Raw genomic sequence first — 51,907 nt, forward strand, 5'->3', positions numbered from 1 at the left:
GCGTATTGCGTGCGATGTCGCGGGTCATACAGGACCTCAGGCGCAGTTGGAAATCCGCACTATCGGCCAGGTGTATAAAGGCCGCAGCTGGGTCAATGCCCAGCTCAAGCAGAAGGTGGCAGATGACCTCTTCAGTGCATTTGAAGAACAGTTGGCCAGCACACAGGCGCATGCGCAAAAACCGGCACCAGCTCAGGCAACCCCTGCCACTACAGCAACGCCTGCTGATGAGTCTGTCGCCACTCCCCAAAGTCTGGATAATCAATAATCCATTACCACAGAGAGTTTCGCGGAGTAAATCTTATTAGTCGGGTTGCCCTGTTTGTGATTTAATTGGCCAGTTTGAGCACCGCAGATAAATAATAGCGGCATTTTCCGAATTGCTTTAACTCTGTCTAATGTTGCCTGTGCAGCGGTGAATCTTTTTCGACTTACGACTGGACGGCGATCAGCTCGGCCAGAGCCGCGCCCGGCTCGGGTTGGCGCATCAGCGATTCTCCGATCAGGAAGCCATAGACACCGGCTGCGTTCATGGCTGCAATATCATTACGGGTGAAGATGCCGGACTCAGTGATCACCGTCCGCTGATCACCCATCAAGCCAAGCAGCTCCAGCGTCGTATCAAGTGTGGTATCAAAGGTATGCAGGTTGCGGTTGTTGATACCCATCAGTTCGGTGTCCAGTTTCATTGCCCGTTCGAGCTCTGCAGCATTGTGAACCTCCGGCAATACCGATAGTCCGAGATCCCGGGCGCAGGCGGTTAGCTCCAGTGCGAGCGTGTCATCCACCATAGCCAGTATCACCAGAATGGCATCGGCCCCCATCGCCTTGGCTTCGATGATCTGATAAGGATCGAGCATGAAATCCTTGCGCAGAATCGGCAACGAGACCGCTTTTCTTATATCACGGACATAACTGTCGGCACCCTGAAAATAGTTCACATCGGTGAGTACGGAGAGGCAGCTGGCACCGCCGCTTGCGTAGGATCGGGCGATAGCAACCGGATCAAAATCAGGCCGGATAACGCCTTTTGACGGGCTGGCCTTCTTCACTTCGGCAATTACGGCATTCTGCTTGTTATTTATCCGGCTGCTCAGCGCACCGGCAAAGTCGAGAGGAGTGCAGGCGGCAGCCAATGCCAGCAATTCGGATTCCGGGTGCTGCTGCTTACAAGTTGTTACCCAGCCGCGTTTATATTCGGCGATTTCATTCAGAATTGAGCTCATGTCGCTTGGGTATCCTTTAGGGTTCAGGGTTTTGCCTGTTGAGTGAAGGCGATCAGTTCGTCCAGCTTTTGCCGGACTCTGCCTGAATCGATAGCCCGGGCAGCCATGACAAGTCCATCTGCGATGCCGTCCACGCGGCCGGCAACCCACAGGGCGGCCGCGGCATTGAGCAATACGATATCGCGCCCTGCTCCGGTCTGGCCTGCGAAGATATGCTGCAGGATGGCGGCATTGGTGGCTGCATCATCGCCGGCCAGTGCAGAAGGTGCGGCGTAGGGCATGCCGAAGGCGGAGGGGTCGATTTCAAAGCGGATCGGTGGTTGGTCGGCCTGAACCAGTATGGCATCGGTGATATCGGTGGTGGTAATCTCATCGAGCCCGTCACGCCCGTGCACAACGAGGGCCCGCCTGATGCCGAGTTGCTGCAATGCTCCTGCAACCAGCTCCAGCTTATCTTTGGAGAACACACCCAGCACCTGATATTCAGCGCCGGCGGGATTGGTCAACGGACCGAGCAGGTTGAAAATCGTACGTACGCCGAGCTCACGTCGCACTGGCCCGGCAAAATGCATGGCCGGATGCAGCTTTTGGGCAAACAGAAAGCCGATGCCAACCGCATCAATGCTGTCGGAGACCTGAATCGGGCTCAAATCCAGGTTGACGCCAAGCGCTTCCAGCACGTCAGCCGACCCGGACTTCGACGTCATGGCGCGGTTGCCATGCTTGGCCACGGGTACACCGCAGGCAGCAACAACCAGGGACGTAGCCGTTGAGATGTTGAACAGCTTGGCGCCACCTTTGCCGCCGGTTCCGCCAGTTCCACAGGTGTCGATCAATCCTTTCGCGTTGGGCGATATGCGGGTTGAGGCTGCGCGCATGGCTTTGGCCGCGCCGGCAATAATATCGGCCGATTCTCCGCGTATGGAGAGGCCAAGCAGGATGGCGCCAATCTGTCCGGGTGTTGCATAGCCGCCCATGATTTCGCCGAACACCTGTTCAGTTAGTTCGCCGCTAAGAACCTCACCAGACTGCAGCAGGCGAATGGCTTGCTGCGTGGCAAGGGGGGCTGCTGAAGTCATACGCTTGTCTCCAGAAAATTCTTCAGCATCTGATGCCCGTGTTCGGTCAGGATGGATTCCGGATGGAATTGCAGACCGAAGGTGGGGTGCTCGCGATGGCGCAGGCCCATCAATTCACCTTCCGGCGTCCATGCGGTTTTGACCAGACAATCGGGCAGCGGTTCCGGTACAATCAGTGAATGGTAGCGCGTGGCTGTGAACGGAGAGGGGAGTCCGGCAAAGATAGCAGCACCATCATGCTCAATCGGGCTGGTTTTTCCGTGCATCAGGCGCGGCGCGCGAATGACCTGGCCTCCGAATACGGCGGAGATTGACTGATGGCCGAGGCATACGCCGAGAATCGGTATTTCGCCGGAAAAGCGGCGGATCAGATCCATTGAGATACCCGCCTCGTATGGTGTGCGGGGGCCGGGTGAAACCAGAATATGGTCAGGCTGCATGGCGGCAATTTCGTCCAGCGTGATTTTATCGTTTCGATGCACCAGAGGCGTCTCGCCCAGTTCACCCAGATACTGAACCAGATTAAAGGTGAACGAATCGTAGTTGTCGATGACCAGAATCATGTTACACCTTCTTCCCTTTCGGTTGCGCTTCCGCCAGTGCCACGGCGCGGAACATGGCCGTTGCCTTGTTGACGCATTCGGTATGCTCACGCTCTGGCACCGAATCGGCAACGATGCCGGCCCCGGCCTGGATATGTACTTCATTGCCGTGAATGACGGCCGTGCGAATGGCGATCGCTGTGTCCATGCGCTCGCCGCCAAAACCGATATAGCCGACGGTGCCCGCATAGGGGCCTCGTGCAACAGGCTCCAGCTCATGGATGATTTCCATCGCCCGCACCTTGGGGGCGCCGGATACGGTGCCGGCCGGGAATGTAGCAGCCAGCAGGTCGAGTGAGTCGACATCATCGCGCAGGGTGCCTTCAACCTGGGAGACAATATGCATGACGTGCGAATAGCGCTCGATCACCATCGATGATGTAAGCTCCACCGTGCCGTATTGGCAAACACGCCCCAGATCGTTGCGACCGAGATCCACCAGCATGACATGCTCGGCGAGTTCCTTGGCATCGGCCAGCAGTTCGGTCTCCAGGGCCTTGTCTTCTATTGCAGTTTTACCGCGCGGGCGGGTGCCGGCAATAGGGCGAACGACCGCCTTGTCCATATCGCGACGCACCAGAATTTCCGGCGATGAACCGACCAGTATCGTGTCGCCGATATGCAGGTAGAACAGGTAAGGTGACGGATTGATATGACGTACGGCACGATAGATATCAAATGGCATGCAGTTTAACGGACGTGAAAAGCGCTGGCTCAAGACCACCTGAAAAATGTCGCCGGCCAGAATGTATTCCCGTGCCTTGCTTACCGCAGCCTCGAAATCGGCCTGTGATGTTTGTGCCCGTGGTGCGGCAACACCTGATGTGTCGGCATCGAGCCTCAGTACCTGAGCCACTTCGCCTTCATTAAGGCTGGCTTCCATGCGGTTGAGTGCTACTTCCGCAGCTTCCGTCTGGTCGGCAGGCAGGCGTACGCAGCAGGTCAGTGTGCCGCGCAGGTTATCGAATACCATAAAGCGGTCGACCAGCAGGCAGGCCGATTCAGGTGCCCCAACCGGATCGGGCAGGTCAGCCGGAATATCTTCAAAATGCGAGACCAGTTGATAGCCGAAATAACCGACGGCGCCGCCGGCAAAGGGCAGGTCATGCTCGGCCAGAAAGGGCTCTTCCAGCACATGCTCCCGCAACCAGGCGAGAATATCTCCCTCATAGATCTCTTCATGTCCGTCGCGGTAGTGCAGTCGCGTCTGTGTTCCATCCGCGGTCGCCCGACAGGCAGGGTTCATGCCGAGAATGCTATAACGGCCCCACTGCTCGCCCCCCTCGGCTGACTCGAACAGAAAACAGTCACCGCGCTCAACCATGCGGGAAAACAGACCCGGTGGCGTCAGACAGTCGGCAGAGAGGGTGCGGCGGAACAGATGCATGGGAGGGTTCATGTTGACAAGCCTGAGTGGCCGCGCTTAAATGCGCGTCCTTCGGGGCCATAGCTCAGCTGGGAGAGCGCTTGCATGGCATGCAAGAGGTCGGCGGTTCGATCCCGCCTGGCTCCACCAAATAGAGAACCGGGCGCATTGCGTCCGGTTTTTTTATGCCCTGATGTGAGTGAAATACGCATGCAGCGAAGGTTATCTATTCTGCCTGTTGCGTGCTATCCCTAATTCTCTGCGTTACAGTGGCATGAAGTGATCGGGAGGCATGAATGTCCATCGAGAAGATGACTGAACTGCTGAACAAGCAGAAGCTGGTTGAAGCGGTGAGCCTTGGGCAGGAGTCGCCTCGCCATGAGCTTATCGAAACAGTTGTGCACCGCCAGCATAAGGCGGAACTGCAGCATTTCATTGCTTCTCTGCCAACAGGGGAGATCAGCAGCATACTGGAAACACTCAGACTGGATGATGCCCGCCTGCTCTGGGAGCAGATTCCGCAGGAGAGGGAAAATGATATCCTGTGGGAGTTGGTTGATGAACGCAGGCAGGAGCTTGTCGGGGATCGTGAGCCGAGTTTTACAGAGAGCCAGCTTAATGCCTTTGAGCTTGTGGATGGCAAACTGCGGCAGATTGCCATCACCGGACGCGGTGATCTGGAGAGTGTCAGGCCTGTTTGGGTTGATTTGCTTAATGTTACGAAGGCAGAGCGCCAGTATGTCGGCCAGCATTTCGGCCTCTTGCTTCCCGATCCCGGCGACACCATTGATCTTGAAGTCAGCTCCCGCTTTCATATTGAAGAGAACGGTGCAATCCACTTTCATTCGAATTTCCTGCTGGATCGGGACGATGACGCACGCAGCATCCCTGTGGCCTTTATTCTCTACGAAGGTATTTTGTTTTCCATGCATAATGCGGAATTACCCGCTTTTCGCCTGCAACGCCGTCGAGCCAGACTGCAGCCAGGCTCGGTCTCGGACTGTCATGATCTGTTGCTGGATTTGTATAGTGCTGACATAGAGTACTCAGCGGATGCGCTGGAAGATATGTATGATACCTTGCGTATGGTTGGCAATCAGGTGTTAAGCGAAACGATGAGCGATGCGGAGGCGGCAGCTATTCTGGCGGATATTGCTGAAGAAGAGGATATGAACGGCCGCATTCGTAGTAACATCCTGGATACCCAGAGAGCTCTGTCATTTCTGTTGCGCTGCAAGATTCTGATGCCCCATCAGCAGGATGATGCAAGACAGACATTGCAGGATATCGAGTCACTGAACAGCCATACCTCATTCCTGTTTGGTAAAATAAATTTTTTGATGGATGCCACCATTGGTTTCATCAATATCAACCAGAACAAACGGGTCTCGCAGCTGACTATTTTTGGTGTGGTTTTCATGCCTATTAACATTCTCGCCGGTATGGGCGGGATGTCCGAGTTTTCGATGATGACAAAGGGGATACCATGGCCGATCGCATATGCGTCATTTGCTGTCGGGGTCGGCCTGCTCGGCTGGTTCACCTATGTCTTGCTCAGGCACATGGAAAACAAGCGACTCAGGCAACGGGGCAAGGTGTTCTAGATGTGGCGATCTGAAATGGCTGTCGCTGATTCCGGACAAAAGACGCTATGCTATCGGATACCGCGATGACGGATATGCTGATCAAACTGGTGGCGGCATGGATGCTGCTGGCCGGCGTGGCATTGTGGGCCAGGCGTGAGCAGCTGGGGCTCTCGCAGCGGATGCTGGTGGCTTCGGCACGCGGTCTGGTGCAGTTGCTGGCGCTGGCATTCGTGCTGCACTGGATTTTTGATATTCGCTCACATATTGCACAGGCTGCCTTGATTGCCGTATTTTGTATGCTGGCGGCTCATAACAGCGCCAGCCATTATGATGGCAAGGTATCCACATGGGTGGCTGCTGCGACAGGTCTGATCTGCGGTTGCCTGCTAACGTTGCCCTGGTTGGCATGGGCTGGCGCCATTGGTGATGATACCCGAACGCTGGTGCCGCTGGGCAGCATGATTGCCGCCAATGGCATGAACGCCGTATCGATCATGTTTGAACGGATGAAGTCGGGCAGCGTGGTGGGCGAAGGCATGAAAACGGCGATGATTCCGACGATTGATACCCTGCGTGTGGTGGGACTGGTGCATATGCCGGGTATTTTTGTCGGTATGGTGTTGGCCGGCGCTGCCGCGCTGGATGCAGCGGCGGCGCAGCTGGTGGTGCTCTACATGATTATTGCCTCCAGCTTCACATCCTGTCTGGTCAGCGTTTTGATGATGAATCATGTGCAGAAGCGTGGAGGAGCAGGTGCCGGATCTCCCGATGTGTGACAGCTCTTTTCATTTCACCCTTCAATCTTATCCATTTTCTTGAACTGACACCCCTTTCCTGCGACGCTTGCATGATGTATCGGGAGAAGGGATTTTTGTTTGATGGAGTCGCCAGACGATGCGCTTGAAGCGCATTGAGCTGGCCGGCTTCAAATCTTTTGTCGACCCCACCCGTATTGAACTGGGTGAGGGTATCACCGCCATCGTTGGGCCCAATGGTTGCGGCAAGTCGAATATCATTGATGCCCTGCGCTGGGTACTGGGCGAGCATTCAGCCCGCCACCTGCGCGGCGGGGTGATGGATGACCTGATCTTTCAGGGTTCCGACACGCGGCCCCCGGTCTCGGTGTGTGATGTTGAACTGACTTTTTCCGTGGAGCATGGCCAGCTTGCGCCCCCCTATCATGAACTGGAGGAGATCTCCGTGCGCAGGCGACTGATGCGGGAGGGCGGTTCCGATGCGTTTATTAATGGCAAGATGGTGCGACTGAAAGATATTATCGATCTGTTTCTCGATACGGGTATCTCCACCCGCGCCTATGCCATTGTCGAACAGGGCTCGATAGCGCGTATGGTAACAGCCAGGCCGGAAGAGCGACGGATGATTTTCGAGGAAGCGGCCGGGGTGATGAAGTATCGCTCTCGTCGTCGTGAAGCCGAACGACGTATGAAAGATACCCGTCAGAACCTTGATCGTGTACTCGATCTGCTGGAAGAGGTGCGTACGCAGTGCCGGAGTTTGAAGCAGCAGGCTTCGCGTGCGGAGCGGTTCCGTAGTTTGCAGCAAGACTTCAGCAGGCTGGAGTCGTTGGGCCTGGCTTTGCGTTTCGGGGCACTGCAGAAGCAGTGTGCCGAAGTCGAACAACAGCTTCAGCTTGCACAACGCGATCAGGCGGAAACTGCCGGTAAACTGGCCACATGTGAGCATGCCAGTAACGAAGCCAGAGCGCAGATGCAGCGCTGTGAGGAGCAGGCGCAGGCTCAACAGGACCAGCTGCGTGTGGCGGAGCAGCAACGGGCCGCTTTGCAGCAACAGGCGGAGCGCATGGCCGGGGAGCGCAGGTTGCTTGGCGAGCGCCAGCATACTCTGGAGGCCCGTATTGAAGAGGGCGCTGCACATATCCAGCGGGTTGCAGGCGAGGTGGATCATGCGCAGGCGGCGATTGATGCGCAGGATGACAGTGTGTTGCAGGCCCAGCGTGCCCGTGCTGCAGATGCTGTGGAGCAGGCTTTGCAGCATTATCGTCAGCAGGGGCTGGAGCGAGACCGGCTGCTGGCAGAGTATGAACGACTCAAACGTGACCGGGAGCAGGCTGAGTCTCTGCGCCAACAGGCGGGCGAGGCTGCGCTGCGTCTGTCAGAACGGCATACTCAGCTCAATGGTCAGCTCGAGCAGATGCAGGAGCAGCGCATAGCGGTGCTGGATCAGCTCGGTGAGTACAGGCAGCTGTTGGATCAGGCCCTGCAGGCTCAGGCAGAGAAAGATCAGGTGCTGGAGGTGGCGGCAGAGGAGCTGGAACGCGGTCGTGGTGCGCGTGACGAAGCAGCGCAGGCGTTATCCGGGGCGGAGGCCACGCTACGTGAGCATGCGGGGCTGGTTCAGGAGTTGACAGCGCGCACCCGCAATCAGGATGTGGATGAATCTCTGCGTGAAGCATTGAAGGTAGAGGGCGCAGTGTGGATGGATGAGGCACTGCATGTGCCGGAAGGGCTGGAAGAGGCTGTTGCGGCAGCCTTGCGCGGTCGTTCGGCAGACGCACTGATGCCGTCGGATGGAGGTGGGAGGGAATGGTCCTCTCTGATTGCGCGGGTTTCGACAGCACCTGTCGCGATGTTTGTTGCCGGCGCTAACGCCTCAGGTCATTCGGCCTCAAAGCCTGCAGGTAGCCGTTCTCTGGCGGAAGCCATCGGCTTGGGCAAAGGTGATCCGATGCGTGTTGTGTTTGCACCGGTTTTTCTGGTCGAACGGATCGAAGATGCCATCGGCCATGACGTGGCATGTGTCAGCCTCGATGGCTGGCGTTATGAGCCGCAGGGCTGGTTTGTACCGCCGGTCGGTAATCGTCTGGCACGGCGCATGGCCGTGAAGCGACAACTAAAGGAGCAGCAGCTGGTACTGGCTACCGCAGAGGCGACATTGTCCGGGGTGCGCGCTGACTTTGAACAGGTACAGGCGCAACTGGAGCAACGGCAGCATCAGTGGCAGCAAGCCCATCTGGACAAGACGGCTGCGGATAGTGCTGTGCAGGCAGCAGAATCGGCTATTGCACGACTGCAGGCAGAGTCGACAGGTGTGGATGAGCGGTTGCAGCGACTGACTGCCGACTTAGACGATGTCGCGGCTCAGCAACGCCACTGGCAGCAACAGCTGGATGAGGTGAATGATATCGATCAGGAGAGGTTGGTTGACGCCGAAGCGGCACTGGATGGCAGCTCTGCAGGGATGCATGCGGCCGAGCATGCGCTGAACCGGGTGCGCTCAGAGCTGGCGGAGGCCGAGCAATCGCTGGCCCTGTTTGTGCAGGCCAGAGATAACCTTCAGCATCAGTACCAGCGCTTGCAGAGTGAAAGAGAGCGGTTGATCGAGCAGCGGGAGACAGACCGGGAGCGTCTGGCTCAAGTGGCTTTGGAGCTGATGCAGGCCAATAAACACTCCGATCTGGATGCGCAAATGCTGGCGGCATCGGCGGCAGTCGAGCAGGCGCATGTGGCGATGAATCAGCTTCGACAGCAGGGACATGTACAGCAGCAGGTTGCTCATGAAGCCGAGCGTGCCGAGCGGCAGGCCAGAGATAGCCTGCAGCAGATGGCGATGAACTGCCAGCGAATTGAACTGGCGCTGGATCAGGATATGAGGCGGCTGCAGGAGTTGGAAACAGAAGTGCAACAACGCTGTCGACAGTCCGCTGCTTCCCTGCTGGCCGCAACCGACATGGCTGATGCCGATGTCGATGAGGTGATGGCACGCAGTCGCGACCTGAGTGAACAACTGAGTCGATTCGGGCCGGTCAACCTGCTGGCCATCAAGGAATTTGAGCAGGCGAACGAGCGAGAGCGTTTTCTGGCCGGGCAAGCTGGCGACCTGGAAGCAAGCCTGACGACATTGAACGATACCATTGTGCGTATTGATCGCACCACGCGCCAGCGTTTTCGGGAGGTGTTTGAGCAGACCAATGCTATTTTCAAGCAAACCTTTCCACAGTTATTTGGCGGTGGCCGGGCTGAGTTGCGACTGGATTCCGACGATATTCTGACGGCAGGCGTGGAGGTGATCGCTCAGCCGCCTGGAAAATGCTTGCAGGATATAGGCCTGCTTTCCGGTGGGGAGAAGGCACTGACGGCCGTGGCGCTGGTGTTTGCCATCTTCCGTATCAAGCCTGCACCGTTCTGCGTGCTGGATGAGGTGGATGCGCCACTGGATGATGCCAATGTCGGCCGGTTTGGCGATATGGTGCGCGAACTGGCGGATCGGGTGCAGTTTATGGCGATTTCTCACAATAAAATAACCATGCAGAAAGCCGACCGTCTGGTTGGTGTCTCCATGCCGGAGCCCGGCGTGTCGCGGATAGTCGCGGTAGAGATTGAAGGCGAAACCTGAGGCGCGGGTCGTGAGTCTCGGCAAGAGTCAGTGTGCTCGGCTTACCTTTACTTTTCCCCCATTTTTGGCACCAATCCTGCTGTAGCAGCGTTCTGCAGGAGGCAAGATGAGTGAAGTTCGGCAAGGCGGCAGCACAGGCGAAGAGATAGAGGGATTAGATCAGCAACCTGGTGGTACTTTTGCCGGTATACTGATCAATGACGGCGTGCTTACTGCCGGACAGGTGAAGAAATCTGTCCGTGTTCAGGAAAAGCTGGGCGCAAGCAAGTTGTTGTCCACCATATTTGTTGAACTGGGCATGCTGACCGAGGATGAGCATCGTCGGCTGGTGTGCAAACATGGTCGCAGTTTTCGTTTGGGTGAACTGTTTTGCGAGCTTGGTTATATCACGCTGGCACAGCTGTTGCAGGCAGAATTGGTACTGAAACAATCGCCTGGCAAGCGCATAGGGGCTATTTTCCGTGAGCTGGGCATGATTGATGATCGTCAGCTGGCTCAGGCACTGTCGGAACAGTTGAGGATACCGCTGATCCATATCGACCTGGATACAGCGGATCATGATTTGATGCGTCAATTTCCAGTTAAATTTATGCGTATGCATCTGGCTGTGCCCTATGAGGCCAGTGCCACCAGAGTTTCAATCGCTACAGCCAATCCGTTGGACAACCCGGCTATCGAGGAGGTGGAGCGGCGCCTGCGCAAGAAGGCGGTGGTTGTTATTGCGGCGGAAAGCGCATTGTTGTCGATGCTGGGCAAACTTGAAATGGCTGGCGGCAAAGGGAGCGAGCAGCACGACCAGGTGGCCGAGGTCGTGGACAGTATTTTGCTGGCGGCGATTCGTCAGCACGCAAGCGATATTCACATTGAACCGATGGAGAGTCATACGCGCATCCGCCTGCGTCTGGATGGAGTGCTGATCCACAAAATGGATCTGCCGTCTGAGCTGGCACAGCGGGTAATTGCCCGCCTTAAGGTGTTGGCAAGTATGGATATCTCCGATAGCAGGCGGCATCAGGATGGCCGTTTCAGTCGCGATGTGGGACATATTAATGCGGATTATCGCGTCTCCACCTATGTGACCATCTATGGTGAAAATATGGTAATGCGTGTGCTCCGCAGTACTGGCGGACTGAAGAATATCGAACAGATCAGTATGAGTCGCGGCCTGCTGGATCGGTTCAAGCACGAGGCGCTGGATGTGCCGACGGGGGTGAGAGGCTGTAAATTGAACTGTGTAAATGCTTTACTCAGCAAGAACTGAGGAAGGAGCATTTATGAAGAAGAATGAGAAACGAAACGAGCTTGAAGCGATTGCCCGTGAGCTGGCGAAGCACGTCAAGACCGAAGAAGATTTGTCTAATCTGAGCCGAGACCTGGTGAAGATGACAGTTGAGGCGGCGCTTGGTGGAGAAATGGAAGCACATCTGGGCTATGCCCCGAGCGAGCGCAGCGATTCATCTAACAGCCGCAATGGTTATTCAACCAAGCGCCTGATTGGTGGGCACGGTGAAGTCGAGATTGAGGTCCCCCGGGATCGTCATTCGAGCTTTGAGCCTCGTATTGTGGAGAAGGGCCAGAGTCGTCTGACGCAATTTGATGATCAGATTCTGGCCTTATATGCCAAGGGCATGAGTACACGGGACATTGTGGCCGCATTTAAGGAGATGTACGGCGCCGATGTTTCTGCCGGATTGATTTCCAAGGTAACCGAATCTGTACTGGAACGGGTTGTTGAGTGGCAGAACCGTCCACTGGATACTCTGTATCCGATTCTGTATCTGGACTGCATCGTGGTGAAGATTCGCCAGGATAAGCGGGTTCTGAACAAGGCCATCTATATTGCCTTGGGCATCAATCTTGAGGGCGAGAAGGAAGTTCTCGGTCTTTGGCTGTCCGAGAACGAGGGTGCGAAGTTCTGGCTTTCAGTGCTGACGGAGCTGAAGAACCGGGGTATGCAAGATGCCTTTATCGCCTGTGTGGACGGCCTGACGGGCTTTCCGGACGCCATCAACGCGGTGTTCCCGCAAACGAAGGTGCAGCTATGCATCGTGCACATGGTGCGCAACGCCTTGCGCTTTGTTGCCTGGAAGGATCGCAAGCACGTGGCTACGGATTTGCGTAGGATTTACCAGTCGGTCACTGTGGAAGAAGCTGAACGGGAGTTGGATATCTTTGCTGAGAAATGGGATGGAAAATATCCGTCCATCAGCATCATGTGGCGCAGGCATTGGCCAAATCTGATCACGATTTTTGAATATCCTGATGAGATCCGCAAGGTCATTTACACGACCAATGCGATCGAATCGCTCAACAGCGTGATTCGCAAGGCCATCAAGAATCGCAAGGTATTCCCAAACGATCAGGCGGCCATGAAGGTCGTCTGGCTGGCCATCGAGGCTGCGGCCAAAAAATGGACCATGCCCATTCGCGACTGGAAAGCCGCACTGAACCGCTTTATGATCGAGTTTCCGGATCGAATGCCGGAGAGAATCTGAGATGGCTATTTACACAGATAGATTTACAGGCTCGGGGGTGATTCTGATTACCGGCCCGACCGGGTCAGGCAAAACGACGACCCTGTATGCCGCCATTGATTATCTCAATCGCCCGACCACCAAAATCATTACCGTTGAGGATCCGGTCGAATATGTTGTGCCTGGTATTATCCAGTGCTCGGTTGATGAAACGGCCGGTCGCTCATTCGATGACTCATTGCGGGCAGTGGTGCGGCAGGATCCGGATGTTATTGTCATGGGCGAGGTGCGGGACAGGAAATCCGCACAGGTGGCGGTGCAGGCAGCCCTGACCGGGCACAAGGTGCTGACAACATTTCATACAGAAGATTCGATCGGTGGCTTGTTGCGCCTGATCGATATGGGCATTGAAACATTTCTGATCTCCTCGACTGTGGTCAGTATTCTGGCCCAGCGTCTGATTCGCACCATTTGCCCGGACTGCCGGCAGGCTTATATGCCGAATAAACGTATAGCCAACATGATCGGCATTGATGATGCCACGCTCAGGTCACACACCTTCTATCGCGGCACAGGTTGCGGTACCTGTTATGGCACCGGTTATCATGGTCGCACGGCGTTGCATGAGCTGCTGGTGCTCAATGAGGATGTACGCGAGGCGATACTGGAGCGGCGCTCCTCGCAGGATGTGCGCAAGATCAGTTGCGAGAGCACGCAGCTGTTGTCACTGATGGAGGATGGTTTGTACAAGGTATTGCTGGGTTTTACCACGGCTGAGGAGGTGTATCGCATTGTACCGCGTGCGATCGCGCATCGCAGTGTGGCAGAAATTTATGAATTGATGGGGCATGAAAAATGAGTGTGGATGCATTTAAACTGGCGCAGGAGATTCGCCGCCGATTCGAGGAAGGGGATGCCCGCCTGCCCGTATTGCCTGAGGCTGTCATCAAGGTTCGGGCGATGGTGAATGACAAGGACAAGGGCGCGGCCGATATTGCCAAGGTTATTGCTACGGATTCGACATTTTCGACAACGGTGCTGCGCATTGCCAACAGTGCCCGCTTCAAAACGGCAGGTGTTGAGATTCGCAACCTGTCGATGGCTATCCAGCGCCTGGGAGGACGCCGTACATTGCAGCTTATGACGGCTATCTCCTCACAGATTCATCTGGCCGTGAAGGATCCGGATCTGCAGGCGCTGTTGCGCGAAAGTACGCAGCACTCGCTGCTGGTAGCAGCCGCTGCCCAGCATCTGGCATGCCTGGTCGGCAGTGTTGATCCGGAAGAGGCATTTATGGGCGGCATGCTGTTTGATGTCGGTGTGGCCGCGATTATCTGTGCGGTGCCGGAAGAAATGGCCGCCTGTGATGACCAGCAGCGGCATGAGCTGCTGCGTCAGTTACACCGTGAGATGGGCGGGCGCTTGCTGACCTATTGGGAGATGCCGGATGCCTTTATCGCTTTGGCATCCCATCATGGCGTTGAGGCGGATGACCGGCCACGTGAAAATCTGATCGATGTGATTGATGTCGTGCAATTTCTGCTGGCGGGGACAGGCCATACACCTCCCTTTGACGTCATGCCGGAGGGGATTGATGTGTTGCACTACCCGCCTATGAAACGACTAGGTCTGAATGAAACGCATCTGGCAGCCGTCGAAGTGGAGCTGGAGGACGGTTTCGAAGAACTGGCAGGTATTTTCAGTTAGTCGTCGATTGGCTCTCGACCGGTGCGCTGATCGTCCAGATATGAAAGCCGGAGACGGAGCCTGAGTTCAGCTGGTGCCGGGCACGCTGCTCTTTGCTGATTTTGCGATCCGAATGAAAATAGACTTTGCCATCAAGCCCCATAGAGGGGGCGCCGTCGCGAGCGCTATCACTGGTCAGTTGGGTGAGATTGCGACCGTTGGTTCCAATGCGCCAGATATCCCACTGTCCGCCATCGGCATGACGCAGGTCAGGTTTGCTGCGATTGGATGTGAACAGCAGCCACTGTCCGTCACGGCTCCATGCCGGTTGAACATCCTCGCTTCTGCTGTCGGTGAGCTGAATCAGCTCAGAACCATCCGGATGCATGCGGAACAGATGCATGCTGCGTCCTGTCGCCATGGAAAACGCGATCCACTTCCCATCCGGTGACAGGGCAGGATTGACGCCTGCAGAGAGTACTTTCTCGCTGCCATCGCTGTTAAAGCGGACGATTTCTGTCTGGAAACCCGGGAAGCTCCAGTTGTTGAAGCTCTCTTTTGTGCCGGCTTTAGAGATTCGGTGATCATTATTATTGCTGCGCCTGGCGGACTTGAGTCGAACGGCGATGATGGATTGATCCGGCAGTAATAAGGGTTGCGTGATCATGCCGCGCAACGACTGAATGCGGCGTTGCATAGCCTCACCGTCTGATATTTTTTCCCACAGCCCCAGCCCACCGGCCCGCTCCGACAAATAATAGACATGGCCATCATCCAGCCACCCTGCGGAGTCCAGGGCCCTGTCATCATCGCTAACCGGGTTGGCCGGGTCGCCATTTTCACTATAGCGGCGGGAAATCCACGCCTGTTTCCCTTTGCTGCTCAGGGTCATCAGAAAGCGGCCGTTTGGCGAAAGGCGGGGATACATTTCAGTTTGACGTGGCTCCAGTGTCAGCAGCTGCGCTGAATCTGCAGGCTGGGTCTGTTGCTGTGCCTGCGACGGTCGGTGTTCGTTCAGCCAGTCGAGAAGGGAGTTGGCGGCAGCCGGCTGGGATGCAGCGCTAATGCAAAGGATCAGGCCGATGATTCTTTTCATATTGCTCTCCTGTCAATGTATCAGTATGCCGGGGGGGGGGGGCGGATGCACAAGTGGTGCGCAATATAACGATGGCGATGTCGCATACTTGTGATCTGCATCACAGATAAACTGATGTTCATCAATGCTTCAGGTTGAGTTAAAGCGGGTTTGCCGGGGAGGTGTTGTCCCCGTTATTGTATTACGCCTCTGCTTCGAGCAGCTCTTTGAGGTTGTTGAAATCCATCTCCAGTTCGCGCTTGGCGATATGCGCGACAACCGGGGTGGCTACTTTGAAAAAACGACCGACATCAACACTGAGTGTGCGCTTGACCAGTGTGCCGGCCTGTGTCGCTTCAAACGACATGGTGGCAGCCATCGGGAACGGCCCGGTGGTGGATTTCGCTGCCCACTGGCTGCCATCGGGATTGCGTGCGGTGACCACCCAATCCTGTTCGATCACGCGGCCGAGGAACTTTTCCTTGATATGGTAGATTGTGCCCACACAAGGCGAACCGTCGGTCTTTTTCTCGGATTCGAGTATCGATGATTGCCACATAGGGTCATTGATATTGTCGTCGACATAGGCGATGACCTCGGCAATCGGACGATTGATTTCAATGCTTACTTCCAGCTTGCTTAAAGGCATAACCCCTCCGTATCCCTCTGGTTGATGAAGGGGCTCATATTACACCGGGATTATGGCCGGTGCCAGAGTCATCAGAAGTCGCGCAGCAGTTCGGTGATGCCGGTTTTTGAACGGGTTTTTTCATCCACCTGCTTGACAATGACTGCGCAGTAGAGATTCGGCCCGCCGGATTTACCCGGCATGGAGCCGGAGACCACGACAGAGTAAGGTGGCACCTCACCATACATCACTGCGCCGGTTTCGCGGTCGATAATGCGGGTGGACTTTCCGATATAGACGCCCATGGATATGACTGAACCTTCACGGACAATGACACCCTCGACAATTTCCGAGCGCGCACCGATAAAGCAGTTGTCCTCAATGATGGTAGGAGTGGCCTGCAGCGGCTCGAGCACGCCGCCGATACCGACACCGCCGGAGAGATGCACGTTTTTGCCAATCTGGGCGCAGGAACCGACGGTTGACCAGGTATCCACCATGGTGCCCTCATCAACATAGGCACCGATATTGACGTAGGAGGGCATCAGCACGACCTTGGGGGCGATGAAGGCACCTTTGCGGACGGTGGCAGGAGGCACGACACGCATGCCACCCTTGCGGAACATGTCCTCGCCCCAGTTGGCGAACTTCTGCGGCACCTTATCGAAGTAATTGGTGTCGCCACCGCTGATCACCTGATTATCATGCAGCTTGAAATAGAGTAGTACTGCTTTCTTCAGCCACTCCTGAGTCACCCATTTACCATCAGCATCCTTTTCAGCAACGCGTACGCCGCCGTCATCCAGTAGCTGGATGGCGTGCTCGATGGCCTCTCTGATCTCGGCGCTCACCGTGCTGGATGTCCATGACTCGCGTGTATTCCAGGCCTGCTCAATGGTATCCTGTAAATGGTTCATGCTAGCTCCTTTCGCCGAGGTTGCGGTCATCTGCCGCTGCTCTCAGCTGCTCTCCTGATGGCAATCGCATGTGAGCGACTACGTCCTGTATATGCCAATGCTGCATAATGCGCATGGCCTTGCAAGCACCCTGCCCGCTCTGGTTACAGAATGATTTCCTGTGGTCGTTCATGGCTGAGAAACTCCAGATTGGACATGGTCAGTCCGTAAGCGCCGGCCAGACCGAAGACGGCAATATCTCCGACATCAACGGCATTCATCAAGACATTGTTGGCCAGTTTATCCGCGCCGGTACACAAGGGCCCGCCGAAATAGACGGCCTCATCACGGACCTGCTCCTGAGCCGGAAACAGCTTCTCCCTGTGCATAGGTATGATCGCCATCGGATGGTTGATGGCGAGCGCTGCCGGCCGGCGAAAATGGTTGATGCCGCCGGCACAGATGACCTGCTTTTTACCCCGGCTGTCCTTGATATCCAGCACCTCTGTACAGAACCAGCCGGAATCGGCTGCCAGATAGCGGCCCAGCTCCAGAAAAAAGGTGCGTTCGCCAAAGCCATACTGCTCAATTAGCGCTGCCAGGCCGTCGGCATAGGCCTGCGGGTCGAAATCGTGTCCCTCTTCCAGGTAGTCCACGCCAAAACCGCCACCGAAGTCGATCGTGTCGCAGCATGTGCCGGGATGGTTTGCTTCGATATTCCGGGCCATGCCGAATACCAGTTCGCAGTTTTTCAACAGATCACCGACATTGAGCACGCCTGAGGCGGCATAGACATGCAGGCCGCGGAATCTCAGGTGATCCAGTGCCAGAATCTGCGGCAGGAAATCGGCGAGTTTCTCTTCGTCGATGCCGAATTTTTTCGAACCGCCCGAGAAGGTGGTTTGTGCTTCGTGGATATCAAAGTCTGCATTGATACGCAGCAGAATATCCTGGTTCTTGCCCAGTTCGGTGCAGATGGCCTGCAGCCGGTGTGCTTCAGTCAGGGATTCGATATGGATGGTGCGAATGCCATGTGCTACGCCCCAGCGTAACTCTTCAGATGATTTGCCAGGGCCGGTGTAGATCAGCTGACCGGCGGGAAACCCTGCCGTGACGGCCTTTTCAGCCTCACCGAGACTGGCGATTTCAATGCCTTTGGCGCCGGCTTCGCGCGCGGCCTGCAGGAAGGCAGGATGCGGATTGGCTTTCATGGCGTAAAACACCTCAACGCCGGCTGGCATGATCTGATTCAGGTGAGCGATTTTTTCGCGCATGGGTGTCGTGTCATAGACGTAGCAGTTCAGGGTTGTGTCTGCTGTCGCCATTTGGCGCAATCGTTGTTCGAGGTGGGATGGGATTTTCATGATAGTCCGCTCATTGCCTTGAGGCGCCTGCCCAACTCTGCGGCCTTGTCCGGTCCGTCAACCAGAGCAATGCGCACGTAACCGGCGCCGGGATTATGGTCTGTGGCATCATCGGCAGCCAGATAGGAGCCGGGCAACAGGGTGATTGCCTGCTGTTCGTAGGCGGCAACGGCAAATGCTTCATCGTTTGCTACAGGTAGCCATATGAAAAATGAGCCGAAAGGCGGTTCACCTCGTCCGAAGGCTGCGAAAAATGCCTTCAGGCTCTGGCGATAGAGCATCAGGTGCTGCTCGACATGTGACTCATCCGACCATGCTGCAGCCGCTACATGCTGTAGCGGCAACGGTGTGGCAGGTCCCGTATAGCTGCGCAGTTTGGCAAAACGGGCGATCAGTGAGTCATCGCCGGCAATCAGTCCTGAGCGCAGGCCCGGTAGCGCCGAGCGCTTGGAGAGGGAGTTCATGACCAGGCAGCGCGCATAATCCGTCCGCCCCAGCGATTCGGCTACCTGCAGCAGGCCGACCGGCGCCTGTTGCCAATAGATTTCCGAATAACACTCATCCGATACAATATGAAAGTCGTGACGGTCGGCCAGTTCGATCAGACGGGTAAAATAGGCATGGTCTGCAATCCATCCTGTTGGATTGGATGGAGAACAAACATATACAATAGCAGTATCGGCCCATACTTCGGCAGGGACTGCATCAAGATCCGGCTCAAAAGCGTTGGCCGATGTGCATGGCATAAAGAAGGGCTTGGCACCGGCTGTAATCGCAGCTCCCAGATAGATCTGGTACATCGGGTTGGGCATCAATGCGTATGGCTTTTTCGACGCTTCCGGATTGATCAGGGCATGGGCAATGGCAAACAACGCCTCACGCGTGCCATTGGCGCTGAGCACCTGCGTGGCAGGGTCAATACGGGCCAGGCCATAACGGCGCATTAGCCATGCGGCAATGGCCTCACGTAAGGCATCGTTGCCGGTGGTGGCTGGGTAGCGGGAGAAGCCGTCAAGGTGGGCGGCCAGCGTACCTGCGACGAAGTCGGGCAGCGGCAGCCGAGGCTCCCCCGCACCCGCATCAATATGGGGAAGTTCAGGGTTGGGGTGACGACCTGCCAGCAGTGTTTTCAGGCGCGCAAACGGGTAGGCCCCCAGTTGCTCCAGTCGCACCTGGCGTGATTGATCTGTATGACTCATGGTAACCTCAGCGGGAGAGATCCACGCCCTTGGCATGAATGGCGCGGCTCCACGGTCCCAGATTCCCGTCGATATCATAGGCGCGGATACGGAAGAGATATTCAACCGTGTCGTTTTTCAGTTTGATCAGTCTCTTGGACGGCTCGCCGACCTGCACCGGCATGGGAGGGCGGTCGTAAAAACGGCGCCAGAAGCCGGGGCACTGGCAGTAGGGATCGACTTCGGTACGGTCGACCTGAAAGCCGACGCCCCGTGGGTTGCCGGTCAGTACAAATGTCAGCTCCAGCACATTGCCGACGACCCGATCTTGCAGGTTGTTGAGTTGCGGCTTGTTGTCGCCGGCGCTTGCGATTTGCGGTGCTTCCTTGCGGCCGCAGCCGGAGAGGGCAAGCAGGCCGATGAGCAGGGCTGCACTGTAGATGCGCCATTTATGCATGATTATTCTCCAGGGCCGTTTTCCAAAGTGCTACCTGAGCCATCACCTGATCGGGGGCGGTGCCGCCGATATGATTGCGGGCGGCTACACAGGCTTCCACCGATAGCGCACCGACCATCTCGGCGGTCAGGCGTGGATCAATCTGCTGGCAGGCCGCGGCATCCATCTGATGTAACTCAATGTCGGCCTTGATACAGTAGCCGACCGATTTTCCGACAATCTCATGGGCATCTCGGAACGGTACACCTGCCCGCACCAGCGCGTCAGCCAGATCGGTGGCGGTGGCAAAGCCGGAGGATGCAGCTTGATGCAGTGCTTCCACGTTGACGCGCATACCCGGCAGCATATCACCGAATACGCGCAGGCTGCCCTGTAGGTTGTCAAAGGCATCGAAGATGGCTGTCTTGTCTTCCTGCATGTCCTTGTTGTAGGCCAGCGGTAACCCTTTGACGGTGATCAGCATGGCCACCAGGCCGCCGATAATGCGACCGGCTTTGCCGCGAACAAGCTCAGGCATGTCCGGATTTTTTTTCTGCGGCATGATCGATGAGCCGGTGCAGAAGGCATCTGGCAGATCAATAAAATGGAACTGGGCGCTCATCCAGAGGATCAGCTCTTCGGCCAGACGCGACAGATGTACGGCGCAGACCGAAGCGGCGGCGAGCAATTCGATAATAAAATCACGGTCGGATACCCCGTCCAGTGAGTTGCGCGTGGGCGCATCGAAGCCGAGCTCGGCGGCGGTCATGTTGCGGTCAATGGCGAAGGTGGTGCCGGCCAGTGCTGCGGAGCCGAGCGGGCACTGGTTCATGCGTTTGCGTGCATCAAGAAAACGTCCGGCATCGCGTTCGAACATCTCCACATAGGCCAGCAGGTGGTGACCGAGCGTAACCGGTTGAGCTGTCTGCAGATGGGTAAAGCCGGGCATGATGGTCGCTGCATGTTCTTCAGCCAGTGTGACCAGTACGCCCTGTAATTTGCGGATATATGCGATCATCGTATCTGTACGTGTGCGCAGGTAGAGACGCGTGTCGGTGGCGACCTGATCATTGCGTGAACGGGCGGTATGCAGGCGTTTGCCGGCATCACCAATGATTGCCGTCAGGCGCGATTCGATATTCATGTGTACGTCTTCCAGCGCAATGGTGAATTCGAGGTCGCCGCGCTCAATCTCTGCCGAGACCTGATCGAGTCCGCGCAGAATGGCGTCGAGATCCTCGCTACTGAGGATGCCCTGCTGGCAGAGCATGCGTGCATGCGCCCGCGAGCCGGCAATATCTTCGCCGTACATACGCGCATCCACATCAATTGAGGCGTTGAATGCTTCTACGAATTCATTGGTGGGGGACTCGAACCGACCGCCCCAGGGTTTTTCAGACATGGCTTCTACCTGTATTCATGATGCGGCAACACTATCGCCGGAACGGGTATACGGAAACAGTGGACAGCGATGATGTCAGTAATGTGGCGGCGGCACCTCTTCATCCGGCCGTGCCAGTCCCGACGATCCCTGTTGCTTCAGGTGCTGACGCAGTTGGCGAACGGCCTCTTCCAGACGATCAATCTGCCGTTGCTGGCGAGTGACCACCTCGTTCAGCTCGCCGATAGTATGCTCCTGATAGGAGAGTCGTGTTTCCAGTTCAATGATGCGATTTTCCATCGGCGCCATGCTATATCGACCGGCCTGTGAATGCATGTAGCAGGCACTCCCATCATGGTTGCGTACCCTGATGGTTTCCATATGAGCCGTGATGCGGCAGTCTGGCAACAGCTTATTTTTGCCGGCAGGAGGTACAGGTGATGGAATCGATACAGCAGTCACTGTCAGCATGGATGACCCGGCTTGGTCATCCGGAGTTCTGGTGGCAGGTGGGTATTCTTGCCCTCGCCGTGGCTGTGGCGATGATGTTGCGTTCGATAATGCTGCGGCCATCTCATGCACAGCAAGAGGGGACAAGTTTCAGCCGCCTGCGCAAAATGTCGCGCAAGAGCCTGGATCGTATCCAGTTTCCGCTATCGATGCTGCTGATCACACTGATTGGTGAGTCGATACTGCAGCAGTTCGGCATGGCCGTGCCGCTGCTCGCAATCGCCACGCCGTTGCTGCTATCGCTGGCCGGCATCCGTATTGCCGTTTATATGCTGCGCAAGGGCTTTGCGCCGAGCCCGCTGATCAAGGCATGGGAGAATCTGATTGCTACGGCGGCATGGTCACTGGTTGCGCTGCATCTGCTCGGTTGGTTGCCGACCGTGCTGGCAGGGCTCGATGCGGTTGCTTTTAATCCGGGCGGCACGCATGTGTCGTTGTTGCTGGTGCTCAAGCTGATGCTGACCATTGCCGGTTGCTGGCTGCTGGCGCTCTGGCTGGCCAATGTCATTGAGCAGAGCCTCAATCGTTCGGAACACTTCAGCAGCAGTGCCCGTGTTGCACTGGCAAAATTCAGCCGCTTCTTCCTGATTACCATTGCGATTCTGATCGCAATGGATGCTGTCGGCATTGATCTGACTGCGCTGGCAGTGTTCGGCGGTGCGGTCGGTGTCGGTATCGGTTTCGGCCTGCAACGGATCACCAGTAACTTCATCAGCGGTTTCATCCTGCTGCTTGATCGCTCGATCAAGCCGGGTGATGTGATTACCGTGCGCGACAAGTTTGGCTGGGTGCAGGAGCTGCATGCCCGCTATATCGTTGTGCGCGATCGTGACGGCGTGGAGACGCTGATTCCGAATGAGAATCTGGTAACCTCTGAAGTAATCAACTGGAGTTACAGTGATCCGAACCTGCGAATGAAGATACGCGTTCAGATCAGTTATGATGATGATCCGGAGCAGGCCATGCAGCTGATGCTCGACTGCGCCCGGGCTTCACCGCGCGTGCTGACGGAGCCTGAGCCGCTGTGTCGACTGATCGATTTCGGCGATAACGGCATAGTGCTGGAGTTGCGCGTCTGGATTGCCGACCCGCAGAACGGGCTTGGCGGCCCGCGCTCCGACGTAAATCTCGCCATCTGGCGCGCCTTCAAGCAGGCGGGTATTACGATTCCCTATCCGCAGCGCGATATTCATCTCAAAAACGGCGGCAGGGCATCGATTGCCGAGGCGGGCGACTAACCCATCCACTGCAACGATGGCTGCTCAATCGCCGTGAGCTGCTCCGTCAGTGATTGCAGCTGTTCCTGCCAGTAGTGGTGGGTGTTGAACCACGGAAAAGCAGCCTTGAAGGCCGGGTCATCCCAGCGGCGGGCGAGCCATGCGGCATGGTGCATGATGCGCAGGGCTCTCAGCGGTTCGATCAGGGCCAGCTCGCTTCGGTCAAAGTCGTAAAACTGCGTATAGGCTGTGAGCAGCGTGTCGAGTACGGAAGCCTGCTGCGCCCTGTCGCCAGAAAGGAACATCCACAGATCCTGCACGGCCGGCCCCATACGCGCATCATCGAAATCGACAATAAACGGGCTCTGCTCATGCCAGAGAATGTTGCCCGGATGACCGTCGCCGTGCAGGCGGATTTTGTGCGGTGATACCTCGGCGAATATCTCTTCGATGCCGTCGAGCAGCTCTTCAGCGACGTTATTGTAAGATGATTCCAGCTCGGCCGGAATAAAGCCGTTATTGAACAGGTAGGCGCATGCGTCATCGCCGAAGGTGTGGACGTTTAGCTCTGGCCGATGGATGAAGTCATGTGCCGCGCCGAGTGCGTGAATGCGTGCGATATAGCGGCCCAGCTGTTGCAGTTGCTGGCGGTTTTCCAGATCCGGTGCGCGACCGGGGCGGCAGGGGTAGAGAGCAAGGCGGAATGCACCGGCGTGGTACAGGGTGGCGCCATCAATCACCATGGGTGCGATGACCGGGATATCCATGTCAGCCAGCTCCAGCGTGAAATCATGCTCTTCAATAATGGCGGCATCGCTCCAGCGGTTGGGCCGGTAAAACTTGGCGACGACAGAGGGCGCATCCTCCAGCCCGATCTGGTAAACGCGGTTTTCATATGAATTGAGCGCCAGTTGAAAGCCATTGCACAGCAAGCCGGTGCTTTCAATGGCCTGGATGACCTGTTCCGGTCCGAGTGCGAAAAATGAATCTGTACCGTTATCCATAACAGCGATGCTAACATGTTGCAGCCAGTCGTCGCGGTTTGATGGATTGTGGCGCGGCTCACAGATGCAGTGGCTCACAACGGTCATGATTACACCATGAAGATGACACGATATCTCCCCACAATTATTTCACTGGCAGCAGCGCTGCTGCTTTCGGCGTGCTCCGGCAGTCTGTTCGTAAGCGAAGAGCTGACCCCGGCCAAACCGGTACATACTGCACCGCTCAATGGTGTCGAGGCCAAAAAAGCTGCCTTCTTTGCCAGCCTGAAGCCGATTGTGGTACAGGAAAATCTACGAATTGCCGCATTACGGAAGGAGCTGTTTACTTTGCGCCAGGTGGTTCATCCCGATGCCCGTCAGTTAAAGCGGATCAGGCAGGTTGCCATGCAGTATAAGGTGAATCCAACCTCTCACCCGGATGGCGCATTCTGGGAAACGCTGCTGAGCAGGGTAGATGAGGTGCCGCTGGAGATGGCGCTGGTGCAGGCCGCCAACGAGTCGGCCTGGGGGCAGTCCCGCTTTGCCCGTGAAGGCAATAATTACTATGGTCAGTGGTGCTACCAGAAGGGGTGCGGGCTGGTGCCGAATCAGCGAGCGGAGGGAGCCAGCCACGAAGTGCGTCGTTTTGCCAGTATGGAGGCATCGGTGCGTGCCTATATGCAGAATATCAATACTACGGCGGCCTATGCCGAATTTCGCAGTATCCGCCACAGTCTGCGCGTGCAGAGTCGTCCGCTGGATGCCGAATCACTGGCCTACGGCCTGCGTGCCTACTCCGAGCGAGGCATGAGCTACGTTCATACGATTCAGTCCATGATCCGCAGCAACCGGGAGCTGATCGCCAATAGCTGAGGAGAGCTTGCCATGTGCGGATGCGACCGACCGTCGCTATGCATTTTGGCAGCACCCGGTCTGTTGTGCGGGCAGTTTTGTCACACAGCGCGTTTTCTGATTCAATGCGGCGCATGTTAAGCGAGCCCTTAATCCCGAATGAGCAAACTTGCGCCACCTCTGTTCTGATGTTGTTACATTCATAATGAGTCGTTTTATGATTCTCAAGAATCAAAAAATACATGCTATTGAATCATCTGTTGATGATGTAAACGCCTCGATTGGTCGGGATTTTCGGGTGAAGAAACAGGACAGTTATGAGGTTCAGGACCTTAAGTCGGGTGAGAAGGTTTGTGTTGAAGCGCTGTTAAAGCGATTAAGAGTGGATGCGACTCCTGTCAAAGAGGTAAAGATATCACCTCAAAAACAGCGGAAGCCGATCGCTCGCTCAACCAGGCCTATTGCCCGCACGCCTATTACCCGTTCAACCAAGCCGATCGCACGGCAGCCTGCAAGTTTCCCGTCCAATAAGTCCGGCAGCGTCCAATCCTGGCGTGCGTCCGGCAAGAAGCCAAAGCCCGGTCGCAACGATATTATCGATGATCAATACTCTGCCTGGTTAGGCGGGCAGCCGTGCATTATTACCGGCATGGTTGCGGATCGGGGTGTCGGACCGGATTCGATCCACTGCCACCACATCAGGGGCAGGTCCAGAGGGCGGCGCAATGACTATGCACAGGTTCCGTTGATCGGTCACATGCACACATGGTCAAATCACAGTTATCATGTGCTGGGGAAGAGTAGTTTCCTGGAGCGATGGAAGGATTGTATTCCTGACGGTGTGGACGATATTGTTGTATACTTTGAGGCTCGCGCGAAGGCATTCAAGGCGCAATATGATGCAGAAATGAAAGGGCTTATTTCCTGATTCTCAGCTTTCGATCCGATTAGTCTGATTGATTAAGCGCAGCGTTCCAGAATAGTGAAAGTGTAGGGGTGGGCATTTCGTTCATCCGCCGGGTGCGATTCGGAGGAAACGGTGTGCCAGGCGCTACGGTCGAATGCGGGGAACCATGCATCACCCTCGAATTCGGCATCGATTTCGGTGATATAGAGACGATCGGCATGCGGTAGCAGCAGGGCATAAATTTCAGCACCGCCCATGACCATAATTTCTGAGGCATCCGCCACGGCAGCGACGGCGCTATCCAGATTGTCGACAACGGTGCACCCGTCGATGTGCAAATCCTGTTGCCGGCTGAGGATCAGGTTGGTGCGACCCGGGAGCGGGCGGCCAATGGAGTCGTGGGTTTTGCGGCCCATCAGAATCGGTTTGCCCATCGTGTTTTTTCTGAACCAGGCCATATCGGCCGGCAACTGCCAGGGTAGTGCGTTGTTGCAACCGATCAGTCGGTTGTGATCCATCGCCCAGATCAGCGAAACAAGAGGGTGTTTGTCCATCGCGACAGCCTGCGCATATGGAGGATGGTGGCAAGTCCCTGCGCAGCTCCGGCTTGAGACCGGCCGGCTATCGGGTCATTATCGGGGCATGAAAATCACCACATGGAACGTCAATTCGCTGAATGTGCGCCTGCCGCATGTGCTTGCCTACCTGCGCGATGAGCAGCCGGATGTGCTGGCGCTGCAGGAGACCAAGACGCCGGATGCCGGTTTCCCTGTCGCAGAGCTTGAGGCTGCGGGTTATAAGGTCATCTTTTCCGGTCAGAAAACCTATAACGGTGTTGCCATGCTTGCCCGCTCCTCCATGCAGCAGGTGGTGAATGATCTGCCCGGACTGGATGATCCGCAGCGCCGGCTGTTGGCAGCAACCATTGATGGCATGCGCGTCGTCAATGTCTATATCCCCAACGGGCAGGAGATAGGCTCGGATAAATATGCCTACAAAATGCGCTGGCTGCAGGCACTTTGCGATTTTCTGCAGGAGGAGCTTAAGCAGCATGACAGACTGGTGCTGCTCGGTGATTTTAATATTGCCCCTGCCGATATCGATGTGCATGACCCAACCCGGTGGCAGGGGAAAATCCTGTGCTCAGAACCGGAACGCGAGTTTTTTTCAACGTTGTTGCAACTGGGGTTGATTGATGGCGTGCGCAGTCTGCATCCGGAGAAAGAGATGTTCAGCTGGTGGGATTACCGCATGAGCGCTTATCGCCGCGGTTGGGGGGTGCGTATTGACCATCTGCTGGTTACCCATGCCCTGGCGCTGAGCGCGGCCGGGGTGGCCGTGAAATACCGGGAGTTGGATCGCCCGAGTGATCATGCGCCGGTCTGGATTGAGTTTGAATGAGCAGCGCCCCGTTTTTCGGGCAATATTGTTAAGTTAGTATGGCTTTACCTGTCTCTCCTGTGCAACTAGTCTCGGCATTTCACCTTTTTATAGGCAGGTAAACTAATGCTGCAGCGTTTGTTTGGAATATTCTCACGCGATATCTCTATCGATCTTGGCACAGCCAATACGCTTATTTATGTGCGTGGCCAGGGCATTGTGCTCAATGAACCGTCCGTGGTGGCGGTACATGTCGGCGGAGGCAGGCAACATCGGCGTGTGCTGGCAGTCGGCGCGGATGCCAAGCGTATGCTGGGACGCACGCCGGACTCCATTCAGGCGATTCGTCCGCTCAAGGACGGCGTAATTGCCGACTTTGTCGTGACCGAAGAGATGCTCAAACAATTTATCCGCAAGGTGCACGAGCGCAGCTGGGGTATTCATCCGCGTATTGTGATCTGTGTACCATATGGCTCCACACCGGTAGAACGCCGCGCCATCCGCGAGTCGGCGCTGTCGGCTGGCGCACGGGAAGTGTACCTGATTGAGGAGCCGATGGCCGCAGCGATCGGCGCCGGTCTGCCGGTAACCGAAGCCTCCGGTTCGATGGTTGTCGATATCGGCGGTGGTACCAGTGAGATTGCCGTGATCTCTTACGGCGGTATCGTCTACTCACGCTCGGTGCGTGTGGGTGGCGATAAAATGGATGAATCGATCATCAATCATCTGCGTCGCAAATACAGTCTGCTGGTGGGTGCGCCGACCGCAGAGAAAATCAAGATTCAGCTGGGCAGTGCCTTTCCACAGGACACCCGTCGTCAGATGGAGGTCAAGGGCCGCGATCTGATCAATGGTGTACCGAAAAACCTGCTGCTCGATGACTCTGAAATTCTCGAAGCATTGACCGAGTCTGTGAATGCCATCATTGAAGGCGTCAAGGTCTGTCTGGAGCGTACGCCGCCGGAGCTGGCCGCTGATATTGTCGACAAGGGAATTATGCTGACCGGTGGTGGCGCCATGCTGGTGGGGCTGGATCAGCTGCTGCGTGAAGAGACCGGCTTGCCGGTAACGATAGCAGAAAACCCGCTGGATTGTGTGGTATTGGGCAGCGGTCGCGTGCTGGAAGAGTTGGATCGCATGCGAGGCGTTCTGTTCGAGGAGTAAGCCATGCCCCTCAATAGACGCCGCTATCAACTGTGGCTGATTGGAGGGACCCTGGTGGCGGGGCTCTATGTCTTTTCGCAGCTGGCTACCGGTTCAACACCGATGTTGTTGATGTCGCCTGTACTGGAGGCATTGCATGCCCCGGCCAACTGGTGGCAGTCAGCGACGCTGTGGTTTTCCGAGCGGCGGCAATTACAGTCAGACTACATGAGTTACCGTATTAAAGTGGAGCAACAGGCAGCCCTGATTCAGGAAGCTAACAGTCTGCGTGAGGAAAACAGGCAGCTGCGCAATATCCTGGACATTGCCGGCATGCCCGGTTATCGCTGGCATGCCGCCAAGGTGCGCGGTCGCAGCCCGGAAAGTATGAGCCGACGACTGGTTCTGGAGGTGAATGGTGTCTCCCGGGATGATGTTATTGTCTCCAGTGAGGGGCTGGTCGGCGTGGTTGACTCTACGATGCGGGATCATGCGACAGTGCGCACCATTTTCGATGCGTCGCTGGCGGTACCGGTGACGATTCCCGGCACGGCGCTGGCGGCGCTGGCGCGTGGTCAGGGCAACAGCATCGCGATTGATTTTATTCCCGTACAGATGGCTCCGCGACGAGGGGAGGTACTGTTTACCAGTGGTGCCGGCGGCCTGTTCCCGCCTGGTATTGCTGTGGCACGTATTACCAATGTAGAGCCCATCGCCGGCCGCCTGTTTGTTCAGACGACGGCAGAACCTGCAGCCCATTGGCAACGGGATAACTGGCTGGCTGTTGCTTCGCAATTGCATGCAGGGCCATGATTACACTGACGGTGCTGCTGCTGGCCCTGCTGGGGTTGAATATGAATATGGCCTTTTCCAGCTCACTGATCCAGCCGGACTGGGCGCTGGCGCTGTTGCTGGCGAGCCTGCTGGCCAAACGACACAACTGGTTTTGGGTGTTGCCGGCCATCCTGCTACATGATGTCACTTTCTACTGGTCACTGGCGACTGTTTTCATGGTTGTGGCTATGATTCCACTGGCCATGATCTATCTGGACCAGCATCTCGGCGCGGGACTGCCGCAGCGATTGGTGCTGCTTGTTCTGGCTCTGCTGGCCATGATGGCGGACGGTTGGACCCTGCAAGCCTGTCTGCTTACACTCTGTCTGTGCATACCTGTATGGCATTTATTAACGAGGCAATATGCGCAACAAGCAGCTTGAGAAGCGCAGCCGTTTTGACCTGCGCATGCTGGTGTTTTACGTGGCAGTACCTCTGTTTATGGGGCTGTTGTTGTTGCAGGTACTCAAACTGCAATGGTTTGAGCATGATCGTTATATGTTGCAGGCGGAGCAGAACCGACTGAATATCGTGCCGACTCTGCCGGTTCGCGGTGAAGTGATCGATGCAGAGGGGCGCGGCCTGGCGGTCAACAGGATTGCCTATCATGTGCAGCTGATTCCGGAGCGGGTGACCCGGATGGATTATACGTTGCATGCGTTGGCGAATATATTGCACTGGAGTGATGTGAAGCTCGCGTCTGTGCGCAAGCGTATTGAACATACCCGAGCCGATCGCCCTGTGTTGCTGGATGACAAACTGCAATGGGAGCAGGTATCGCCACTGGCTGCGAGGCTGCATCACTTTCCGGGCGTGGATGTCGAGTCCGGCAGCTATCGCCAGTACCCCTACGGAGCACTGGCTTCGCACGTGATCGGCTATCTGTCGCTGGCACGCAAGGGTGACCTTGATGCCGGCTACTTTCCGAGTGAATTCGTCGGCCGTACAGGGGTTGAGAAGGCCTTTGAGCAGCAGCTGCATGGTGTGGCCGGTTACCAGCAGGAGGAGGTGGATGCAGTCGGTCGCAGGGTGGCTGTGCTCAAGCGTGCGCCTTCAAAGATGGGACAGACGCTGCAACTGGCGCTGGATATCGATATCCAGCAGGCAGCTTCGGATGCGCTCGGTGACAGGACGGGCGCGGTTGTTGTTCTGGATGTGCATACGGGCGCGATTATCGCGCTGCTCAGTAAACCTGGGTACGATACCAATCGCTTTATAACGGGGCTTGAGTCCGACCAGTGGAATGCGTGGTTGAATGATCCGGAAAAGCCATTGCTGAATCGGGCGATGCAGGCCGCTTATCCCCCGGCTTCGACATTCAAGTTGGTGACCGGTTTTGCCGGTCTGGAACATCATGCCAGGCTGGCCACGGGTTCGACCTTTTGCCCCGGTTTTGTCGAGCTGGCAGATAGAAAGCTGCGCTGCTGGAAACATTCAGGGCATGGTAAAATCAGTATGCATCAGGCACTGGTTGAGTCCTGTGACGTCTTTTTCTATGAGTTGGGTGACGAGCTGGGGATGTCGGCGATCAGTGATGCAGCGCAGGAGTGGGGGCTGGGTGAGAAAACAGGTATTGAGCTTAGTCCCGAGTCACGCGGCAGTGTACCCAGCCAAAGCCCGTATATGATGTCGGCTATTAAAAACAATGCCAGCAAGCGCAAGCGATGGTTTCGGGGTGAAACCATGATCACAGCGATTGGTCAGGGCACACTGACGACAACACCGCTGCAGATAGCCCGCCTGGCTGCTGCCATTGCCAATGGCGGAAAAGTGCTCAAGCCGCAGCTGCTGGCGGGCGCACAGGCGGAGGTAATGCATCAGGTTGATGTTTCTGCGGAACAGCTGAATGTTATTCGCAAGGCAATGCGTAGCGTGGTGTCAGACCCGCATGGGACGGCGCACAGGGTGCTGGCGAACTCTCCATGGGATGTAGCGGGTAAAACCGGCACGGCCCAGGTGATCAAGATGTCACAGGATAGAAAGAAAATAATCAGTCAGGCGCAGCAGGAGCGGGAGTATCGGGATCATGCATGGTTTATGGGTTATGCTCCTTACAAGAACCCGAAAATAGCGATTGCCGTGCTTGTCGAGCATGGTGGTCATGGAGGCAGTGCGGCAGGCCCTGTTGCCGCAGCTGTTATTCGCGCTATGGCGGCGAAGGATCATCTCGTCACGACAGGGAGAGAGCCGTGATGCGTTTTCTGAAATCGATCGACTGGGTGCTGTTGGCGATCTTGTGTGCTCTTGCTGTGGTGGGCATGGTGACGCTGTTTGCCGCAGTGCATCAGGGGGATACGGGGCTGTGGCAGAAGCAGGGGATATTCTGGGGCGTCGGGATGCTGGTATTTATGGCGTTGTGTTTTATGCCCTTGCGCCTGCTTGGTCTGGCCTGCTGGCCGATGTATGGCGTGGCACTGCTGCTGGTGTTGCTGGTACCGCTGATCGGTGATGTTCACATGGGTGCACGCCGCTGGCTGGACCTGGGGGTGATGAATCTGCAGCCCTCCGAAATCATGAAGTGGGCGCTGATGTTTATTCTGGCCCACTGGTTTTCCTCTCGTGAAGCCAGGGGATGGGTGGAGATTCTGACAGCGTTGCTGTTAACGGTGCTGCCTGCTTCCCTGATTATTATGCAGCCGGATCTGGGCACGACGCTGGTTCTGCTGTTTGCCGCATCGGCGATGATTATCGCCGCAGGCCTACCTTGGCGATTGTTGGGGTTGGCGATGGTGGCGGGGCTTGCCTCACTGCCTTTGCTCTGGCACTTCATGCATGACTATCAGAAGCAGCGGGTGCTTACGCTGCTGGACCCGCAGTCCGATCCGTTGGGAGCAGGCTATCATGTGATTCAATCGACGATTGCCATCGGTTCCGGTGGCCTGCTGGGCAAAGGGTTTCTGCACGGTACGCAAGACAGGCTTCACTTTTTGCCGGAACAGCATACAGATTTTATTTTCTCCGTTCTGGCTGAAGAGGGCGGATTTATCGCTGTGGCGCTGTTGTTGTTTCTCTACGCTGCGTTGATTTTGCGTATCCTGTGGATCGGCCACAAGGCCTATAGCCGCTTTGCTTCGTTGTTATGTATTGGTATTGCATCGATCTTCATGCTCTATATTACGGTCAATATAGGCATGGTATCGGGGATATTTCCGGTGGTTGGTCTGCCGCTGCCATTCATCAGTTATGGCGGATCAGCACTGGTGACGATGCTGGCTGCGTCGGGTCTGGTGATGCGCATCGCCATTGAGTCGAAGGGCCAGATTCCCTGGCAGAGGCCGGGTAGTCCGTTGGCGTAAAGAAGCTGTCGCGCTGTCAGTTCTTGTCATGTGTTCGCGCGGGGTCAAAAAAACGCCCCGTCTGTTTCCAGACGGGGCGTTGTTGATGTTTATATTGTTGTACTGAAGTGTTGTTGCTTACGCAGCGGTGACGTTGCGAGCCTGTGGGCCCTTCTGTCCATCTTCGATTTCGAACTCAACTTTCTGACCTTCCTGCAGAGACTTGAAGCCGTCTGTCTGGATTGCGGAGAAGTGTACAAACACGTCATCGCCGCCATCATCCTGCGCGATAAAGCCGAAGCCCTTAGTATCGTTGAACCACTTTACTGTACCTGTTGCCATTTGAATTATACCTCAATCGTTATTCGATAAATTATGCATGCATGTTTAATCAAATGAGACTGTTCGTTGGGATAATCGAGAAGAAACTTCCGAGCCGGCCAAACAACACTTTCAACAACCATGTTCTGCAGGGCACATTGTAGAGGACCCAAAAGCATAACACCAGCATTTTTTTATCCGGCTCTCCGGCCGGGCATGGAGCCCGGCCGGACTTGCCTGTCTGACGAGTTACTGAATATCCTGATCCGGAACGATCAGCATTTCGACGCGCCGGTTCAGCTGGCGGCCGGCTTCGGTGTCATTGGTGGCGCGTGGCTGCAGTTCGCCACGACCTTCAGCGATGATGCGACGCGGATCGACGCCGCGGTCACTCAGATACCATTTTACGGCCTGGGCGCGCTGCTCTGAGAGCTGTTGATTGTACTGGGTCGAACCGCGGTTATCGGTATGGCCGGTAATACGGATGGTCGAACGCGGATAGCGCTTCAGGATATCGGCTACCTTGTTCAGTGTGTCGGTAAAGGCCGGCTTCAGCTGGGCTGAGTTATAGTCGAAGGAGATCTCCGAATTCATTGTGATTTTTAGGTTCTCGTTTTGTAAACGCTCCACTTCAATCTGGTGGGCCTGCTGCTCTGCAGCCAGTTGCCGGTTGAACTCAGCCTGCTGTTTGTCCATATAGATGCCGACGCCGGCACCCAGTGCACCGCCTGCCGCACCACCGATCAGGGCTCCGCGCAAAGCGCCGCCGGAGTGATCTCCCTGGTAGCCGATCACGGCTCCTGCGAGTGCGCCGATGGTTGCGCCCACGGCTGCTTTCTCCTTGGTATTTTTGTTCGGATCATTCGGATCACTAACGCAGGCTGTGAGTGTCAGGCCTGCTGCCACACCCAGTATGATGATTCTGTTCATGTTCCATCCTCCGTTGGCGCCATCGGCACCATGCCGATTTATTAATGTATAAAGCCGCGCCAATGATATGAATCCTCAGGCTAACGGCAATGACCTGCATCACCAAGCGTAATATAGCCCCCGCAGGTGAAACAGCCGCACTATGTTCGCGCTCCTATTTTCTGCTTTCGCAGTGTGCATGCTTGCTGCATGATACTGAAATGGACGAATCTTCAATACGGGTGAGCATTTTTTTTGCTGTTTTTGCCATGATGGCTATAGCCGAGGGGTTGGCACCTCGCCGCAGGCTACGTTTCGGCTACCGTCGCTGGCCGGCCAACCTGTTGATTGTACTGATCAACAGTCTGCTCGTGCGATTGTTGCCTGTGGCCGGAGCCGGTGCTGTTGCGCTGTGGGCAGAGTTGCATCACTTCGGATTGTTTCATCTCATGGCCTGGCCGCCCGCGATTGCACTGGTTTGCGCAGTGGTGCTGCTCGATCTGGCGATCTATGCCCAGCATCGTCTGTTCCATGCCGTACCGGCGTTATGGCGATTGCATCAGGTGCATCATGCAGACCGTGATATTGATGTGACAACGGGGCTGCGATTCCATCCGTTCGAAATTCTGCTGTCGATGCTGATCAAAATGGCTGTTGTCGCGCTGCTCGGAGCATCTGTCCCGGCCGTGCTGCTGTTCGAGGTGATACTTAACGGGATGGCTATGTTCAACCATGCCAACTTCCGGTTGCCTGTGCGTGCGGATGCCGTTATCCGCCGACTGTTTGTCACGCCTGATATGCACCGGGTGCATCACTCCGTTATCAGGCGTGAAACCAACAGCAATTATGGATTTAACCTGAGCCTGTGGGATCGGCTGTTTGCAACCTATCATGCGCAGCCGGAGGCGGGCCATGATGCGATGACGATTGGCCTTGCACACCTGCAGTCTGCCCCGACTCACAGCCTGACCTACATGCTGTGCTTGCCGTTTTCGGGGGAGATCGGCCAGTATCCATCGCTGCGCGGCAAGTCGCGCCTACGGGAGAGAGATGATGTGTGATGAACAGGTGAACCGCTGCGAGTGCGTGCATAAGACATTTGAGGAGCTCAAGGCGTTTGCCAGCCTGGAAGCTGCTCAGCAGGCCACAGGCTGCGGGCTTGAATGTGAAGGCTGCCTTCCCTACCTGAAGCTGATGTTCGCCAGTGGTGATACGGTTTTCGAGCTGGATGATCCGCGTCTGGCAGCGTACGAGTAAGCGATGCAGACCGGTAACCCGATATTGATGACAGGTGCAGCCTTTGTGGTGGTGGTCGCAGGCATGCAGGCGGCAGCCTCGCTGCTGATTCCATTTCTGCTGGCCGCATTTATCGCCATTATCTGCCTGTCACCGCTCTACTGGCTGCATGCGCGCGGTCTTCCGAGCGGGGTGGCCGTGCTGATCATCGCGCTGGTTCTGGTGCTGACCGGAACATTGATCGGTGTGTTCGTCGGTGCTTCGTTGTCCGATTTTTCACACAATCTGCCGGTTTTTCAGGCCAGGTTGCAGACGCAGACGGATGGCCTGCTGAATTGGCTGTCGGGATTCGGCCTGCAGCTGGATTCGCAACTGCTGCGCGATAATTTCAGTCCGTCGCTGGCCATGGGCATGGCGGGTAAACTGCTGGCGGGGCTCGGCAATGCGCTGGCCAATACCTTTCTGATTGTGCTGACGGTTATTTTTCTGTTGCTGGAAGCTTCCGCGCTGCCGCATAAATGGACGCTTATGGGTCGACATGCCCCCTCCGGTGAGCATTTCAGCCGTTTTATCGCCAGCGTGAACTCTTATCTGGCGATCAAGGGCTGGGTCAGTCTGGCGACCGGCGCTGTTATTGCCATCTGGCTGGCACTGCTTGGTGTTGATTATCCGCTGCTGTGGGGGCTGATCGCCTTTCTGTTCAATTTTGTTCCCAATATCGGCTCCATTATCGCCGCCGTTCCGGCCGTGCTGCTGGCTCTGGTTCAACTTGGGCCGGGCAGTGCCCTAGCGGCGGGTGTTGGCTATCTGGCGGTCAATATCATCATGGGTAATGTGGTTGAGCCGCGTTACATGGGTCGCGGTGTCGGGCTCTCCACGCTGGTCGTGTTTGTGTCGCTGGTGTTCTGGGGCTGGATACTGGGGCCGGTTGGCATGCTGCTCTCTGTGCCGCTGACGATGATTGTCAAACTGGCTCTGGAGGCGAATGATGATACACGCTGGATTGCTGTGCTGCTGGGGCCGGATATTGAGCCGCTGCAGAATGATAAAGGCTGATAATCCGGGCTGGTTCAGTGGCTGTGTCGACTGAGCCCCCGGTGGAATATCACGCCGAGCATGGCCGTGCCGGCAAACAGGGCTCCGCACAGGAATGTGGCTGACGGGCCGACCTTGTCCCAGAGCATACCGGCAATGATGCTTGCCATCAGTAGGGCCAGACCGCTGATCAGGTTGAACAAGCCGAATGCCGATCCGTGCAAATGAGCGGGAGTGCTGTCGGCCACCAGTTTTGACAGCAGCCCCTGAGTCAGGCCCATATGCATGCCCCACAATGCTGAGCCGATAAGTACGGACCATGCCGAATCAGCCGATGCCAGCTGCAGGTCTGCCAGCACCAGCACGAACAAGCCCGCCACCAGCATGGAGCTGGCTCTGAAGCGATCGGAGGCGATGCCGGCCGGTAACGAAACGATGGCATAAGCCAGACTCATTACCACCATGACCATTGGAATGAATGCAAGCGACAAGCCGGTATTTTCAGCGCGCAGAACCAGAAATGCTTCGCTGAAGCGGGCCAGCGTAAAGACGGCGCCGAGGCAGACAACCAGCCAGTAATGCAGATGCAGGCGCTTTAAATCCGCCCATAGAACAGGTGCTGATGATTTACCCGTACGTGCTTTCCCTTCGGGATCATGTACCCACAGTGCCAGGATGATGACGGCGGCAACAGCCGGTAACACAGCCAGCCAAAGCACCATGGTGATATTATTGGCCAGCAGCAACATCAGCAAGACGGCCAGCAGAGGGCCGATAAATGCGCCGACCGAATCAAGCGACTGACGCAGGCCAAAAGCCGCGCCGCGCAGCTCCGGTGGTGAGAGCTCGGCAACCAGCGCATCTCGGGGGGCACCGCGGATGCCTTTGCCTACTCTGTCGGCAACCCGGGCAAAGAGCACCCAGCCGATCGACGATGCCAATGGAAAAACCGGTTTGGTCAGTGTTGAAAGCCCATAGCCGAAGAGCGCGACGGCTTTGCGTTTACCCGACCAGTCGCTGAAAAAACCGGAAAAGAATTTGCTGAAGGCGGCGGTTGCTTCGGCAACTCCCTCAACCACACCTATGGTTGTCATGCTGGCGCCCAATACCGAGCTCATGAATATTGGCAGCAGGCTGTGAACAAGTTCCGATGAAATATCCATAAACATCGAAACCAGACCGAGAGCCCAGATACCGGACGGCATGCGATGAAGCACGGCGTGTGCATGTTTCAGCATGGGGCAGGGACGGGCCGATCAGGCGGGCGGACTGGGACATGGCTTATGTGAATATCAATGCTCACTTTATATCCTGCCGTTAGTCGTGACAGCCGCTATAGGGCGTTGATGGAGTGACTAGGAAGGCGTGTTGGCCGACATGGTGGCGATCACATCCCGATAGGGGGCTTTGCGGCCCAGCCACAGGCGGGTAAAGAAAAAGGAGACCTTTTTCAGATAGATCAGAGCCAGCAGCATCAGGATGCTGGATATGCCCATCAGCCAGAGTGCGCCGCTATAACCTCTGTCTACCATCATGGCATAGGTGAAAAAGTAGATGCACATGGTCAGTGTAAAGATCACGCCGATAACCACGGCAATGTTTTCCTGCGTTTTTCTGATGGATGCGAGGATGTCGGACGTATCGTTACTGGTCATGGCTGATGGGCTCCTGAGTGAGATCGATATTGCGGGGGGATGCTAACCTTCACAAGCGGGCGCGGCATCAAGCTTGCGGAAGCGGTGCACCCAGACCAGTGCATCCGGGTTCCATTGCATGCCCTTGTGCATGCGCAGAATCAGATCTTTGTATGCGGCAAGGTTCGGATAGCCTTCCGCTTGGGCATCGGCATCGGTCATGTCGCCCAGTCTTTCTCGCGTGAGTGAGGTGACGACGAATGTAACACCCTCCAGTTCAAATGTCTCTTCGGGCCAGGCATAGACGCCGTCGCGCCCCTGTCTGGTTTTCATGCCGCGGACGGCGGCCTCCACCAGTTTGGGGTGACGCACAAGGTTGCTGATGTCGCATGTTTTTGCCGGATAATCGCTCATGTGCGAACTATCGTTGATACCGGTGCAGGAAGTCCACCGTTTCAGCGTTGCTTGCAGTCAGGTGAAGGTTGCAAGCTGGTTTCCGGCGGAAACAGGTCGGGAAAACTCGTTTTCAGACGATCGACGGATTGCTGCAGCTGCTGAAAGAATGTTGGGCTGTGTGCGGGAATTTTCAGCAGTTCGATAGCTCGACGGGTGGCGTCGGGATCGGAGCTGCGCAAAGAGGGTAGCCAGATGGCGTCCGTCTGCTCATGGTCAATGGAGTGTTGCAGAATCAGGTGAGCGAGATGATTCACCATGGCGGGTTCAGGCGCCGCTACAGGTGTTATGTCTGTCCGGTCCGGGTGATGGTGGTGTGCAATAAATTGTTTGATATGAGCGGGTAGTCGCCAGTGCAGGGAGAGCATCATCCCGGCATCAATATGGGTATAACCCAGAATGGCGAACTCAGCCGAGAGTGATGGTTCACCGTCATGGATTGCTGAGCCCAGCTGCGCCAGTCTCTGTGGTGATTCGATATTCAGGATCACCAGTTTGCCAATGTCATGAAGCATGCCATTGAGCGATGCCTGTGATCGATCGACGATTTGCGCTGGTTCTGCCAGTAAGCGGGAGAGGGCCGCAATGGCCTGGGTATGAAACCAGATATGTCGTATTTGCTGACGGTTGTTGTCATTGGTCATGTCTGGCGCAAGTGTCCGAAATATGACGGCGGTTGTTTCATGCAGGCCGAGACGTGCGATGGCCAGCGGGATGTTGCCGATATCGGACTGACCGGGCGTGGCATAGGCCGCCGAGTTGCAGACGGTGAGTATGCGTGCCGAGAGCACCGGATCACGCGCCACGCAGTGACCAAGGTCGCTGGCAGATGTGCCCGGATGTTGCAGAATATCCTGAATTTCATTCCATATTTCAGGCATGGGCGGGATGGCCCGGATGTGGCGACTGAGCCGATCCAGTACTTCTTTTTGCATGCCTGGTGGCTGCTCCAGATTGTACGTGGAGCGGGCTCGCGGTGGAGATTGATCGAGCAGCTGTTGCAGGGTTTTCTGTGTGCCGGTATCTGCCTGTTGTACTTGTCCGGGGGTCATTTTTCTGACGATCGGGCGAGCGGGTGTAGCCGGAGCGGAGGTTGATCTGTTTGACGGGTGCTGGTCAATGCCGGCGCCGGATGACCACGTGACGATTTTACTTAGCCAGGACAAGGTTTTTCTCCCATGATGCAGGTTGCCATGAATCCGCTTCATGACTGTGCTGCATGTGTTTAATGGAATCCTGAGCAAGAATATTGCCACCAATGTTTGCCTGTGCGCCGCCTGCCCTTTAGCTTCGAGCTTTCTATGAAAGATAAAACCAAATCCCTGCAATCTCTGGATACGCTGTTTATCAGAACCTACGGCTGCCAGATGAATGAATATGATTCAGGCCGCATGGCCGATATTATGAAACAGGCTTACGGCCTGAGGCTGGTCGCCCTGCCTGAAGATGCTGATGTGATTCTGATGAATACATGTTCGGTACGTGAAAAAGCCGAGGAAAAAGTCTATTCGGAGTTGGGTCGCTACCGCAAACTGAAACTCAAACGGCCGGATATGATCATCGGCGTAGGCGGTTGCGTCGGTCAGCAGGAGGGCGAACGTATTCAGAAGCGAGCCCCCTATGTTGACCTGGTGTTCGGGCCGCAGACCTATCACCGCCTGCCTGAAATGGTGAAGCAGATTCGTCGTGAGCGCGTGCACCTGACACAGGTTGAAATGCCTGAAATCGAGAAATTCGACCATCTGCCGAAGCATCAGGGGCAGGGCGTCGCCGGCTGCGTTACCATCATGGAGGGCTGCGACAAGTTCTGCACTTTCTGTGTGGTGCCCTATACACGCGGCCCGGAATTGTCGCGGCCGGTTGCAGATATACTGAGCGAATGCAGACAGCTGCTGGCTGACGGGGTGGTTGAAATCAGTCTGCTGGGCCAGAACGTCAACGGTTATCGCGGAGTGGGCCCGGATGACGAGGAGTGGGATTTTACTATGCTGCTCTATGCTGTGGCGAAGCTGGATGGTTTGAAACGTTTGCGTTTTACCACCAGTCACCCGATGGAGATGACCAGCGAGTTGTGTCAGGCGTTTGCCGAGATTCCACAGCTGATGCCCTATCTGCATCTGCCGGTGCAGTCCGGCTCCGATGCCATGCTCAAGGCGATGCACAGAGGCCATGATCGCGACACCTATTTGCGCCAGATTGAAGAGCTGCGTGAATATTGTCCTGATATTGCACTCTCGTCTGACTTTATTGTCGGTTATCCGGGTGAATCCGACGCTGATTTTGAAGATACGCTCGATCTGGCGCGGCGGGTCGGCTATGACTCGGCCTACTGTTTCAAATATTCGCCACGACCGGGCACGCCGGCTGCACATGCCGAGGATAACGTACCCGAAGCGGTAAAAGATGAGCGGTTGCAGCGCTTGCTGACGCTGATGCGTGAACAGAGTCGGGAGGCGATGCAGCGCCAGCTGGGCCGTACCGTCGAGGTGCTGGTCGAGAAGGCCGGGCGCAATGAAGGTGATATGGAAGGGCGCACTGCGGACTACCGTATCGTGCATTTCCGCGGCAGTGCACGTCAGATCGGTCAGGTGATGCCGGTGCGCATCGTCGAGACCTATGGCCAGTCCCTGCGCGGGGAGCTGATACTTGCCGGCGACTGAGCCCAAGCCGGTCACCGTGCTCCTGCACCTGCATGAACAGTTGGGCAGCGCCGACCTGCAGCAGCTGTGCGGGCCGGACAACCGTAATATCAAACGTATTGAAGACCGTTACAGGGTTCGCCTGCTCGGTCAGCCCGGTCACTGGCAGGTGGACGGCGAGCGGGCTGAGGCTGCCGCGCAGGCGGTGAGGCGGTTGCAGGCGCAGCTGGTGCTGCACGGGGAGTTAAGCGAGGTGGATATCGAAGGGGTATTGAAAGACGATGCGGTGACAGCCGATGACACGGCGGCCGGATCCGATGTGATGATTGCCGGACGGCGGCATATTGTCGGCAAGACACCCAATCAACGCGCCTATCTGAAAGCGATCCGGAACAAGACGCTGACGCTGGCGGTCGGCCCGGCCGGTTCCGGCAAGACCTATCTGGCGGTGGCTGCTGCGGTGGCTGCGATGAGCAGTAATCGGGTGGAGCGCATTATTCTGACCCGGCCTGCAGTTGAAGCCGGAGAGCGGTTGGGCTTTCTGCCGGGCGATATGCAGCAGAAGGTTGACCCCTATCTGCGTCCGCTGTTCGATGCGCTGGCGGACATGCTGGGTGTGGAGCGGATGAGCGGGCTGTTGGAGCAGGGTAAAATCGAGATTGCGCCGCTGGCCTATATGCGCGGGCGCACGCTGAACGATGCCTTTATTATTCTCGATGAAGCGCAGAATACGACCCGTGAGCAGATGAAAATGTTTCTCACCCGTCTGGGCTTTGGTGCTTGTATGGTGGTGACCGGTGATGTGACGCAGGTTGATTTGCCACGTCATCAGCACAGTGGTCTGTTGCATGCCTTGCAGGTGTTGGAGAATGTGCCGGATATTGGCATCTGTCGGTTGGCCGCGGGTGATGTCGTGCGGCACCGGCTGGTGGAGCAGATTGTCAATGCCTATGAGGCGGACGAGCATGAGTGAGAGCAGGCTGGATATTATTGTTGATGATGAGCTGGCAGAGGATTTTACTCCGCCGGAGAATATTGCCGCGGCTGTGCAGGCTGCCTGTTCTGTTGCAGGTTTTCAGAATGAGCCGATGCTCTGCATCCGCTTTGCCGGCGATGCGGAGGTCAGGGAGCTCAACAGTCAGTGGCGCGGACTGGATTGTGTGACCGATGTGCTCTCCTTTCCGATGCAGGATGATAGTGATGCCATCGACCCGAACCAGTCGCTGGGCGATATCGCGCTGGCCCTACCGTTTGTACAGCAGGAAGCCGGGCGTCTTGGTCTGCCTCAGGCAGATCATATCCTGCACCTGATCGTGCATGCTACACTGCACCTGCTGGATTATGACCATATCGATGATGAGGAGGCTGCGCAGATGCAGCAACTGGAACGTCAGGCCATGCAGCAGCTAGGGCTGCATGATCCCTACCCGGAGTTGAGCCAGTGAGTGGCATCTTGCCCGGCTGGACAAGGCGGCTGCGCTCGCTGCTGATCGACTCACTGCGACCGGGCCGCGATGAACAGGAGTTACTGACCATCCTCGGCCGTGCCGTTGCCGTGCAATCGGAAGGGCAGCGCAATATGCTGGAAGCTATTGTGCACTTTCACGATACGCGCGTACGGGAAGTGATGGTTCCACGCTCGGATATTGAAGCGGTGGCGGCAGATACGCCGCTGGCAGAGGTGCAGCGGAGCATGATTGAGCTGGGTGTTTCGCGTATGCCGGTCATTGATGGCGATATCGATCATGTGCTCGGCATGGTGCATGTGCAGGATATTATGCAGGCCGGGCTCAACGGTAAGTCGCCGGTACTGGCGGAGCTGTTGCGCCCCTGCCTGAAAGTCCTGGAGCTGGAGCAGGTGTCCGGCCTGTTGTCCGAGATGCGTGAGCATGCCTGTCGTATTGCTATCGTCCTTGATGAATTCGGGGGTACGGCGGGTCTGGTGACGCTCTCCGATCTGGTCAGGGAGATCATCGGCGAAGTCGGTGAAGACGGGCAGGATGAGGAGCAGGAGTGCAAGGCGCTGCCGGATGGCAGCTTTCAGGTGCTGGCACGCATGCATATTGAGGAGTTGGCGGAGGCCGTGGGCTCGCCGTTGCCGGAGGGTGATTACGATACGGTTGCCGGCTGGCTGATCACCCGGCTTGGTCGCATACCGCATGTCGGAGAGAGCGTGAAGCTCGATGGTTTCCGTATCCATATCGTAGAGGCAGATCCGCGACGGATCAGCAAAGTGCGCATGCAGCGGCTTATGCGGCCGGCGAAACCATAACCATGTCGTTATTCTCAGCGCGCCACTTCAGTCGCTATGCGACGGCTTTCGGACTCGGTGCGCTAATGCCGTTCCTCTTTTCCCCCTTCGATCAGATATGGCTGGCACCGTTGCTGCTGGCCGGCTGGTTGAAGCTGCTGATGCCCGGCAGGGCGATCAGTGTGGGCTATGCCTTCGGACTGGGCTGGTTCGGGCTCGGTGCATGGTGGCTGGCATCGACGCTGCATACCTACGGTCATTTGCCATGGCTGGTGGCGGCTTTCTGCGTATTGCTGGTCGGCTGCGTGATGGCGGCTCTGCCGGCCCTGCTGGCATGGTTGTGCTGGCGCACTGCTGGCCGGAGCAACTGGATACTGATTGCTTTTCCGGCCGCAACCGTGCTGGAAGAGTGGCTGCGCGGTCATCTGTTTACCGGCCTGCCGTGGACGGCGCTGGGCAACCTGTTGCTGGATACGCCGGCCGTGGGTTGGGCCTCCTGGTTCGGGGTCTATGGTGCGGCGGCGCTGCCGGCACTGGCGGCGGCTACGCTGGTCCTGTTGTCGATGCGCCGCTGGCGACCTGCGGCGACGGGCCTGATAGCAATCATGTTGCTGATGCTACTGGCACCGGCTCCCTATACAGGCGTCGGTGATATGCACCGTGCCACGCTGGTGCAGGGTGATATTCCGCAGGATCACAAGTGGGACAGAGCCTTTGTCGGTGAAACCATGCATCGCTATGCCGATTTATCGGCATCCGCCGCAGGCAGCAGTGATCTGATCATCTGGCCAGAGGCTGCGGTTCCATTTTTTCTTGAACGGGCGCCCGGCTGGAGTAGTTGGCTGGATGCGCAGATTAACGACTGGCAGACACCGCTGTTATTCGGCGGCCTGAAGCTGACCGGTGGCAAAACGGCGCAGAACGGATTGATGGCCGAGGATCCGGCGGTGCCCGGACGGCAGTTTGCCGGCAAGCAGCATCTGGTGCCGTTTGGTGAGTATGTCCCATCGTGGATTCCGTTTCTGCACACACTGGTGCCGGAAATTGCCAATTTCCGGCCGGCAGAGGATAGCGGCGTAGTGAGCATACGCGGGCATCGTTACGGCGCACTGATCTGTTATGAATCGCTGTTCCCCGAACAGGCCCGCTCGCGTGTACTTAACGGCGCGAATGTACTGGTCAATGTCACCAATGATGCCTGGTACGGCACCACGCCGGCAGCCTGGCAGCACTTTCAGGCGGCGCGCATGCGGGCTGTCGAGACAGGTCGCTATGTGCTGCGTGCGGCCAATACAGGTATTACTGCAGCGATCGGGCCGGACGGACAGGTCAGGGATAGCCTGCCCTGGTGGACACAAGGCGCACTGACAGTGGACTATCAGCTGTCGGATAAACAGACGCCTTACGTACGTTGGGGTGACTGGCCTCTGCTGGCCACGCTGATGATGTTGATTGTGGCATGGCTGAGGAGTCGACAAGATGGGTGAACGGGTGGTTACGGTACTCGGTGCCGGTTCATGGGGTACTGCGCTGGCGCTGGTGCTGGCGCGTAGCGGGCGCACCGTGCGACTGGTTGCACGTAGTGATGAACAGGCTGAGTACATGCATGCGGCGCGGGAAAACAGCCGCTACCTGCCCGGTATCAGACTGCCGGACAACCTGATCGTGACGGCGAATACCGTCGAGGCGTTGCAAGGAACGGTCGCCTGTGTCTATGCGCTGCCCTGTGCGGCTGCCGATGAGATACTGCCTGTCCTGAGAGAGGGTGATTATACGGTGATTGCCGCCTGTAAGGGGCTGCACCCGACGACGCTGGAACGTACCGATCAGGTGTTGGCTCGATATATCGACCTTTCCCGCATTGCGCTGCTCTCCGGCCCCTCGTTTGCGCTGGAAGTGGCACAGGGGCAGCCGACTGCAATCACTATGGCGGCTTCCAGCATCGCCCGGGCGGAAGCTGCGGCAGCCCTGTTCGATGACACCTCTTTCCGCATTTACAGCAGCGATGACCTGATCGGTGTAGCCATGGGTGGTGCGTTGAAGAATGTTATTGCCATTGCGGCCGGTATGGCCGACGGACTGGGCTTTGGACACAACTCGGTGGCTGCGGCGGTAACCCGCGGGCTGGCTGAAATGGCGCGCCTGACATCGGCGTGCGGCGGGCGTTATGAAACAGTGATGGGGCTTTCCGGGCTGGGTGACCTGGTGTTGACCTGTACCGGTGAATTATCCCGTAATCGCCGTTTCGGTGCGGCTATCGCGCAGGGCAGCGGGGTGGAAGAGGCCGTTGAGGGGATCGGTCAGGTTGTCGAGGGCGTACGTACGGCTGCGGCGGCGGATCGTCTGGCGGTCAAGTTGGATATCGAACTGCCGTTGATGCAGATGGTGCACCGGGTGCTGTGCGGCAGTGTGCCGCTACAGGAAGCTGTGCATGGGCTGATGAGCCGACCGGAGCGGGTGGAGTAGAAGTGTCCGCCGGGCATGATGAGGCTGACGATCTGTTTGCCGAAGCCATGGGTAAGGTCCGGCGTATGCCCGAGCCGGACAAAGTGCCGGCCAAAAAACGCCCGCCTCGCGCCCGTGACGTAACCGGGCTGCGCCCGCGTGCTGCGGTCGTGGTGCCGGAGACCGCGACCGCAGCGCTGCAGGAGACAGATCAGCCCTGGTGGCTGGTGGCAGACGGTGTCTCCCGCGAGCGTCTGAAACGGCTCACAGGCGGCCGGCCGCCTGTATCGCGCACCTTTGACCTGCACGGCATGACCCGGGATGCGGCACTTGATGCACTGGGCGATGGTTTTTCCATGGCTATCAGTGAAGGGGCGCGGGCACTCTGTGTCATCCATGGCCGCGGTCTGCACTCGCCCGATGGTAATCCGGTATTGAAGCAGGCTGTTTACCACTGGTTGCGCGAAGGACCGTTCGCCGGTCATGTGCTGGCGGCGGTGCCGCAGCCGGGCAGTGGCGGCGGCGCCTGCCTGGTGCTGCTGCGTCGTACGGGATCGTGAATAATGCTTTCAGATTAGAGGAAAATGGATGAACAGTTTATGGGATGAAAAGGACGCGCAGCCTCTGGCAGACGACCCGCTGGCACTGCGCGTTTACAGCTCGCGCCTGCTGGGACAGGAGCCGTCGCTGGTGCTGCACGGGGGCGGCAACACATCGGTGAAGGCCGATGCGGTCAACCTGTTCGGAGAAACGGAGTCGCTGATCTATGTCAAGGGCAGCGGCTGGGATCTGGCGACCATTGAGAAGGCCGGTTTTGCGCCGGTGCGGTTGGATGTGCTGCTCAAAATGGCGCGACTGCCATCGCTTTCCGATACGGATATGGTCACGGCCCAGCGGGCTGCAATGCTTGATCCATATGCGCCGAATCCGTCGGTGGAAGCGATTCTGCATGCGATTATTCCGTTTGCGTTTGTCGATCATACGCATGCCGATGCGGTGGTCACGATCAGTAATACGCCGGATGGCGAGGCACGGCTGCAGGAGATCTACGGCGAGCAGGTGCTGATTCTGCCCTATATCATGCCCGGCTTTGTGCTGGCCAAACAGGTGTTTGCCATGACCGCTTCGGTTAACTGGTCGCAGCTTCAGGGGATCGTATTGCTTGGCCACGGCATCTTCACCTTTGCCGATTCGGCGCGCGAGAGTTATGAGCGGATGATTAGCCTGGTATCGCAAGCTGAACGCTTTCTGGCCGAATATGCGAAGCCGCCTGTGGCTGACGCTGTCGCACAACCTGTGAATTCGCTGCAACTGGCAGCGGTGCGCGCGGCCGTATCGCAGGTGCGCGGGGTGCCGGTACTGGCGCAGATCGACAACAGCGCCATCGTCGCCGGCTTTGCCGGGCGCGATGATGTGGCCGAGGTTGCCACACGCGGACCATTGACGCCGGACCATGTCATTCGCACCAAGCGCACCCCGCTGCTGCTGGGTGACGACGATGAGCCGGCTGCGGTAGTTGCAGCCTATGGCGAGGACTACCGGACCTATTTCGAGCGTCACTGCACGCCCGGCCTGAGATGTCTGGATCAGGCGCCGCGCTGGGGCTTGTGGGCGGATCGCGGCGCCATCGCGTTCGGCACGACGGTGAGTGAATGCACGATCATTGCCGATATCGGCCGTCATACCATGCAGGCGATTGCGCAGGCAGAGTCACTGGGTGGATGGCAGGCGCTGCCAGAGCAGGATATTTTCGAGCTTGAATACTGGGAGCTGGAGCAGGCCAAACTGAAAAAAGGCGGAAGTGCACCGGAATTTCGCGGTCGCATTGCGCTGGTTACCGGTGCTGCCAGCGGCATCGGCGAGGCCTGTGTACACGCATTGCTGGCCCACGGTGCTGTTGTGGCGGCACTCGATATCAATCCGGCAGTAACCACGATGTTCGATAGTGTATCTGTGTTCGGAGTGGTTTGTGATATGACCGATGCCGGGTGCGTGCAGCAGGCGGTAGACGCATGCGTGCGTCATTTTGGAGGCCTGGATATTGTCATCAGCAATGCCGGCTGTTTTCCGCTGAGTCATCATATTGAGCGGATGCCTGCGGATATCTGGCAGCAGAGTATGGAGCTGAACCTGACCTCGCATCAGCGACTGCTTCAGTATGCTACTCCATACCTCAAGCTGGGCATCGAGCCTGCGGTCGTGATTATGGCCTCGAAGAATGTACCGGCGCCGGGACCGGGAGCTGCCGCTTATTCGGTGGCCAAGGCCGGCCTGACGCAGCTGGCGCGGGTGGCGGCGCTGGAGCTGGGAGGTGACGGTATACGGGTGAATGTTCTGCATCCGAATGCCGTCTTTGATACCGCGATCTGGAGTGAGGAGGTACTGGTGAAACGGGCTGCCAGTTACGGCTTGAGTGTGGGAGCCTACAAAAAGAACAATGTGCTGGGATGTGAAGTCACATCACGGCATGTGGCGGAGATGGCTTGCGCCATGGCCGGCCCGCTATTTGCGTGTACAACCGGAGCGCAACTGCCGCTGGATGGAGGAAATGACCGTGTTATCTGAGCGTATAAAAAAAACTGCTGCCGCTGAGCCAACCGGCTGCTATCATGCATGCATGATAGTGATGCGTGTAACTTTCTCCCTGATAATGCTACTGATGTTCTCATTGCCGGCGCAGGCTGCCGATGATGCGATGGCGCCGCCGGATGCGACATCATCGCCGGCGACCACGGCTGAGCAGCCGGATGTGATTGAAAAAGCGCCGAATATGCGGGATGAGATGAAGGCGCCGGATAAAGATACAGCGGTGGATATTCGCTCCTATCAGCGAAAGGATGGAGCCACTGTTACCGAATACGGCCAGCGCGGCCACGTGTTCAAGATCAAGGTACAGCCTGCCGGAGGCCTGCCAGCCTATTATCTCTATCGCGACCCCACCGGTAATTTTGTGCGCCGCCTCCCCGGCGGAGCCACAGGTATTACCCCGCCCAGCTGGATTTTAAAGGAATTCTGATTCCTGCCTGAGGGGGCCCTGTCATGACCGTTACACCACCGGCACTGACACTGATTACCGATACATCCCGTTATTCCGGAGATGCTTTTTTCGACGCTGTAGAGCAATCACTGACTGGCGGTCTGGATGCGGTACTGTTGCGCGAGAAAACGCTGAGTTCAGCCAAGCTGCTGGCCATGGCATCCCGTCTGCGGGAGTTGACGCGTGTGCACGGAGCTCAACTGATCATTCATAGCCAGGCCGATATTGCCGAAGCGGTCGATGCCGACGGGGTACACCTTGCTGCGCGAGATATCGGAACGATCCCTCTTGTGCGCGGATGGCTTAATGACCCGGCTAAAATGATCGCCGCCTCCTGTCATAATGCACAGGAGCTGGCGCTGGCGGCGCAGGCCGGGGCTGATTATGCCACGCTCTCTCCGGTCTTTCCGACAGCCAGTCATCCCGGCAGTGCATGTCTGGGCGTGGATGATTTCCGCAGGCTGGCTGAGCAGGCGGCGCTGCCGGTGGTGGCACTCGGCGGCATTACCACGCACAACTGCAATGAGCTGGACTGGCCGTATATGGCCGTCATCAGTGCGATTGCGGGTGCTGCATCACCATGTGATGCCACCCGGCTACTGCGTAGCTGCGATTAGCCTCACAGGTTGTTTTGCGCGGTTGAATTACCCGTGTGAACCTTCGGCGTAGAGTGCTTCAAGAATAGGGCGCGCGCCGGCATCGAGGATTTCATCGGCCAGAGCAATGCCCATGGCAGCGCCATCGCGACGTAAGCCGACGATTTCACGCCGGATCACAATTTTCCCGTCAACGGAACCGACCAACCCTTTCAGGGTCAGTTGATCACCATCGAGCGTGGCGAAGGCTGCAATCGGCACCTGGCAGCCACCCTCAAGCCTGGCCAGAAAGGCACGCTCGGCGCGGGTGCGATCCACGGTGTCGGCATGATTCAGTCTGTCTACCAGTGCATTGACGACGTCATCATCATTACGTGTCTGTATGCCCAGCGTTCCCTGCGCCACAGCCGGCAGCAGCATTTCGGTATCGATAAACTCATGCATCTGATCTTCCATGCCCATGCGGCGAATGCCGGCAGCCGCCAGAATGATGGCATCGACCTCCTGACCCATTTTGGACAGGCGGGTCTGGATATTGCCGCGCACAGAAACAAACTTGAATGTGGGGAACCGCGCCTGCAACTGCGCAACACGACGCAGGCTGGAGGTGCCGATGGTGGCGCCTTCAGGCAGTGTATCCAGTCCGCCGCCGGTAATGGTGGCAGCGGCATCGCGCGGATCGGCGCGCTCGGGCAGGGCGCGAATACTGGTGCCTTCAGGTAGCTGGGTCGGCACATCTTTCATCGAATGCACGGCAACATCTGCACGTCCGTCGAACAGCGCCTCATCAATCTCTTTGGTGAACAGCCCCTTGCCGCCAACCTTTGCCAGCGGCACATCGAGAATCTTGTCGCCGCGGGTGACGATCTTCACCAGCTCAGTGGTGACGTCCGGACTCATCTTCTCCAGCTCGGCAGCAATATATTCGGCCTGCCAGAGGGCAAGCGGGGAACGACGGGTGGCGATACGAATGTGGGGCACTGAATTCTCCTCCTGATTGAGAATGCGAAACGTACCTTTTTGCCCCTCCGAAGTAAAAACCTGCAGCAAAATTCATCGCAGAGGACACATAGGAAAGGAAAAATCGATTAATCAGGGGGAGTGGTAAAATGAAACCTGATACTCCCGAAATAATGTGATGAAGTGGATTTCACTGAGTCGCTACCATTGTGTTAGACTTTTATAAGTTTTGTTTTTGGCCGAACATCATTCAGTGGGGCTCTGTATTGTGCTTCTGAGCGGGAGAGGAAGTGCGGGGTGGTAACGCCGTAGCGGCGGGACTGCTCGCAGGGCCCGCCGGCAGGCATCGAAGATCGACTTGCTGCGCTGTTCCAACAACTTAGTGAAGTGGCTCAAAAAAACAGGGCTACGTTTGACCGTAGCCCTGAGGGTCTCCTTCAAGTGTTGGTTTGCTTTAGTGCTGCGACTTCATCATCAGCTTGATCATCTTCACGTTGATGACGATGAAGCGGATGAACTGCCACGGTAGCGAATTACGCATATAGCGGGTGAAGCCCGTCGGCGTGGGCGGGTAATAGGACTGCTGGTAGGGCTCACGGTTGGTGGCTTTTGGCATTTCTCTCTCCTGGATTTGTATTCTGGGTTAGTCCGGCATATATGACCAGCCGGGTTTCATCTTCGACTGGTACATGAAGGTGTAGTGCAGCATGTACTTCATCCAGTGGCCGGCCAGGCCGACTTCGCCGGTGGTCAGGTTGAGGTCGCGGCCGTATGCCGGATACTTCACGTAGTCCGGTACAACCGGGTAGACAGCCATCGAGACGGCACTGCCGCGGATGAAATGCGAACCCGTGGAGGCTATACAGGCAGCTCCCATCTCAGCCATGGAGGCATGGTGGGTTGGCTTCTCGGCGCCATTGAGCATGTCGCGGATGCTTTTGGCCACGTTGACGGCCATGGCGGCGGAAGGCATACCGGTGCGCGGGGGTGTGGGGCTGATCGGCGTGCCGTTGGTGCTCTTCATCGGCTTGCTGATCGGGTGCGGCGGGGCGAACGCGATGCCGATGGCAAACAGGTTCTTGTAGGTCGGGTTCTGATAGGTCTTCGGCCAGTCCTCGGCACTCCACTCCTCGTAGGGGCGCGGCGTGTAGTCGCCGTCCACCTTCAAAAAGCCGTTCGGGGCGAACAGGTTTCCGGTGATGTCCTCGCCCTTCTTATCGAAGGCCTGCAGACCCACGCCGGCGAAGGGGGGAATGAGCATCGAGAAGTCGAACTCAAGTTCGCCCATGCTGCCGTCGAGCAGTTCATAATGAATCTTGCCCGGTTCGACCTTGTTGACATGGGCACGCGTGATCCACTCGATGTCGCGCTCCACCATCAGCGATTCGGAGAAGGTTTTGGCGTTGGTCACATAGCCGCCGCGCTTGATGTGCACGCCGCCCATGCCGAAATCGCCCAATTCGTACTCGTTGCTGATCCAGATAATGCGTGCCTTGTCGCGCACGCCGGCCTCGCGCAGCGTGTGATCCACGTTGTAGGTGTATTCGAAGGCCGCGCCCTGGCAGGTACACATGCCATGGCCTGTACCGATCACGAAGGTTCGCTGCTCGCCATTCTTCATGGCTTCGATCTGCTCATGCAGCTTCTCGTTAGCTTCCAGGGCGTGCTTGGCGGTACATACGGACACGGTGTAGCCATTATCCGGGCCGAGGCCCTCGGTGGCGTTGAAGTTCAGCTTGGGTCCGGTGGCATTGATCAGGTAGTCATAGGTAAGGGCTTCTTCCTGGCCCGCACGTGCCTCGTCGGTGAATTCGACGGTAACGAATGGGGATTCGTTGTCCTTGCTTCCCTCCGGGTGGATGGAGATTGCCTTGGCCTGATGGAAGGTGATTCCAGCCTTGTCGTACACCTGCTTCAGGTCGAAGGTCACATCCTCTCT

52 protein-coding genes, 1 tRNA gene and 1 pseudogene are annotated in these 51,907 nt (G+C 56.9%); 31 read left to right on the plus strand and 23 right to left on the minus strand.

The window, feature by feature from the left end; translation table 11 throughout:
- Positions 1–268 (plus strand): annotated as a pseudogene (locus SPV1_RS04710) (hypothetical protein); the annotation flags it as partial.
- 163 nt (positions 269–431) lie between these two features.
- Here the strand turns inward: SPV1_RS04710 and trpC are convergent.
- From trpC to trpE, 4 genes are read right to left on the minus strand one after another with little or no spacing between them, the layout of a single operon-like run.
- Positions 432–1,226 carry an indole-3-glycerol phosphate synthase TrpC gene (trpC, locus tag SPV1_RS04715; RefSeq protein WP_009849978.1) on the minus strand — a complete coding sequence of 265 codons (795 nt, stop codon included), beginning with the start codon at positions 1,224–1,226 and terminating at the stop codon, positions 432–434.
- 23 nt (positions 1,227–1,249) lie between these two features.
- On the minus strand, positions 1,250–2,305 hold the full coding sequence (gene trpD, locus SPV1_RS04720; protein ID WP_009849979.1) for an anthranilate phosphoribosyltransferase: 1,056 nt from the start codon (positions 2,303–2,305) through the stop codon (positions 1,250–1,252).
- Positions 2,302–2,868, minus strand: a complete 567-nt coding sequence (locus tag SPV1_RS04725) for an anthranilate synthase component II (RefSeq protein WP_009849980.1) — start codon at positions 2,866–2,868, stop codon at positions 2,302–2,304. Before SPV1_RS04725 ends, trpD begins: the two co-directional genes overlap by 4 nt.
- Before the next feature lies 1 nt (position 2,869).
- Positions 2,870–4,294, minus strand: coding sequence for an anthranilate synthase component I (gene trpE / locus SPV1_RS04730; protein WP_009849981.1), 1,425 nt, complete (start codon positions 4,292–4,294; stop codon positions 2,870–2,872).
- Between the two features lie 53 nt (positions 4,295–4,347).
- On the opposite strand from trpE, the gene SPV1_RS04735 reads away from it, so the two are divergent.
- The 8 genes from SPV1_RS04735 to SPV1_RS04770 all read left to right on the plus strand — a co-directional run bounded on the left by SPV1_RS04735 (position 4,348) and on the right by SPV1_RS04770 (position 14,414).
- A tRNA-Ala gene (locus tag SPV1_RS04735) sits at positions 4,348–4,423 on the plus strand.
- A gap of 146 nt (positions 4,424–4,569) precedes the next feature.
- A complete protein-coding gene (locus tag SPV1_RS04740; RefSeq protein WP_009849982.1) occupies positions 4,570–5,877 on the plus strand; it encodes a CorA family divalent cation transporter in 1,308 nt (435 codons plus the stop codon).
- 65 nt (positions 5,878–5,942) lie between these two features.
- Positions 5,943–6,635, plus strand: coding sequence for an ABC transporter permease (locus SPV1_RS04745; RefSeq protein WP_231288286.1), 693 nt, complete (start codon positions 5,943–5,945; stop codon positions 6,633–6,635).
- A 118-nt stretch (positions 6,636–6,753) separates the two neighbouring features.
- Complete coding sequence (gene smc / locus SPV1_RS04750) at positions 6,754–10,233, plus strand: chromosome segregation protein SMC (RefSeq protein WP_009849984.1); 3,480 nt, start codon at positions 6,754–6,756, stop codon at positions 10,231–10,233.
- A gap of 106 nt (positions 10,234–10,339) precedes the next feature.
- Positions 10,340–11,494, plus strand: a complete 1,155-nt coding sequence (locus tag SPV1_RS04755) for a GspE/PulE family protein (protein WP_009849985.1) — start codon at positions 10,340–10,342, stop codon at positions 11,492–11,494.
- Positions 11,495–11,507: 13 nt separating this feature from the next.
- Complete coding sequence (locus SPV1_RS04760; protein ID WP_009849464.1) at positions 11,508–12,728, plus strand: IS256 family transposase; 1,221 nt, start codon at positions 11,508–11,510, stop codon at positions 12,726–12,728.
- Position 12,729: 1 nt separating this feature from the next.
- Positions 12,730–13,566, plus strand: coding sequence for a GspE/PulE family protein (locus tag SPV1_RS04765; RefSeq protein WP_009849986.1), 837 nt, complete (start codon positions 12,730–12,732; stop codon positions 13,564–13,566).
- Positions 13,563–14,414 carry an HDOD domain-containing protein gene (locus SPV1_RS04770; protein WP_009849987.1) on the plus strand — a complete coding sequence of 284 codons (852 nt, stop codon included), beginning with the start codon at positions 13,563–13,565 and terminating at the stop codon, positions 14,412–14,414. The genes SPV1_RS04765 and SPV1_RS04770 overlap by 4 nt, the downstream gene beginning before the upstream one ends.
- Here SPV1_RS04770 and SPV1_RS04775 read toward each other — a convergent pair.
- From SPV1_RS04775 to SPV1_RS04810, 8 genes are all read right to left on the minus strand, one after another.
- Positions 14,407–15,489: a TolB family protein gene (locus SPV1_RS04775; protein ID WP_009849988.1), complete on the minus strand. Its 1,083-nt coding sequence runs from the start codon at positions 15,487–15,489 to the stop codon at positions 14,407–14,409. The two genes, SPV1_RS04770 and SPV1_RS04775, sit on opposite strands and share 8 nt — an antisense overlap.
- 181 nt (positions 15,490–15,670) lie before the next feature.
- Positions 15,671–16,117, minus strand: a complete 447-nt coding sequence (locus tag SPV1_RS04780) for an SRPBCC family protein (protein WP_009849989.1) — start codon at positions 16,115–16,117, stop codon at positions 15,671–15,673.
- Positions 16,118–16,188: 71 nt separating this feature from the next.
- Positions 16,189–17,013, minus strand: coding sequence for a 2,3,4,5-tetrahydropyridine-2,6-dicarboxylate N-succinyltransferase (dapD, locus tag SPV1_RS04785; protein ID WP_009849990.1), 825 nt, complete (start codon positions 17,011–17,013; stop codon positions 16,189–16,191).
- A 143-nt stretch (positions 17,014–17,156) separates the two neighbouring features.
- Complete coding sequence (locus SPV1_RS04790) at positions 17,157–18,356, minus strand: alanine racemase (RefSeq protein ID WP_018295010.1); 1,200 nt, start codon at positions 18,354–18,356, stop codon at positions 17,157–17,159.
- Positions 18,353–19,555, minus strand: a complete 1,203-nt coding sequence (locus SPV1_RS04795; protein WP_009849992.1) for an aminotransferase class I/II-fold pyridoxal phosphate-dependent enzyme — start codon at positions 19,553–19,555, stop codon at positions 18,353–18,355. Before SPV1_RS04795 ends, SPV1_RS04790 begins: the two co-directional genes overlap by 4 nt.
- A gap of 7 nt (positions 19,556–19,562) precedes the next feature.
- Positions 19,563–19,991 (minus strand): hypothetical protein, encoded by a 429-nt coding sequence (locus tag SPV1_RS04800; protein WP_009849993.1) that lies wholly within the window; start codon positions 19,989–19,991, stop codon positions 19,563–19,565.
- Positions 19,984–21,372: an argininosuccinate lyase gene (gene argH, locus SPV1_RS04805; RefSeq protein WP_009849994.1), complete on the minus strand. Its 1,389-nt coding sequence runs from the start codon at positions 21,370–21,372 to the stop codon at positions 19,984–19,986. The genes SPV1_RS04800 and argH overlap by 8 nt, the downstream gene beginning before the upstream one ends.
- Before the next feature lie 75 nt (positions 21,373–21,447).
- Positions 21,448–21,822 (minus strand): SlyX family protein, encoded by a 375-nt coding sequence (locus tag SPV1_RS04810; protein ID WP_009849995.1) that lies wholly within the window; start codon positions 21,820–21,822, stop codon positions 21,448–21,450.
- Here SPV1_RS04810 and SPV1_RS04815 point away from each other — a divergent pair.
- Positions 21,792–23,099 carry a mechanosensitive ion channel family protein gene (locus tag SPV1_RS04815; protein ID WP_040881479.1) on the plus strand — a complete coding sequence of 436 codons (1,308 nt, stop codon included), beginning with the start codon at positions 21,792–21,794 and terminating at the stop codon, positions 23,097–23,099. The genes SPV1_RS04810 and SPV1_RS04815 overlap by 31 nt on opposite strands.
- On the opposite strand, the gene SPV1_RS04820 is transcribed toward SPV1_RS04815, so the two are convergent.
- A complete protein-coding gene (locus tag SPV1_RS04820; protein WP_009849997.1) occupies positions 23,096–24,169 on the minus strand; it encodes a serine/threonine protein kinase in 1,074 nt (357 codons plus the stop codon). The genes SPV1_RS04815 and SPV1_RS04820 overlap by 4 nt on opposite strands.
- 9 nt (positions 24,170–24,178) lie before the next feature.
- Between SPV1_RS04820 and SPV1_RS04825 the strand changes: the two genes are divergently transcribed.
- Together SPV1_RS04825 and SPV1_RS04830 are read left to right on the plus strand one after the other, a co-directional pair.
- Positions 24,179–24,934 carry a glucosaminidase domain-containing protein gene (locus tag SPV1_RS04825; RefSeq protein ID WP_009849998.1) on the plus strand — a complete coding sequence of 252 codons (756 nt, stop codon included), beginning with the start codon at positions 24,179–24,181 and terminating at the stop codon, positions 24,932–24,934.
- A gap of 196 nt (positions 24,935–25,130) precedes the next feature.
- Entirely contained in the window at positions 25,131–25,841 is a 711-nt protein-coding gene (locus SPV1_RS04830) for a hypothetical protein (RefSeq protein WP_152909319.1), read from the plus strand.
- 32 nt (positions 25,842–25,873) lie between these two features.
- On the opposite strand, the gene folA is transcribed toward SPV1_RS04830, so the two are convergent.
- Complete coding sequence (gene folA / locus SPV1_RS04835) at positions 25,874–26,374, minus strand: type 3 dihydrofolate reductase (RefSeq protein ID WP_009850000.1); 501 nt, start codon at positions 26,372–26,374, stop codon at positions 25,874–25,876.
- An 88-nt stretch (positions 26,375–26,462) separates the two neighbouring features.
- On the opposite strand from folA, the gene xth reads away from it, so the two are divergent.
- From xth to rodA, 6 genes are all read left to right on the plus strand, one after another.
- Positions 26,463–27,221 carry an exodeoxyribonuclease III gene (gene xth / locus SPV1_RS04840; RefSeq protein WP_009850002.1) on the plus strand — a complete coding sequence of 253 codons (759 nt, stop codon included), beginning with the start codon at positions 26,463–26,465 and terminating at the stop codon, positions 27,219–27,221.
- 105 nt (positions 27,222–27,326) lie between these two features.
- Positions 27,327–28,364: a rod shape-determining protein gene (locus tag SPV1_RS04845; RefSeq protein WP_009850003.1), complete on the plus strand. Its 1,038-nt coding sequence runs from the start codon at positions 27,327–27,329 to the stop codon at positions 28,362–28,364.
- Between the two features lie 3 nt (positions 28,365–28,367).
- A complete protein-coding gene (gene mreC, locus SPV1_RS04850; protein WP_009850004.1) occupies positions 28,368–29,156 on the plus strand; it encodes a rod shape-determining protein MreC in 789 nt (262 codons plus the stop codon).
- On the plus strand, positions 29,153–29,560 hold the full coding sequence (locus tag SPV1_RS04855; protein WP_009850005.1) for a hypothetical protein: 408 nt from the start codon (positions 29,153–29,155) through the stop codon (positions 29,558–29,560). The genes mreC and SPV1_RS04855 overlap by 4 nt, the downstream gene beginning before the upstream one ends.
- Positions 29,541–31,370 carry a penicillin-binding protein 2 gene (mrdA, locus tag SPV1_RS04860; RefSeq protein ID WP_009850006.1) on the plus strand — a complete coding sequence of 610 codons (1,830 nt, stop codon included), beginning with the start codon at positions 29,541–29,543 and terminating at the stop codon, positions 31,368–31,370. The genes SPV1_RS04855 and mrdA overlap by 20 nt, the downstream gene beginning before the upstream one ends.
- Complete coding sequence (rodA, locus tag SPV1_RS04865; RefSeq protein ID WP_009850007.1) at positions 31,370–32,473, plus strand: rod shape-determining protein RodA; 1,104 nt, start codon at positions 31,370–31,372, stop codon at positions 32,471–32,473. Before mrdA ends, rodA begins: the two co-directional genes overlap by 1 nt.
- A gap of 117 nt (positions 32,474–32,590) precedes the next feature.
- Here rodA and cspE read toward each other — a convergent pair whose 3' ends face one another.
- Both cspE and SPV1_RS04875 read right to left on the minus strand, forming a co-directional pair.
- The gene (gene cspE, locus SPV1_RS04870; RefSeq protein ID WP_009850008.1) at positions 32,591–32,794 is read right to left on the minus strand and encodes a transcription antiterminator/RNA stability regulator CspE; all 204 of its coding nucleotides are present in this window, start codon (positions 32,792–32,794) and stop codon (positions 32,591–32,593) included.
- Between the two features lie 228 nt (positions 32,795–33,022).
- Positions 33,023–33,703 carry an OmpA family protein gene (locus SPV1_RS04875; RefSeq protein WP_009850009.1) on the minus strand — a complete coding sequence of 227 codons (681 nt, stop codon included), beginning with the start codon at positions 33,701–33,703 and terminating at the stop codon, positions 33,023–33,025.
- A gap of 89 nt (positions 33,704–33,792) precedes the next feature.
- Here SPV1_RS04875 and SPV1_RS04880 point away from each other — a divergent pair, with 89 nt between their 5' ends.
- From SPV1_RS04880 to SPV1_RS04890, 3 genes are read left to right on the plus strand one after another with little or no spacing between them, the layout of a single operon-like run.
- Positions 33,793–34,743: a sterol desaturase family protein gene (locus tag SPV1_RS04880; protein ID WP_009850010.1), complete on the plus strand. Its 951-nt coding sequence runs from the start codon at positions 33,793–33,795 to the stop codon at positions 34,741–34,743.
- Positions 34,736–34,939: a hypothetical protein gene (locus SPV1_RS04885; protein WP_009850011.1), complete on the plus strand. Its 204-nt coding sequence runs from the start codon at positions 34,736–34,738 to the stop codon at positions 34,937–34,939. Before SPV1_RS04880 ends, SPV1_RS04885 begins: the two co-directional genes overlap by 8 nt.
- 3 nt (positions 34,940–34,942) lie before the next feature.
- Complete coding sequence (locus tag SPV1_RS04890; protein WP_009850012.1) at positions 34,943–35,974, plus strand: AI-2E family transporter; 1,032 nt, start codon at positions 34,943–34,945, stop codon at positions 35,972–35,974.
- A 14-nt stretch (positions 35,975–35,988) separates the two neighbouring features.
- Here the strand turns inward: SPV1_RS04890 and SPV1_RS04895 are convergent, their stop codons facing one another.
- The 4 genes from SPV1_RS04895 to SPV1_RS04910 all read right to left on the minus strand — a co-directional run bounded on the left by SPV1_RS04895 (position 35,989) and on the right by SPV1_RS04910 (position 39,248).
- Positions 35,989–37,191 (minus strand): MFS transporter, encoded by a 1,203-nt coding sequence (locus SPV1_RS04895; RefSeq protein WP_009850013.1) that lies wholly within the window; start codon positions 37,189–37,191, stop codon positions 35,989–35,991.
- Between the two features lie 117 nt (positions 37,192–37,308).
- Positions 37,309–37,608 carry a hypothetical protein gene (locus SPV1_RS04900; RefSeq protein ID WP_009850014.1) on the minus strand — a complete coding sequence of 100 codons (300 nt, stop codon included), beginning with the start codon at positions 37,606–37,608 and terminating at the stop codon, positions 37,309–37,311.
- 42 nt (positions 37,609–37,650) lie between these two features.
- Positions 37,651–38,001 (minus strand): ASCH domain-containing protein, encoded by a 351-nt coding sequence (locus tag SPV1_RS04905; protein ID WP_009850015.1) that lies wholly within the window; start codon positions 37,999–38,001, stop codon positions 37,651–37,653.
- A 41-nt stretch (positions 38,002–38,042) separates the two neighbouring features.
- Positions 38,043–39,248, minus strand: coding sequence for an HDOD domain-containing protein (locus tag SPV1_RS04910; RefSeq protein ID WP_040881481.1), 1,206 nt, complete (start codon positions 39,246–39,248; stop codon positions 38,043–38,045).
- 93 nt (positions 39,249–39,341) lie between these two features.
- Between SPV1_RS04910 and miaB the strand changes: the two genes are divergently transcribed.
- The 10 genes from miaB to SPV1_RS04960 are packed head-to-tail and all read left to right on the plus strand — an operon-like array spanning position 39,342 to position 49,029.
- Positions 39,342–40,700: a tRNA (N6-isopentenyl adenosine(37)-C2)-methylthiotransferase MiaB gene (gene miaB / locus SPV1_RS04915; RefSeq protein WP_009850017.1), complete on the plus strand. Its 1,359-nt coding sequence runs from the start codon at positions 39,342–39,344 to the stop codon at positions 40,698–40,700.
- A complete protein-coding gene (locus SPV1_RS04920; RefSeq protein ID WP_009850018.1) occupies positions 40,687–41,652 on the plus strand; it encodes a PhoH family protein in 966 nt (321 codons plus the stop codon). Before miaB ends, SPV1_RS04920 begins: the two co-directional genes overlap by 14 nt.
- Positions 41,645–42,124: an rRNA maturation RNase YbeY gene (gene ybeY, locus SPV1_RS04925; RefSeq protein WP_009850019.1), complete on the plus strand. Its 480-nt coding sequence runs from the start codon at positions 41,645–41,647 to the stop codon at positions 42,122–42,124. Before SPV1_RS04920 ends, ybeY begins: the two co-directional genes overlap by 8 nt.
- Positions 42,121–42,951 (plus strand): hemolysin family protein, encoded by an 831-nt coding sequence (locus tag SPV1_RS04930; RefSeq protein ID WP_009850020.1) that lies wholly within the window; start codon positions 42,121–42,123, stop codon positions 42,949–42,951. The genes ybeY and SPV1_RS04930 overlap by 4 nt, the downstream gene beginning before the upstream one ends.
- A 2-nt stretch (positions 42,952–42,953) precedes the next feature.
- Positions 42,954–44,417, plus strand: coding sequence for an apolipoprotein N-acyltransferase (gene lnt / locus SPV1_RS04935; RefSeq protein ID WP_040881483.1), 1,464 nt, complete (start codon positions 42,954–42,956; stop codon positions 44,415–44,417).
- Positions 44,410–45,396 (plus strand): NAD(P)H-dependent glycerol-3-phosphate dehydrogenase, encoded by a 987-nt coding sequence (locus SPV1_RS04940; protein ID WP_009850022.1) that lies wholly within the window; start codon positions 44,410–44,412, stop codon positions 45,394–45,396. Before lnt ends, SPV1_RS04940 begins: the two co-directional genes overlap by 8 nt.
- A gap of 2 nt (positions 45,397–45,398) precedes the next feature.
- Entirely contained in the window at positions 45,399–45,935 is a 537-nt protein-coding gene (locus SPV1_RS04945; RefSeq protein ID WP_009850023.1) for a Smr/MutS family protein, read from the plus strand.
- Between the two features lie 28 nt (positions 45,936–45,963).
- A complete protein-coding gene (locus tag SPV1_RS04950; protein ID WP_009850024.1) occupies positions 45,964–47,940 on the plus strand; it encodes a bifunctional aldolase/short-chain dehydrogenase in 1,977 nt (658 codons plus the stop codon).
- Between the two features lie 52 nt (positions 47,941–47,992).
- Positions 47,993–48,391: a DUF2782 domain-containing protein gene (locus tag SPV1_RS04955; protein WP_231288289.1), complete on the plus strand. Its 399-nt coding sequence runs from the start codon at positions 47,993–47,995 to the stop codon at positions 48,389–48,391.
- Positions 48,392–48,414: 23 nt separating this feature from the next.
- On the plus strand, positions 48,415–49,029 hold the full coding sequence (locus tag SPV1_RS04960; RefSeq protein WP_009850026.1) for a thiamine phosphate synthase: 615 nt from the start codon (positions 48,415–48,417) through the stop codon (positions 49,027–49,029).
- Between the two features lie 27 nt (positions 49,030–49,056).
- Here the strand turns inward: SPV1_RS04960 and hemC are convergent, their stop codons facing one another.
- The 3 genes from hemC to SPV1_RS04970 form a co-directional block, all read right to left on the minus strand.
- A complete protein-coding gene (gene hemC / locus SPV1_RS04965) occupies positions 49,057–49,989 on the minus strand; it encodes a hydroxymethylbilane synthase (protein ID WP_018294980.1) in 933 nt (310 codons plus the stop codon).
- Between the two features lie 433 nt (positions 49,990–50,422).
- Positions 50,423–50,584, minus strand: a complete 162-nt coding sequence (locus SPV1_RS14485) for a hypothetical protein (protein WP_009850028.1) — start codon at positions 50,582–50,584, stop codon at positions 50,423–50,425.
- A gap of 27 nt (positions 50,585–50,611) precedes the next feature.
- On the minus strand, positions 50,612–51,907 hold a 1,296-nt coding region (locus SPV1_RS04970), incomplete at its 5' end, for an NAD(P)/FAD-dependent oxidoreductase (protein ID WP_009850029.1).

Source organism: Mariprofundus ferrooxydans PV-1, assembly GCF_000153765.1.
In the GTDB taxonomy this organism is placed as follows: Bacteria; Pseudomonadota; Zetaproteobacteria; order Mariprofundales; family Mariprofundaceae; genus Mariprofundus; species Mariprofundus ferrooxydans.

Excerpts from the sequence above, each read along its gene's own strand:
- trpC (WP_009849978.1), bottom strand. The coding sequence starts at position 1,226 with ATGAGCTCAATTCTGAATGAAATCGCCGAATATAAACGCGGCTGGGTA.
- trpD (WP_009849979.1), bottom strand. The coding sequence starts at position 2,305 with ATGACTTCAGCAGCCCCCCTTGCCACGCAGCAAGCCATTCGCCTGCTG.
- SPV1_RS04725 (WP_009849980.1), bottom strand. The coding sequence starts at position 2,868 with ATGATTCTGGTCATCGACAACTACGATTCGTTCACCTTTAATCTGGTT.
- trpE (WP_009849981.1), bottom strand. The coding sequence starts at position 4,294 with ATGCATCTGTTCCGCCGCACCCTCTCTGCCGACTGTCTGACGCCACCG.
- SPV1_RS04740 (WP_009849982.1), top strand. The coding sequence starts at position 4,570 with ATGTCCATCGAGAAGATGACTGAACTGCTGAACAAGCAGAAGCTGGTT.
- SPV1_RS04745 (WP_231288286.1), top strand. The coding sequence starts at position 5,943 with ATGACGGATATGCTGATCAAACTGGTGGCGGCATGGATGCTGCTGGCC.
- smc (WP_009849984.1), top strand. The coding sequence starts at position 6,754 with ATGCGCTTGAAGCGCATTGAGCTGGCCGGCTTCAAATCTTTTGTCGAC.
- SPV1_RS04755 (WP_009849985.1), top strand. The coding sequence starts at position 10,340 with ATGAGTGAAGTTCGGCAAGGCGGCAGCACAGGCGAAGAGATAGAGGGA.
- SPV1_RS04760 (WP_009849464.1), top strand. The coding sequence starts at position 11,508 with ATGAAGAAGAATGAGAAACGAAACGAGCTTGAAGCGATTGCCCGTGAG.
- SPV1_RS04765 (WP_009849986.1), top strand. The coding sequence starts at position 12,730 with ATGGCTATTTACACAGATAGATTTACAGGCTCGGGGGTGATTCTGATT.
- SPV1_RS04770 (WP_009849987.1), top strand. The coding sequence starts at position 13,563 with ATGAGTGTGGATGCATTTAAACTGGCGCAGGAGATTCGCCGCCGATTC.
- SPV1_RS04775 (WP_009849988.1), bottom strand. The coding sequence starts at position 15,489 with ATGAAAAGAATCATCGGCCTGATCCTTTGCATTAGCGCTGCATCCCAG.
- SPV1_RS04780 (WP_009849989.1), bottom strand. The coding sequence starts at position 16,117 with ATGCCTTTAAGCAAGCTGGAAGTAAGCATTGAAATCAATCGTCCGATT.
- dapD (WP_009849990.1), bottom strand. The coding sequence starts at position 17,013 with ATGAACCATTTACAGGATACCATTGAGCAGGCCTGGAATACACGCGAG.
- SPV1_RS04790 (WP_018295010.1), bottom strand. The coding sequence starts at position 18,356 with ATGAAAATCCCATCCCACCTCGAACAACGATTGCGCCAAATGGCGACA.
- SPV1_RS04795 (WP_009849992.1), bottom strand. The coding sequence starts at position 19,555 with ATGAGTCATACAGATCAATCACGCCAGGTGCGACTGGAGCAACTGGGG.
- SPV1_RS04800 (WP_009849993.1), bottom strand. The coding sequence starts at position 19,991 with ATGCATAAATGGCGCATCTACAGTGCAGCCCTGCTCATCGGCCTGCTT.
- argH (WP_009849994.1), bottom strand. The coding sequence starts at position 21,372 with ATGTCTGAAAAACCCTGGGGCGGTCGGTTCGAGTCCCCCACCAATGAA.
- SPV1_RS04815 (WP_040881479.1), top strand. The coding sequence starts at position 21,792 with ATGGAATCGATACAGCAGTCACTGTCAGCATGGATGACCCGGCTTGGT.
- SPV1_RS04810 (WP_009849995.1), bottom strand. The coding sequence starts at position 21,822 with ATGCTGACAGTGACTGCTGTATCGATTCCATCACCTGTACCTCCTGCC.
- SPV1_RS04820 (WP_009849997.1), bottom strand. The coding sequence starts at position 24,169 with ATGACCGTTGTGAGCCACTGCATCTGTGAGCCGCGCCACAATCCATCA.
- SPV1_RS04825 (WP_009849998.1), top strand. The coding sequence starts at position 24,179 with ATGAAGATGACACGATATCTCCCCACAATTATTTCACTGGCAGCAGCG.
- SPV1_RS04830 (WP_152909319.1), top strand. The coding sequence starts at position 25,131 with ATGATTCTCAAGAATCAAAAAATACATGCTATTGAATCATCTGTTGAT.
- folA (WP_009850000.1), bottom strand. The coding sequence starts at position 26,374 with ATGGACAAACACCCTCTTGTTTCGCTGATCTGGGCGATGGATCACAAC.
- xth (WP_009850002.1), top strand. The coding sequence starts at position 26,463 with ATGAAAATCACCACATGGAACGTCAATTCGCTGAATGTGCGCCTGCCG.
- SPV1_RS04845 (WP_009850003.1), top strand. The coding sequence starts at position 27,327 with ATGCTGCAGCGTTTGTTTGGAATATTCTCACGCGATATCTCTATCGAT.
- mreC (WP_009850004.1), top strand. The coding sequence starts at position 28,368 with ATGCCCCTCAATAGACGCCGCTATCAACTGTGGCTGATTGGAGGGACC.
- SPV1_RS04855 (WP_009850005.1), top strand. The coding sequence starts at position 29,153 with ATGATTACACTGACGGTGCTGCTGCTGGCCCTGCTGGGGTTGAATATG.
- mrdA (WP_009850006.1), top strand. The coding sequence starts at position 29,541 with ATGCGCAACAAGCAGCTTGAGAAGCGCAGCCGTTTTGACCTGCGCATG.
- rodA (WP_009850007.1), top strand. The coding sequence starts at position 31,370 with ATGCGTTTTCTGAAATCGATCGACTGGGTGCTGTTGGCGATCTTGTGT.
- cspE (WP_009850008.1), bottom strand. The coding sequence starts at position 32,794 with ATGGCAACAGGTACAGTAAAGTGGTTCAACGATACTAAGGGCTTCGGC.
- SPV1_RS04875 (WP_009850009.1), bottom strand. The coding sequence starts at position 33,703 with ATGAACAGAATCATCATACTGGGTGTGGCAGCAGGCCTGACACTCACA.
- SPV1_RS04880 (WP_009850010.1), top strand. The coding sequence starts at position 33,793 with ATGACCTGCATCACCAAGCGTAATATAGCCCCCGCAGGTGAAACAGCC.
- SPV1_RS04885 (WP_009850011.1), top strand. The coding sequence starts at position 34,736 with ATGTGTGATGAACAGGTGAACCGCTGCGAGTGCGTGCATAAGACATTT.
- SPV1_RS04890 (WP_009850012.1), top strand. The coding sequence starts at position 34,943 with ATGCAGACCGGTAACCCGATATTGATGACAGGTGCAGCCTTTGTGGTG.
- SPV1_RS04895 (WP_009850013.1), bottom strand. The coding sequence starts at position 37,191 with ATGCTGAAACATGCACACGCCGTGCTTCATCGCATGCCGTCCGGTATC.
- SPV1_RS04900 (WP_009850014.1), bottom strand. The coding sequence starts at position 37,608 with ATGACCAGTAACGATACGTCCGACATCCTCGCATCCATCAGAAAAACG.
- SPV1_RS04905 (WP_009850015.1), bottom strand. The coding sequence starts at position 38,001 with ATGAGCGATTATCCGGCAAAAACATGCGACATCAGCAACCTTGTGCGT.
- SPV1_RS04910 (WP_040881481.1), bottom strand. The coding sequence starts at position 39,248 with ATGAAGCGGATTCATGGCAACCTGCATCATGGGAGAAAAACCTTGTCC.
- miaB (WP_009850017.1), top strand. The coding sequence starts at position 39,342 with ATGAAAGATAAAACCAAATCCCTGCAATCTCTGGATACGCTGTTTATC.
- ybeY (WP_009850019.1), top strand. The coding sequence starts at position 41,645 with ATGAGTGAGAGCAGGCTGGATATTATTGTTGATGATGAGCTGGCAGAG.
- lnt (WP_040881483.1), top strand. The coding sequence starts at position 42,954 with ATGTCGTTATTCTCAGCGCGCCACTTCAGTCGCTATGCGACGGCTTTC.
- SPV1_RS04940 (WP_009850022.1), top strand. The coding sequence starts at position 44,410 with ATGGGTGAACGGGTGGTTACGGTACTCGGTGCCGGTTCATGGGGTACT.
- SPV1_RS04950 (WP_009850024.1), top strand. The coding sequence starts at position 45,964 with ATGAACAGTTTATGGGATGAAAAGGACGCGCAGCCTCTGGCAGACGAC.
- SPV1_RS04955 (WP_231288289.1), top strand. The coding sequence starts at position 47,993 with ATGATAGTGATGCGTGTAACTTTCTCCCTGATAATGCTACTGATGTTC.
- SPV1_RS04960 (WP_009850026.1), top strand. The coding sequence starts at position 48,415 with ATGACCGTTACACCACCGGCACTGACACTGATTACCGATACATCCCGT.
- SPV1_RS14485 (WP_009850028.1), bottom strand. The coding sequence starts at position 50,584 with ATGCCAAAAGCCACCAACCGTGAGCCCTACCAGCAGTCCTATTACCCG.